Annotated in this window: 46 protein-coding genes, 1 tRNA gene, 3 pseudogenes and 1 riboswitch (1 of these 51 cut by a window edge); of the genes and pseudogenes, 19 read left to right on the forward strand and 31 right to left on the reverse strand. The window is 69.0% G+C overall.

Features of this window, described 5'->3' with window-relative positions; genetic code table 11:
• Nucleotides 1-135 precede the first annotated feature (135 nt).
• Nucleotides 136-360: pseudogene (locus tag ACSSVZ_RS00005) on the forward strand (transposase); the annotation flags it as partial.
• Between the two features lie 322 nt (nucleotides 361-682).
• On the opposite strand, the gene ACSSVZ_RS00010 reads toward ACSSVZ_RS00005, so the two are convergent.
• Nucleotides 683-832, reverse strand: coding sequence for a hypothetical protein (locus ACSSVZ_RS00010; RefSeq protein ID WP_453968027.1), 150 nt, complete (start codon nucleotides 830-832; stop codon nucleotides 683-685).
• Between the two features lie 391 nt (nucleotides 833-1,223).
• Here ACSSVZ_RS00010 and ACSSVZ_RS00015 point away from each other — a divergent pair, with 391 nt between their 5' ends.
• On the forward strand, nucleotides 1,224-2,117 hold the full coding sequence (locus tag ACSSVZ_RS00015; RefSeq protein WP_453967547.1) for a helix-turn-helix domain-containing protein: 894 nt from the start codon (nucleotides 1,224-1,226) through the stop codon (nucleotides 2,115-2,117).
• Between the two features lie 36 nt (nucleotides 2,118-2,153).
• Here ACSSVZ_RS00015 and ACSSVZ_RS00020 read toward each other — a convergent pair whose 3' ends face one another.
• The 5 genes and pseudogenes from ACSSVZ_RS00020 to ACSSVZ_RS00040 all read right to left on the reverse strand — a co-directional run bounded on the left by ACSSVZ_RS00020 (nucleotide 2,154) and on the right by ACSSVZ_RS00040 (nucleotide 7,851).
• Entirely contained in the window at nucleotides 2,154-2,366 is a 213-nt protein-coding gene (locus ACSSVZ_RS00020) for a hypothetical protein (protein ID WP_453967548.1), read from the reverse strand.
• 184 nt (nucleotides 2,367-2,550) lie between these two features.
• Nucleotides 2,551-3,768 carry a GIY-YIG nuclease family protein gene (locus ACSSVZ_RS00025; RefSeq protein WP_453967549.1) on the reverse strand — a complete coding sequence of 406 codons (1,218 nt, stop codon included), beginning with the start codon at nucleotides 3,766-3,768 and terminating at the stop codon, nucleotides 2,551-2,553.
• Nucleotides 3,761-5,807 (reverse strand): annotated as a pseudogene (locus ACSSVZ_RS00030) (DEAD/DEAH box helicase). The gene ACSSVZ_RS00025 and the pseudogene ACSSVZ_RS00030 overlap by 8 nt, the downstream one beginning before the upstream one ends.
• Nucleotides 5,804-7,600, reverse strand: coding sequence for an integrase arm-type DNA-binding domain-containing protein (locus tag ACSSVZ_RS00035; RefSeq protein ID WP_453967550.1), 1,797 nt, complete (start codon nucleotides 7,598-7,600; stop codon nucleotides 5,804-5,806). The pseudogene ACSSVZ_RS00030 and the gene ACSSVZ_RS00035 overlap by 4 nt, the downstream one beginning before the upstream one ends.
• 166 nt (nucleotides 7,601-7,766) lie before the next feature.
• A tRNA-Leu gene (locus ACSSVZ_RS00040) sits at nucleotides 7,767-7,851 on the reverse strand.
• A gap of 327 nt (nucleotides 7,852-8,178) precedes the next feature.
• On the opposite strand from ACSSVZ_RS00040, the gene ACSSVZ_RS00045 reads away from it, so the two are divergent.
• Nucleotides 8,179-9,153, forward strand: coding sequence for a complex I NDUFA9 subunit family protein (locus ACSSVZ_RS00045; RefSeq protein WP_453967551.1), 975 nt, complete (start codon nucleotides 8,179-8,181; stop codon nucleotides 9,151-9,153).
• A 577-nt stretch (nucleotides 9,154-9,730) separates the two neighbouring features.
• Here ACSSVZ_RS00045 and ACSSVZ_RS00050 read toward each other — a convergent pair.
• Nucleotides 9,731-10,528 (reverse strand): annotated as a pseudogene (locus ACSSVZ_RS00050) (undecaprenyl-diphosphate phosphatase); the annotation flags it as partial.
• A 268-nt stretch (nucleotides 10,529-10,796) separates the two neighbouring features.
• Here ACSSVZ_RS00050 and ACSSVZ_RS00055 point away from each other — a divergent pair.
• From ACSSVZ_RS00055 to ACSSVZ_RS00070, 4 genes are all read left to right on the forward strand, one after another.
• Nucleotides 10,797-11,489: a glutathione S-transferase family protein gene (locus tag ACSSVZ_RS00055; RefSeq protein ID WP_453967552.1), complete on the forward strand. Its 693-nt coding sequence runs from the start codon at nucleotides 10,797-10,799 to the stop codon at nucleotides 11,487-11,489.
• A gap of 77 nt (nucleotides 11,490-11,566) precedes the next feature.
• Nucleotides 11,567-12,724 (forward strand): tRNA epoxyqueuosine(34) reductase QueG, encoded by a 1,158-nt coding sequence (gene queG, locus ACSSVZ_RS00060; RefSeq protein WP_453967553.1) that lies wholly within the window; start codon nucleotides 11,567-11,569, stop codon nucleotides 12,722-12,724.
• Between the two features lie 115 nt (nucleotides 12,725-12,839).
• Nucleotides 12,840-13,772: an SDR family oxidoreductase gene (locus ACSSVZ_RS00065; RefSeq protein WP_453967554.1), complete on the forward strand. Its 933-nt coding sequence runs from the start codon at nucleotides 12,840-12,842 to the stop codon at nucleotides 13,770-13,772.
• 40 nt (nucleotides 13,773-13,812) lie between these two features.
• Nucleotides 13,813-14,118 carry a hypothetical protein gene (locus ACSSVZ_RS00070; protein WP_453967555.1) on the forward strand — a complete coding sequence of 102 codons (306 nt, stop codon included), beginning with the start codon at nucleotides 13,813-13,815 and terminating at the stop codon, nucleotides 14,116-14,118.
• A 23-nt stretch (nucleotides 14,119-14,141) separates the two neighbouring features.
• Here ACSSVZ_RS00070 and ACSSVZ_RS00075 read toward each other — a convergent pair whose 3' ends face one another.
• From ACSSVZ_RS00075 to rpsD, 5 genes are all read right to left on the reverse strand, one after another.
• Entirely contained in the window at nucleotides 14,142-15,230 is a 1,089-nt protein-coding gene (locus tag ACSSVZ_RS00075) for a TRAP transporter substrate-binding protein (protein WP_453967556.1), read from the reverse strand.
• The gene (gene thiD, locus ACSSVZ_RS00080; protein ID WP_453967557.1) at nucleotides 15,227-16,045 is read right to left on the reverse strand and encodes a bifunctional hydroxymethylpyrimidine kinase/phosphomethylpyrimidine kinase; all 819 of its coding nucleotides are present in this window, start codon (nucleotides 16,043-16,045) and stop codon (nucleotides 15,227-15,229) included. Before thiD ends, ACSSVZ_RS00075 begins: the two co-directional genes overlap by 4 nt.
• The gene (thiE, locus tag ACSSVZ_RS00085) at nucleotides 16,042-16,707 is read right to left on the reverse strand and encodes a thiamine phosphate synthase (RefSeq protein ID WP_453967558.1); all 666 of its coding nucleotides are present in this window, start codon (nucleotides 16,705-16,707) and stop codon (nucleotides 16,042-16,044) included. The genes thiD and thiE overlap by 4 nt, the downstream gene beginning before the upstream one ends.
• Nucleotides 16,700-17,449 carry a hydroxyethylthiazole kinase gene (locus ACSSVZ_RS00090; protein ID WP_453967559.1) on the reverse strand — a complete coding sequence of 250 codons (750 nt, stop codon included), beginning with the start codon at nucleotides 17,447-17,449 and terminating at the stop codon, nucleotides 16,700-16,702. Before ACSSVZ_RS00090 ends, thiE begins: the two co-directional genes overlap by 8 nt.
• A gap of 95 nt (nucleotides 17,450-17,544) precedes the next feature.
• Nucleotides 17,545-17,645: riboswitch (TPP riboswitch) on the reverse strand.
• 123 nt (nucleotides 17,646-17,768) lie between these two features.
• Nucleotides 17,769-18,386: a 30S ribosomal protein S4 gene (gene rpsD, locus ACSSVZ_RS00095; protein WP_453967560.1), complete on the reverse strand. Its 618-nt coding sequence runs from the start codon at nucleotides 18,384-18,386 to the stop codon at nucleotides 17,769-17,771.
• A 259-nt stretch (nucleotides 18,387-18,645) separates the two neighbouring features.
• Between rpsD and ACSSVZ_RS00100 the strand changes: the two genes are divergently transcribed.
• The 3 genes from ACSSVZ_RS00100 (at nucleotide 18,646) to ACSSVZ_RS00110 (ending at nucleotide 21,083) form a co-directional block, all read left to right on the forward strand.
• Complete coding sequence (locus tag ACSSVZ_RS00100) at nucleotides 18,646-19,545, forward strand: helix-turn-helix domain-containing protein (protein WP_453967561.1); 900 nt, start codon at nucleotides 18,646-18,648, stop codon at nucleotides 19,543-19,545.
• Nucleotides 19,546-19,641: 96 nt separating this feature from the next.
• Nucleotides 19,642-20,343 (forward strand): YbhB/YbcL family Raf kinase inhibitor-like protein, encoded by a 702-nt coding sequence (locus tag ACSSVZ_RS00105; protein WP_453967562.1) that lies wholly within the window; start codon nucleotides 19,642-19,644, stop codon nucleotides 20,341-20,343.
• Between the two features lie 50 nt (nucleotides 20,344-20,393).
• On the forward strand, nucleotides 20,394-21,083 hold the full coding sequence (locus ACSSVZ_RS00110; protein WP_453967563.1) for a class I SAM-dependent methyltransferase: 690 nt from the start codon (nucleotides 20,394-20,396) through the stop codon (nucleotides 21,081-21,083).
• 4 nt (nucleotides 21,084-21,087) lie between these two features.
• On the opposite strand, the gene ACSSVZ_RS00115 is transcribed toward ACSSVZ_RS00110, so the two are convergent.
• From ACSSVZ_RS00115 to ACSSVZ_RS00135, 5 genes are read right to left on the reverse strand one after another with little or no spacing between them, the layout of a single operon-like run.
• Nucleotides 21,088-22,131: an ABC transporter ATP-binding protein gene (locus tag ACSSVZ_RS00115; RefSeq protein WP_453967564.1), complete on the reverse strand. Its 1,044-nt coding sequence runs from the start codon at nucleotides 22,129-22,131 to the stop codon at nucleotides 21,088-21,090.
• Nucleotides 22,128-22,949 carry an ABC transporter permease gene (locus ACSSVZ_RS00120; RefSeq protein ID WP_453967565.1) on the reverse strand — a complete coding sequence of 274 codons (822 nt, stop codon included), beginning with the start codon at nucleotides 22,947-22,949 and terminating at the stop codon, nucleotides 22,128-22,130. The genes ACSSVZ_RS00115 and ACSSVZ_RS00120 overlap by 4 nt, the downstream gene beginning before the upstream one ends.
• Nucleotides 22,950-22,983: 34 nt before the next feature.
• Nucleotides 22,984-24,048, reverse strand: coding sequence for an extracellular solute-binding protein (locus ACSSVZ_RS00125; protein WP_453967566.1), 1,065 nt, complete (start codon nucleotides 24,046-24,048; stop codon nucleotides 22,984-22,986).
• Entirely contained in the window at nucleotides 24,045-24,824 is a 780-nt protein-coding gene (locus ACSSVZ_RS00130; protein WP_453967567.1) for an ABC transporter permease, read from the reverse strand. Before ACSSVZ_RS00130 ends, ACSSVZ_RS00125 begins: the two co-directional genes overlap by 4 nt.
• Nucleotides 24,825-24,875: 51 nt before the next feature.
• The gene (locus ACSSVZ_RS00135) at nucleotides 24,876-25,550 is read right to left on the reverse strand and encodes a TIGR00725 family protein (protein ID WP_453967568.1); all 675 of its coding nucleotides are present in this window, start codon (nucleotides 25,548-25,550) and stop codon (nucleotides 24,876-24,878) included.
• 26 nt (nucleotides 25,551-25,576) lie between these two features.
• On the opposite strand from ACSSVZ_RS00135, the gene ACSSVZ_RS00140 reads away from it, so the two are divergent.
• Nucleotides 25,577-26,383, forward strand: a complete 807-nt coding sequence (locus ACSSVZ_RS00140) for a DeoR/GlpR family DNA-binding transcription regulator (protein ID WP_453967569.1) — start codon at nucleotides 25,577-25,579, stop codon at nucleotides 26,381-26,383.
• A 40-nt stretch (nucleotides 26,384-26,423) separates the two neighbouring features.
• Here the strand turns inward: ACSSVZ_RS00140 and ACSSVZ_RS00145 are convergent, their stop codons facing one another.
• Entirely contained in the window at nucleotides 26,424-27,467 is a 1,044-nt protein-coding gene (locus tag ACSSVZ_RS00145; protein ID WP_453967570.1) for an aldo/keto reductase, read from the reverse strand.
• A gap of 298 nt (nucleotides 27,468-27,765) precedes the next feature.
• Here ACSSVZ_RS00145 and ACSSVZ_RS00150 point away from each other — a divergent pair, with 298 nt between their 5' ends.
• Nucleotides 27,766-28,689 (forward strand): AraC family transcriptional regulator N-terminal domain-containing protein, encoded by a 924-nt coding sequence (locus ACSSVZ_RS00150; protein ID WP_453967571.1) that lies wholly within the window; start codon nucleotides 27,766-27,768, stop codon nucleotides 28,687-28,689.
• A 120-nt stretch (nucleotides 28,690-28,809) separates the two neighbouring features.
• Here ACSSVZ_RS00150 and ACSSVZ_RS00155 read toward each other — a convergent pair whose 3' ends face one another.
• From ACSSVZ_RS00155 to ACSSVZ_RS00185, 7 genes are all read right to left on the reverse strand, one after another.
• Nucleotides 28,810-30,474, reverse strand: a complete 1,665-nt coding sequence (locus ACSSVZ_RS00155; protein WP_453968014.1) for a sensor histidine kinase — start codon at nucleotides 30,472-30,474, stop codon at nucleotides 28,810-28,812.
• A gap of 223 nt (nucleotides 30,475-30,697) precedes the next feature.
• A complete protein-coding gene (gene murI, locus ACSSVZ_RS00160) occupies nucleotides 30,698-31,519 on the reverse strand; it encodes a glutamate racemase (protein WP_453967572.1) in 822 nt (273 codons plus the stop codon).
• A complete protein-coding gene (locus ACSSVZ_RS00165) occupies nucleotides 31,516-32,358 on the reverse strand; it encodes an RNA methyltransferase (protein WP_453967573.1) in 843 nt (280 codons plus the stop codon). Before ACSSVZ_RS00165 ends, murI begins: the two co-directional genes overlap by 4 nt.
• 528 nt (nucleotides 32,359-32,886) lie before the next feature.
• Nucleotides 32,887-33,363, reverse strand: coding sequence for a DUF3429 domain-containing protein (locus ACSSVZ_RS00170; RefSeq protein ID WP_453967574.1), 477 nt, complete (start codon nucleotides 33,361-33,363; stop codon nucleotides 32,887-32,889).
• Between the two features lie 78 nt (nucleotides 33,364-33,441).
• Nucleotides 33,442-34,251 (reverse strand): TIGR02186 family protein, encoded by an 810-nt coding sequence (locus ACSSVZ_RS00175; protein WP_453967575.1) that lies wholly within the window; start codon nucleotides 34,249-34,251, stop codon nucleotides 33,442-33,444.
• A 7-nt stretch (nucleotides 34,252-34,258) separates the two neighbouring features.
• Nucleotides 34,259-35,197: a sulfite exporter TauE/SafE family protein gene (locus ACSSVZ_RS00180; RefSeq protein ID WP_453967576.1), complete on the reverse strand. Its 939-nt coding sequence runs from the start codon at nucleotides 35,195-35,197 to the stop codon at nucleotides 34,259-34,261.
• 171 nt (nucleotides 35,198-35,368) lie between these two features.
• Nucleotides 35,369-37,333 (reverse strand): hypothetical protein, encoded by a 1,965-nt coding sequence (locus tag ACSSVZ_RS00185; protein ID WP_453967577.1) that lies wholly within the window; start codon nucleotides 37,331-37,333, stop codon nucleotides 35,369-35,371.
• Between the two features lie 230 nt (nucleotides 37,334-37,563).
• Here ACSSVZ_RS00185 and ACSSVZ_RS00190 point away from each other — a divergent pair, with 230 nt between their 5' ends.
• The 3 genes from ACSSVZ_RS00190 to ACSSVZ_RS00200 all read left to right on the forward strand — a co-directional run bounded on the left by ACSSVZ_RS00190 (nucleotide 37,564) and on the right by ACSSVZ_RS00200 (nucleotide 42,928).
• The gene (locus ACSSVZ_RS00190) at nucleotides 37,564-39,351 is read left to right on the forward strand and encodes an acyl-CoA dehydrogenase C-terminal domain-containing protein (protein ID WP_453967578.1); all 1,788 of its coding nucleotides are present in this window, start codon (nucleotides 37,564-37,566) and stop codon (nucleotides 39,349-39,351) included.
• Nucleotides 39,352-39,494: 143 nt separating this feature from the next.
• Nucleotides 39,495-40,703, forward strand: a complete 1,209-nt coding sequence (locus tag ACSSVZ_RS00195) for an acetyl-CoA C-acetyltransferase (RefSeq protein ID WP_453967579.1) — start codon at nucleotides 39,495-39,497, stop codon at nucleotides 40,701-40,703.
• Nucleotides 40,704-40,705: 2 nt separating this feature from the next.
• Nucleotides 40,706-42,928 (forward strand): 3-hydroxyacyl-CoA dehydrogenase NAD-binding domain-containing protein, encoded by a 2,223-nt coding sequence (locus ACSSVZ_RS00200; protein ID WP_453967580.1) that lies wholly within the window; start codon nucleotides 40,706-40,708, stop codon nucleotides 42,926-42,928.
• Nucleotides 42,929-42,969: 41 nt separating this feature from the next.
• Here ACSSVZ_RS00200 and ACSSVZ_RS00205 read toward each other — a convergent pair whose 3' ends face one another.
• Together ACSSVZ_RS00205 and ACSSVZ_RS00210 are read right to left on the reverse strand one after the other, a co-directional pair.
• On the reverse strand, nucleotides 42,970-43,635 hold the full coding sequence (locus ACSSVZ_RS00205; RefSeq protein WP_453967581.1) for a ribonuclease HII: 666 nt from the start codon (nucleotides 43,633-43,635) through the stop codon (nucleotides 42,970-42,972).
• A gap of 273 nt (nucleotides 43,636-43,908) precedes the next feature.
• Entirely contained in the window at nucleotides 43,909-45,066 is a 1,158-nt protein-coding gene (locus ACSSVZ_RS00210) for a PA0069 family radical SAM protein (protein WP_453967582.1), read from the reverse strand.
• 323 nt (nucleotides 45,067-45,389) lie between these two features.
• Between ACSSVZ_RS00210 and ACSSVZ_RS00215 the strand changes: the two genes are divergently transcribed.
• Entirely contained in the window at nucleotides 45,390-45,965 is a 576-nt protein-coding gene (locus ACSSVZ_RS00215; RefSeq protein ID WP_453967583.1) for a glycosyltransferase, read from the forward strand.
• A 117-nt stretch (nucleotides 45,966-46,082) separates the two neighbouring features.
• Here ACSSVZ_RS00215 and moaB read toward each other — a convergent pair whose 3' ends face one another.
• The gene (gene moaB, locus ACSSVZ_RS00220; protein ID WP_453967584.1) at nucleotides 46,083-46,652 is read right to left on the reverse strand and encodes a molybdenum cofactor biosynthesis protein B; all 570 of its coding nucleotides are present in this window, start codon (nucleotides 46,650-46,652) and stop codon (nucleotides 46,083-46,085) included.
• Between the two features lie 89 nt (nucleotides 46,653-46,741).
• Between moaB and ACSSVZ_RS00225 the strand changes: the two genes are divergently transcribed.
• Nucleotides 46,742-47,389, forward strand: a complete 648-nt coding sequence (locus ACSSVZ_RS00225; protein ID WP_453967585.1) for a ceramidase domain-containing protein — start codon at nucleotides 46,742-46,744, stop codon at nucleotides 47,387-47,389.
• Nucleotides 47,390-47,482: 93 nt separating this feature from the next.
• Nucleotides 47,483-49,792: an NADP-dependent malic enzyme gene (locus ACSSVZ_RS00230; RefSeq protein ID WP_453967586.1), complete on the forward strand. Its 2,310-nt coding sequence runs from the start codon at nucleotides 47,483-47,485 to the stop codon at nucleotides 49,790-49,792.
• 230 nt (nucleotides 49,793-50,022) lie between these two features.
• Here ACSSVZ_RS00230 and ACSSVZ_RS00235 read toward each other — a convergent pair whose 3' ends face one another.
• Entirely contained in the window at nucleotides 50,023-51,039 is a 1,017-nt protein-coding gene (locus ACSSVZ_RS00235; RefSeq protein ID WP_453967587.1) for a KpsF/GutQ family sugar-phosphate isomerase, read from the reverse strand.
• Between the two features lie 444 nt (nucleotides 51,040-51,483).
• Here ACSSVZ_RS00235 and ACSSVZ_RS00240 point away from each other — a divergent pair, with 444 nt between their 5' ends.
• On the forward strand, nucleotides 51,484-52,701 hold the full coding sequence (locus ACSSVZ_RS00240; RefSeq protein WP_453967588.1) for a lytic murein transglycosylase: 1,218 nt from the start codon (nucleotides 51,484-51,486) through the stop codon (nucleotides 52,699-52,701).
• A 123-nt stretch (nucleotides 52,702-52,824) separates the two neighbouring features.
• On the opposite strand, the gene adiC is transcribed toward ACSSVZ_RS00240, so the two are convergent.
• On the reverse strand, nucleotides 52,825-54,360 hold the full coding sequence (gene adiC / locus ACSSVZ_RS00245) for an arginine/agmatine antiporter (RefSeq protein ID WP_453967589.1): 1,536 nt from the start codon (nucleotides 54,358-54,360) through the stop codon (nucleotides 52,825-52,827).
• Between the two features lie 16 nt (nucleotides 54,361-54,376).
• Nucleotides 54,377-56,029 carry the 3' portion of an Orn/Lys/Arg family decarboxylase gene (locus ACSSVZ_RS00250; RefSeq protein WP_453967590.1) on the reverse strand. The gene runs 654 nt beyond the window's last position, so the window shows 1,653 of its 2,307 coding nt (coding positions 655-2,307); its start codon lies off the right edge, out of view; it ends in the stop codon at nucleotides 54,377-54,379.

Below are 56,029 nucleotides of genomic sequence, written 5' to 3' on the forward strand. Positions count from 1 at the left end.
ACTTGTCGGCCGAGCCGATCGTTGCTGGATCGCCAGCTTGGTGGACCGCTTCGCTCTCGGCGAGGGGTGCCACCTGCGATTACGCTAAGTGGTCCTCCCTGAAATAGGCTATTGAGCCTGAGAGAGGACGTTGAAATGCCCCAGAAGAAGCACAAGCCCGAAGAGATCGTCGCGAAGCTGCGCCAGGTCGATGTTCTGCTGTCGCAAGGAAAATCGGTTGGCGAAGCTGTTCGTTCGATCGGCGTGACGCAATTTACGTATTACCGCTGGCGCAAGGAGTTCGGTGGCCTGAAGGGCGACCAGGTGAAGCGTCTCAAGGAGCTTGAGAAAGAGAACGATCGGCTACGCAAGGCGGTTTCCGCCGATGCCCTGGGCTGCACCCGTGATGATGGCGACTTTTCCGGCCAATCGACCCATGAAGACCTTCTGCTTACGCTCACCCACACGACACCGGACCCGGCAAATGGCCGGGGTGGTAGTCGTCCGATACACCCTCGGAGCCTGACGGAAGGCGGCGGCGCGCGTTGTCCGGAGAATGCCCGAGCCGATTCAACCTGGACGCCGACTTCTTCAACACCATCGGCCAGAGCCCACCGAGTTCGAATTGTGCGAACTGGTTGCGCACGAGCATGGTCGATCCCGACCCGCCTTTCGGACGTGCTGGTCTCTTCTACGAGTAACGTCAGGCTCCTTCCCCAGATGTGGTGGGCTCGTTCAGAACGAGATAGGCGGTGGCGATCGCCAGGCCCTCCCGAACGAAGGTCTCGTCGTCCATGGTCGGGTCGAGGCAGGTGGTTCGCTGCCGTCGGTCAAACGCTTGTCCCTCGGTCATCGGATGGCCGCCCCCCCTCATAGGCTGTGCCCTGCACGAACGAGGGCGACGTCGGCAAATCCTACATCCGTGGGTGTGCTTCGAGCTGTTTGGGTTTGCCGCCCAAAGCTGGCCCGTGACGACGATCTGAAGCGCGAACTCCTGGGCCCGCTGCCGACGCAGAGACGGTGTTCCGACACTTGGTTTTTTGGCTCCAATGCAGACGCAGTCGATGGCTAGTGTCTCAATGCGGAATTAGAACTATTCTGGTCCGATGCTTGCACTTGGCTGACAAAGGTTTGGCAGGTGCCGCGCCACGGACAGTGAGGATCGCGTGATCTCGGTGGACCAACTTCCCAAGAGAGAGGGGGTCGAGCTCCTGGATGTGGCGGGCATTGACACATCCTGGCCAATGCCGGTCGCGCTCTGGAACGCCCCGAAGGGCTTCGACACCCGCGGCCATCCCGACCACCAGCCCTGTCATGTGATCGCGCTCCGGCTGAAAGGGGCGCTCGTCCAGCGCATCGACGATTCCGCCCATCGGGCGGAGCGGCTTCGTCCGAACGGCTTTTCGGTGCATCCCGCGCACCGCGATCTGCGCTTCGTCGCCACCTCTTCCATCCGCTTCGCGCATCTCTACGTGACGGAACCGTTCTTCCGCCGCGTCGCCTCTGGGCTCGGCGCGCCCAAGGCCGACTTCGGCACGGTGATTCAGATCGACCGCGTGATGTACGAGGACGACGAGATCACCGGGGCGGTGAAGGCCTACATCACGCGGGCCTTCGACGGGGGCGATCGGCCGACCCGGTTCGAAATGGAAAGCCGGGCCAACCTGATCGCGCTCCGCCTGCTGCAGCGCCACTGGTTCAGGCAACAGGCACCCCGCAGCCCGGGCGGCGAGATGGCGCCCTGGCAGGTGCGGCGCATCTGCACGCATCTGGAGCAGAACCTCGATCGCACCGTCAGCCTGGAGGAGCTGTCGGAGCTGGTCGATCGCTCGGCCGAGCACACGTGCCGGGCGTTCCGTCGCACCACCGGCGTGCCGCCGCTCAGGTGGCAGGCGCAGAAGCGGATGGAGGTCGCCTGCCGGCTGCTCATTGACACCGACGCATCGCTCACCAGCATCGCGCAGCAGGTCGGCTATGCCGGCCAGAGCGCCTTCGGCGCCGTGTTCCGCAAGCTGCTCGGCGTATCTCCCGGCCGGTATCGCAGCCTGGCGACGGAGGGCGGTGCGGCGGCTCAGGGGCTGCCGGGCACGGACACCCCCGCCTCGGCCACGCCGCTGCCGCCGCGCCGGCCACACTGACCCGGCAGCTCTCGGCCGGCCACGCCGCTGAGGCGGTCAGACGCGGGGTGTGCCGCTCTTGTCGAACGCCGGCACCGGAACAATCATGCGATCGTCGGAGCGGCAGTAGGTCGGCCCTCCGAGCCGCCCGATCGGGTGAAAGCGATCCACGTGGACGCGCATCCGATCGAGGTCGATGAGGTCGTCGCGGAAATACATCGCCACGATCTCGCCGAGCACCAGCGAGCGGGTTCCTGTCAGCTCGATCACATTGAAAAGGCGGCACTCCCATGCGATTGGCGCTTCGCCGATCCGCGGTGTCGCGACCAGGAGAGACCCTGCCGATCCAGTTAAGGCTATGATATCAATGAATGAATTAATTCGGGTTTAGGTCGACACCCCCAATCATACCCCCATTGACTCGGCGTTGGGGCGTCGGCCGTGGCTCGCTATTTCATGCGGAGGGACCGATTTTGCGCAGTTTCGCGAGAGACGGATCATAAACAAAATTCTCAATGCTGCCGTCCCTGATCATCTCGATCGCCTCGTCGATCACGAAATAGGGCACAAGGAACCATTCACGCGGGATGACAGGCTGACCGAAACGATCCTTGATCTCGATGTCGAGGCGGGCCGGACCGAAAACCCGATGGATCAGGTTTTCCAGCCGGGTGCGATTGATGTTGAACAGCTTGTAGGTGGCGACGACCTCGACATCGGCCAGGAGAAAGGTCGGATCGAGCTTCGCATTGGCAATGCGTCGTTTGATGTCACCACCGGTGACACCGATTTTGTGAACAAGGTCACGGTTTGCGGCGACAACGGGGTTATCCGACGTGCTGCGCAGAACGTAGATGGTGCCACTGGCGAGGTCGTCAGGCTCGAACTCGCCGGAGAATAGCGGCCCGGCACTCGGTTCCGACACCCTCCGGCTGGTCTCGTCCTTGTAGAGGGCGCGTTGCAGGGAGCGGAGCAACAGATTGCTTTCCGTTCCGTTGGAATAGATGACGCGCAGTCGGGCGTCGCTCTCGCCATTGGGCGCTTTGAAGGGTTCGCCGACTTCGGCGACGTAAGCGGTCTGGCCCCCGAGGATGAAAAACTCTCCAGCCGTAATGCTCGTTTTCAGGAAACCTGCATCCTTGCGAATTGGCTGAGTGATGCGCTCGCCGTTGTCGAGGCCGTTTTGCACGGCGACGAAGAGGGGTTTGAACCGGTCGAAGTCCTCACACCGTTCGCGGTTGGCGATTTCCTCGGCGGCGCGCTTGTCTGCAGACGATCGGACATGGCGTAAGTCCGTGATGTCGCCGGGCGCGGTATCTCCCACGCCGAGCTGCGCCAGGAGTTCGTCATCGTCGAGTTCGTCTGAGGCGTCGCCCGTTGAGGATGGTGCGCCGGCCAGAAGCCCTTGATGGTCGAGCGGTTCGACAACCGCGCGGCAGTCGGCCTGGTCCCGCAGCCGGTCGAGCCGAACGGCATAGAGCCGCTCGAAGATGTCCCGATCCTCGCCATGCTGTGGTGCGCGCCCGTGCTCTTCGACGAAACGTTGAATCTCCTCGAAGCCGGCGATGATCCGCTCTTCGCGCGGCGTCCGGCTGGACACCTTCTTCGCCTCGGTCTCGACACCGAGTTCAGCGAGCAGGGCGTCGTCTTCTTCGGAGAAGCCCTTAGCCACGCGCCGCCTCCGCCTGCATGCGTTGAAGGAAGGCCACGCCCTCGGCCATGCGCTTTTCCCAGGCATCCGGCGACGTGATCGAAGGCAGTCGGCCGCGCTCCTGCCTGAAACCTCAAGGCTCGCTTGGCAAGCTCCCGCGCGTCCTCGATGGTGAGGTTGACGCGCTTCGCCCCAATCACGGCCGCGACCTGTTTCAGGCTCTCCTCGGTCATCGCCTTGGAAAGAATGGCATAGGCTTCGCCGAACGGATTGATGCGGTCGATGAGGTCGATGTCCAGCTCGCGCACGTCCACCAAAATCTTTCGGACCCCGTCGATCAAAGCCGTGTTCCCAGTACTGGACGCCTCTCCGCCCGGATTGAGCAGCGCCTTTGCCTTTTGCGTCAGGTTGAGTGCGGCGACGGCGTGCTGACGTACGGCCTCCTGATCCTCCTGATTCAGCTCGGGGTATCTATCCTTGATGATCTTGCCCATGCGGAGCTGGGTCAGGTCTTCCGGCACCAGATCGGCATCGAACAAGCCGCGCTCGATCGTGGTCTTGTCCTGCACGAAGCTGGCAATGACCTCGTTCAAATCCTGTCGGCAGATGCGTTGCGCCTCTTCGCTCTTCGGCTCGACAAGGCCTTTGATCTCGACCTGAAACAGGCCAGCTTCTTCATTGAAGCCGACATTCGTCTTATTCGGATCATAACCGCCTTCGCCATAATCGAAGCCCTCCACCGGGCCGCTGGCCGGATTCTTGGGCTTGAACTCGAAGCGCGGTGCAAGCACCTGCTCCATCAGCAGGCTGGCGGCGATGGCTTTGAGCGTGTCGTTGACGGCCTCGGTGACGGTTTCTTCCGACGCATCCGGTTCTGCGATCAGGTTGGTGAACCGGGCGCGCAGCTTGCCGGGCGCGTCGCGGGTGGCGCGGCCGATGATCTGAACGATCTCGGTCAGGCTCGACCGATAGCCCACCGTCAGCGCGTGTTCGCACCAGATCCAGTCGAAGCCCTCCTTCGCCATGCCGAGCGCAATGATGATGTCGACATGGTCGCGGTTGTTCTTCTGGCTGGGGTCCTTCAGCGCGGCGGAGACGCGCTCGCGTTTGGCCGGGTCGTCATCGACCAGATCGGCGATGCGAAGGAGGCGGCCTTCAGCCGTGCGAACAAGCTGGAAGCCGGTCGCCGGATCGGTGCCTTGCCAGTCCCCCAACGCCTCGATGATGTGCTCCACCTCCTTGATCTTGTCCTTGGTGCTCTCCCGCGAGTTGACGCTCGGGATGTGGACGATGGTCTTTTCGGTCGGGTCGAGTACGTTCAGGATGTCGTCGGCATAGGAGCCGGCATAGAAGAAGTAGCCGATGTCGAGCTGTTTCAGGTATTCGTAACCGTTGAGCTGCTCGTAATAGGTGTAAGTGACTTCGTCGAACTTCGACTCGTCTTCGGGCGCAAGCACGGCATCGGCGTCGCCCCTGAAATAGGAGCCCGTCATAGCGACGATGTGCACGCGGTCGCGAGCGAGGAGCGCCCCAAGATGCAGGCCGAGCTTGTTGTCCGGGTTGGCCGAGACGTGATGGAACTCGTCCACGGCGATCAGCCGGTCGTCGAAGGCCTCCACGCCGAGCCGATCCACTGCGAAGCGGAACGTCGCATGGGTACAAACCAGCACCTTGTCGTCGCTGTTCAGGAAGGCCTCGACCGCATTGACTTTGCCGCCGTTGTCCGCACCGGGCGCGTTGCAGAGGTTCCATTTCGGCGCGACGGTCCAGTCGGTCCAGAAGCCGTGCCGGGAGAGCGGTTCGTCGTGGAAACTGGCGCCGATGGACCGCTCCGGCACCACGATGATCGCCTGCCTGCACCCCTGGTTGGCGAGCTTGTCCAGCGCGATGAACATGAGCGCGCGGCTCTTGCCGGAAGCCGGCGGAGACTTGATGAGCAGGTATGGCTCGCCCCGCTTCTCGTAGGCAGCCACCTGCATGGGCCGCATGCCCAGCTCGTTCGCCTTTGTCGAAGCTCCGGTTCGCGAGTAGGAAACGGAGACGGTGGGAGTCTGTTTCATGATTGCAGGTTCATGGTCGGAATGGAGCCGTCGCAGAGTGTTCTCATATGCTGCGCGATCACATTCGCACGGGCGTTCAGAAACGCTTCGTAGTCGCCGCTGACGAGCGCTTCATAGGGGATCAGATGGCTGGCAAGGCGGTGGCGAACCTCGGATTCGCCAAGGCTCGCCGCACGTGCGCGCTCCTCGATATATTGCTTCGGGGAGCTGGCCGCGATCTTGCGGTTCGTCGTCCAGCTGATCAGCGCGCAGTTCAAGGCACAGCTGACCCGATCATCTTCGCGGTCTCCGCCCAGCGCGTGGACTGGATAGATGTGGTGGAACTCGCGTCGCGTGACGCTCTCGGGGCTGGCCTTTGCGCCGTTGGCGAAATCGTGGCCCCCGGCACGGAGCGATGTGGCGAGAATTGCGCGAGGCAATCGGTCCCTCCGTCCCGGCCAGCCGGCGAGCTTCAGCTCCTCCGGTTCGGGAAGCCTGTAGAGCTCTTCGTCGAAAAGTTCGCATTTCACCTGTGATGAGCGATCCTGAAGCAGTTCCTTGATAGTGCGATAGTCCATGAAGGAGCGGGTGGCCGACGTCTTTCCGTAACGGTCGGTGAAGCAGCAGCGCCAGAGGACCTTGCGCAGCATCGATCGCGCATATCCCTCATCATCGAATCCGTCTTCACGGATATCCGCCCATAGCGCGCACAGCAGGTAGACCGCCACGTCGGTTGGAACGCACTTGTCATTGAAGATCGCTTCGGGGTTCCACAATCCGCTTTCGTTGAGGAGCGTAGAGGCCGTGGCGCGGAAGCCGTGCGCCGTGGCGACGTCTGGTCCAAAGCCGAGGCGGCGCAGCGCACCGTTCAGCGTGTTCTCGCTGATCGGCTTCTTCGCCGCTCCGATGCAAGGGAAGGCGAATGCGCTAGCTCCTGTGACGGCCTGGAGTTCGCGCAATATGACGATTGCTTGCGGTGGCAATGGTATCCGGTGAGGGCGGCGCATCTTCATCCGCTCGGCCGGGATGGACCATACCGCCTTTTCAAAGTCGAATTCCGACCACCGCGCGGCGCGCAACTCGCCAGGACGGGGAAAAAGGATCGGCAAAAGGCGCAATGCGGATGTTGTCGCTGGCTGGCCGCCGTAACCGTCGATTGCCCGGAGCAATACGCCTAGTTCAGCCGACGAAGTGACGGCCGGTCGGTGGCGCACTTTTGGAGTGATCAAGGCGCCCCGAAGCGCAATCGTCGGGTCGTTCTCGATCCGGGCGGTGGCGATGGCGTACCGGAAGACGGAACCGGTGACGGATCGAAGCCGCCGTGCCGTCTCATGATGCCCTCTTGCCTCAACCTGCCGAAGTGCTGCCAACACGTCCGCAGAACTCACGGTCGCGATATCTCGGTCGCCGAAGTGGGGGTATGCGAAGTCCAAGAGCCAGCGCCGTTTCCCCAGCGTGACATCGGCAAGCCCTTCGCGTGTGAGCTTGCCGAGGTGCTCCTCGGCGACTGCACGAAAGGTATTTACCGGTGCAGCCTTGGCGGCCTGTCGCGCGTGCCTCTTGAGTGCGGAGGGGTCCAGGCCCTCGGCGAGGGCTTTTCGTGCCTCATCGCGGCGCTCGCGCGCCCGCGCTAGCGAAACGTCGGGATAGGCGCCGATAGAAAGAAGCTTTTCACGCCCCTCGACGCGGTATTTGAGCCGCCAGAGCCGTGAGCCTGTCGGATTTACCAGGAGATATAGGCCGCCACCGTCCGCGAGCTTGTAAGGCCGATCATGCGGCTTGGCGTTTCGGAGGGCCGTATCGGTCAGGGGCATTGGGAGAGGGCATCCGCCGGGGGTATCGCGTCGATACCCCCGAACATACCCCCACATCGGCCGGCTGCCAACGGATACCCCCGGAGCGTCCTGGACCTTGTTGGCCGGGAGGTTCTAGCGTTTCCGGGGATTGTCGGAGCTTTTGAAGCTTCACTAGAAGCCGCGATGGTGCCCAGGAGAGGACTCGAACCTCCACGCCTTGCGGCACACGGACCTGAACCGTGCGCGTCTACCAATTCCGCCACCTGGGCTGGTGCGGCCCTCCACCTACGGCGCCGGCCGGACGATGTCAATCTGTCACAAGCGCGTTGTTGCGGCGCGGGCGGGTTTCCCACGGATCTCGTCGCCGTGGCGGTGCGTGGCGGGCAGCAGCGGCGGCATCGACGACGGCCGGCCGGGGCCGGCCGGCGCCGGGCCGGCGCCCGGCAGGCGCCGCGCGGCGCCTGGATCGGCCGCGATCCGAGCGCCACACTGCCGCGTGCAGCATGGTTCCAACCGGCCCGGAAAAGCTCTAGAGAAGGGGCCGAAAGCGAAGCGATGCGGGCAGCGGCCGCGACCGGCGCGAGGAGATATGAGCGATGAACGAGATCCGTAGCGACAAGCTGGTGACGGTCTTCGGCGGGGCCGGATTTCTCGGCCGCTATGTGGTCCGCCAGCTGGCGCAGCGCGGCTGGCGCATCCGCGTCGCCGTCCGCCGCCCGGACCTCGCCGGCCACCTGCAGCCGCTCGGCTCGGTCGGCCAGATCAAGCCGGTGCAGGCCAACGTCCGCTACCGGGCCTCGATCGACGCGGCGGTGCACGGTGCCGACGCGGTGGTGAACCTGGTCGGCATCCTGGCCGCGTCCGGCCGCCAGTCGTTCGCCGCGGTGCAGGCGTACGGGGCCGGGCAGATCGCCGAATCGGCCCGCGCGCACGGCCTCGACCGGATCGTGCAGATCTCGGCCATCGGCGCCGACGCCGGCTCCGAATCGGCCTACGCCCGCTCCAAGGCCGAAGGCGAGGCGGCGGTGCTGGAGGCGCTGCCGGCCTCGGTGATCATGCGGCCGTCGATCCTGTTCGGGCCCGAGGACGATTTCTTCAACCGCTTTGCCGAGATCGCCCGGCTGTCGCCGGTGGTGCCGGTCGTCGGCCCCGACACCCGCTTCCAGCCGGTGTTCGTCGGCGACGTCGCCGAAGCGATCGCCTGCGCCGTCGAGGGCCAGGCCCGCGCCGGCGCGGTCTACGAACTCGGCGGGCCGCAGGTGAAGACGTTCCGCGCCCTGCTCCAGCTGATGCTCGACGAGATCGACCGGCCGACGACGCGGATCGTCGCCATCCCGTTCGGGCTGGCGGCGCTGCAGGCGCGGCTGATGAGCGTGCTGCCGAAGCCGCCGCTCACCACCGACCAGGTCCGGCTGCTGAAGTCCGACAACGTGGTGTCGGCGGCGGCCGAGGCGAACGGCCGGACCTTCGCCGGTCTCGGCATCGCGCCGGACACGCTGGCCTCCATCCTGCCGACCTATCTGTGGCGCTTCCGCCCGACCGGCGAATTCAGCCGCCAGCAGCACTCGTAGGTCCCCGAGCCCTTGCCGGTCAGGTCGGTCGGATCTGAACGGCAAGGCGTGCTCGCGGAACCGATCCCCCCGGAGATTGCGTCTTCGCCGGACGCGCAGACCGCCATGCGGGCGGGCTCGGTCGCGGCCGCCCCGGCGGCGGACCGTGTCCACCGCGGCGCCGGCGTGCCCGGCATCGGCTGGCCGCGTCGGCGCTCCAGGGCGCCCGTCAGGGCTTGCGCGGCGGCAGCGGCGGATTGGTCTTCGGCAGCGGCGGCAGGGCGGCGGCCGCCGGGGGCGTGGCGCCGCCGGTTGCGCCGGGGGCGGCCGGCTTGAGCTCGACCTGGGGCGGCTCGCGGAAGCGGCGCTCGAACTCGCTGCCGTCGAACTGCGGCGCCCCGGACGCGCCGGCGGGCCCGCCGGCGCCTGCCTGGCTCGGCGACGGCACGACGGCGCGCATGGCGCCCTCGCTGGCGTTCTGCGGCGCCGGCACGATGATCGGCCCGGCGCTCGGCGGGGCGGCGAGCGAGGTGGATTCCGGCAGCGGGCCCGCGTCGCGCGGCGGCAGCGCCTCGCGGGTGGCGGTGGCCGGCGCGGTGAGGAACAGCGCCACCAGCCCGACCGTGCCCACGGCGATCCGCCAGTAGGCGAACGGCGCGAAGCCGTGGCGCGAGACGAAGTTCAGCAGCGAGCGGACGACGATCACCGCGGCGATGAACGCCGCGACGAAGCCGATGGCGATCACCAGCGCATCGTCCATCGAGAGGGCGTCGCGGTTCTTGTAGAGATCGTAGGTGAAGGCGCCGGCCATGGTCGGCAGGGCGAGGAAGAAGGAGAACTCGGCCGCCGAGCGCTTGTCGGTGCCGAATAGCAGCGCACCGCCGATGGTGGCGCCGGAGCGCGAGACGCCGGGAACCAAAGCAAGCGTCTGGAAGCAGCCGATCGTCAGCGCCAGCCAGAGCGGATAGGAATAGGCGTCGGTGTAGCGCGGCCGGAGCGGCATCCGGTCGAGCAGCAGCAGCAGGATGCCGCCGACGATCAGCATGGTGCAGATGAGGGCGGGCGATTCGAACAGCACCGCCTTGATGAAGCCGTGCAGGAGGACGCCCGCGAAGGCCGCCGGAAGGAAGGCGATGACGATGCCGACAAGGAACCTTCGCGCCTTCGGATCCGTTGGAAAGGCGACCACCATGTGCCACAACCGGCCGAAATAGACCCACAGGATCGCCAGGATCGCCCCGAGCTGGATGAGCACCTCGAAGGTCTTGCCGGTGCTTTCGAAACCGAGGAAGTGGCCGAGCAGCAGGATGTGGCCGGTCGAGGAGACAGGAATGAACTCCGTGAGGCCCTCGACGAATCCGAGGATCACGGCGCTGATGATCGTATCTGCCTCCATGGGGGCTCCGCTTTTCAAGTCTGTCTGGAGATGGTCAAAACCGGTGAAACCGGGCTATTGGTCAGCCCGTGTCATCTTGTCGGACCGCGTGCCCCATCCTCGCCACGTCCAAGGTGTTCGATCCGCGCGATCGACGGCGGCAGGAGACTCGCACGGTCGTCTAAACTGCCTGTTAACCTCTTAGGTTCGAACGCTTTTCCTCCACCGCTTTTCCGCACTTGGGACAGTCGGTAAATCCAGGTTCCCCTCCCCAGGCGCGACGCGCGAGATGTTCACGGTCTATCATCATCCCTTTTCCCCGTCCTGCCGTTTCGTCCGCCTCGCGCTCAGCGAGTACGAAACGCGATTCGACCTCGTGATCGAGCAGGTCTGGCATCCGCGCGAGGCCTTTCTGCGGCTCAATCCGTCGGGCGAGGTGCCGGTCGTCATCGAGAACGACGGGCCGCCGCTGTGCGGGGCGAGCGTCGTCATGGAGTATCTGGAGGACACCCGCGGCTATGCCGCCGGCAAGCGCCGGCTGATGCCGGACAACCCGGATGCGCGCGCCGAGGTGCGCCGGCTCACCGAGTGGTTCCTGTCGAAGTTCCACGACGAGGTGTCGGGCCCGTTCGTCGGCGAGCGCATCTACAAGATGGAGATGCCGGCGGGCGCCGGCGGCGGGGCGCCGGATTCCGCCTCGCTGCGCACCGCCCGGGCGAACATGCGCAATCACCTGCGCTATCTCGGCTATCTGGTGTCGACGCGCGACTGGCTGGCCGGCGACACCATCACCTTCGCGGATCTTGCCGCGGCGGCGGCGCTGTCGGCGATCGACTATCTCGGCGAGGTGCCCTGGCAGGAGGACGCCGCGGCACGGGCCTGGTATGCTCGGATGAAGTCCCGCCCGTCCTTCCGGCCCATCCTCGGCGAGAGCGCGCGCGGGGTGCGGCCGTCGCTGCACTACGCGGATCTCGACTTCTGACGCCGCGCGGTTGCGCGCCCGGCCCGCCTGGCGGGCGACGGTCGGGAAACACCAACCCTGCCGGCGCGTTGGTTCGGATGGACATGGCCCAGGATGCTCCCACGGACGACGGAGCCGCGCCGCAGGCGCGGCTGTCGGCGTTCGTCAGGGCGCGGGCCGCGGAGCTCGGGTTCGATGCCGCCGGCGTCCTCAGGGCCGACGCGGTGCCGGGCGAGCTGGGCGCGCGCCTGTCGACGTTTCTCGCCAAGGGCCGCCACGCCAGCATGGACTGGCTCGCCGAGAAGGCCGAGTGGCGGCGCCATCCGAACGCGCTGTGGCCCGACGCCCGCTCGATCGTGATGGTGGCGCTGAACTACGGGCCGGACGTCGATCCGCTCGAGGCTCTCGCCCGCCGCGACCGGGGGGCGATCTCGGTGTACGCCCGCCACCGCGACTACCACGACGTCATCAAGGGCCGGCTGAAGACGCTGGCCAGCCAGATCGTGGCGCGGGCCGGCGGCGACGTGAAGGTGTTCGTCGACACCGCCCCGGTGATGGAAAAGCCGCTGGCAGCACTGGCCGGGCTCGGCTGGCAGGGCAAGCACACCAACCTGGTGTCGCGCGAGCACGGCTCCTGGCTGTTCCTGGGCGCCCTGTTCACCACGCTGGAGCTGGCGCCGGATGCGCCGGAGACGGACCATTGCGGCTCCTGCCGGCGCTGCCTGGACGTCTGCCCGACGGATGCCTTTCCGGCGCCGTACCAGCTCGACGCCGGGCGCTGCATCTCCTACCTCACCATCGAGCACCACGGTCCGATCCCGCACCGGTTCCGCAAGGCGATCGGCAACCGGATCTACGGCTGCGACGACTGCCTGGCCGTCTGCCCGTGGAACAAGTTCGCGCTAGCGACCCGGGAAGCCAAGCTCGCGGCGCGCGACGATCTGATCGATCCGCCGCTGCGCGCGCTCGTCGGCCTCGACGACGCCGCGTTTCGCGCGCGCTTTTCCGGATCGCCGATCAAGCGCATCGGCCGGTCCCGGTTCGTCCGCAACGTGCTGGTGGCGATCGGAAACTCCGGCCGGCCGGAGCTGGCGGACGCGGTCGAACCGCTGCTCGCCGACGCCGATCCGGTGGTCCGGGAGGCCGCGGGTTGGGCGCTGGGCGAACTTCTGCCATACGATAGGGCCGCTGATACCGGCGCAATCGATGCGCCCCGTGTCCGGGCGACCTCGGATCGGAGCGACCCCGAGCCATGACCGCAGCCAATGCCAGACCGCATGGGCGGGAGACGGGGGCAGACGCGGCTTCCGTCCTTCCGCGTGGCGCCCTGGACCACCGATCCGATCCACTGAAGAGAATGGGAGGCCTTGCGTGCTGACCCCCACCACCGAGCCCCACCCCGATCCCCACTTCAACGGCGATGCCCCCGCGATCCGGCTGGTCTGCCTTGGGTTCGGCTACAGCGCCAATGCCCTCGTCGAGCGCCTCGACACGCGGCGCATCGACGTCACCGGCACGACGCGCGACCCGGAGAAGGCCGACACCCTGCACCGGCGCGGCATCCGGACGATCCTGTTCGACGGGACGAAGGCGTCGCCGGCGCTCTCCGACGCCATCCGCAACGCGACGCACATCGTCGTGTCGGCCGCGCCGAACGACCAGGGCGATGCGTTCCTGTGGCATCACGAGCGCGACCTGATGAACGCGGAAAGCCTCAAGTGGGTCGGCTACCTGTCGACCATCGGCGTCTACGGCAACCACGAAGGCGGCCTCGTCGACGAGCGCACCGCCTGCCTGCCGACCACCGACCGGGCGGTGTGGCGGCTCGCCGCCGAGACCGCCTGGATGGCGTTCGGCAGCCGCACCCACGTGCCGGTGTCGCTGCTGCGGCTGGCCGGCATCTACGGTCCGCGCCGCAACCAGCTGAAGCAGCTGGCCGAAGGCACCGCCAAGCGGATCATCAAGCCGGGCCAGATCTTCAACCGCATCCATGTCGACGACATCGCGCTGGTCATCGAGCGGGTGATGGAGCGGCCGGCATCGCGCATCTACAACGTCGTCGACGACAAGCCGTGCCCGCCCCAGGAGGTGGTCGAGTTCGCCGCCCGGCTGATGGGCGTCGAGCCGCCTCCGGAGGTGCCCTTCGAGGAGGCCACCCTGTCGCCGATGGCACGCACCTTCTACGGAGACGTGAAGACGGTTTCCAACGCGCGGCTCCACGACGAGCTTGGCGTCCGGCTCCAATACCCTACCTATCGGGAAGGATTGAGGGCGCTGTGGGACACCGGCCGCTGGAAAGGCTGAGGTCGTCCCCGGCCGCACGAGCGAGACGAGGGACGGCGCGATGACACGCAACGACGGACGCAATCGCCGGACGGCGGTCCTTGCCGCGGCCGCCTTGCTGGCGCTCATGGCGGCCGGTCCGACCGCGCAGGCGCAAAGCACCCAGCAGCGGCTGCAGAACCAGCAGGAAAACTCCCGGCAGAACCTGCAGGGGTCGGCCAACCAGCTGAATCAGAGCCTGCGCAACACCCAGAACCAGCTCAACGACCGCGCCAACATGCAGGGCCTGGAACAGCGCCAGACCATCCAGAACATGCAGCAGAACCAGATGCAGCCGACCTACCAGCGGGATCTGAACAACCGCTGACCGGTCGGGATGCCGTCTGCGGGTCAGCCCATCCGGGCGCGCAGAAACGATTCGATCGAATACGTGCCCCAGCCGCCCATGGTGGCGCGGGCGTCGCGGTAGGACCGGACGATCCTGTCCGACATCGGATCCTCGGCGGCGATGGAGTCGTAGATCGCCTCGGCGATCGGCTCGGCTGCCGACAGGATGTCGGCGGGCACGATGCGCACGTCGGTGCCGCCGGCCTTCAGCGCCTTCAGGCTTTCCGCGTTGCGCCATCCGGCTTCCGCCAGGGCCCGGGCATGCTCCTGGGCGCAGGCGGCCGCCACGACGGCCTGGAGGTCGGCCGGCAGCCCATCGAAGACCTGCTTGCGGACGATCACCTCGCCGGTGCCGTTCGGCTTGTTGAAGCCCGGGCCGTAATAATATTCCGCCACCTTCTGCATGCCCAGCGAGGTGTCGCTGTAGGGGCCGAGCAGCTCGGCGCCGTCGACGAGCCCGGACTGCAGCGCGCCGAACACCTCCGAGGTGGGCATGGACACCGGCGTCGCGCCGAGCTGGCGCAGGATCTCCGCGCCGAGGCCGACGATGCGGACCTTGAGGCCGACCAGGTCCTCGCGGGACTCCATCGGCCGGTTGAACCAGCCGGCCATGTTGAACTCGGTGTTGCCGGCCATGAACGGCTTCAAGCCGAAGTCGGCGTAGAGTTCGTCCCACAGCGCCTGGCCGCCGGCGGCGTCGATCCAGGTCATGTGTTCGCGCGGGGTCAGCCCGAACGGCGCGGTGGTGAACAGCGGCGCGGACGGCATCTTGCCGGACCAGTAGATCGCCGCCGTGTGGGCCATGTCGGCGGTGCCGTTCTGCACCGCATCGAAGGTCTCCAGCGCCGGCACGAGTTCGCCGGCGGCGAAGATCTCCACGGCGAGGCGGCCGCCGGAAAGCCGGCCGATCGCTTCGGCCACCCGCTCGGCGGAGACGCCCGGGCCGGGCAGGTTCTTCGGCCACGAGGTGACCATGCGCAGCCGCGTGGCGTCCTGGGCAACCGCGGGGCGGGCGAGCGCTCCGGTGAGGCCGGCGGCGGCGGCTCCGCCGATCAGCGCGCGGCGGCTGAATTTCGGTGTCGGGTCGGTCATGTCGATCCTCCCTGCCAGAATGCGTGAAAGTGGTGGACGGGGCCGTGGCCCTTGCCGATCGTCAGCGTGTCGGCGTGCTGGAGTGCGGCCGTCAGGTAGGCCTTGGCGGCCTCGACCGCGTTGGTCAGCGGCAGGTCCCGGGCAAGGCCGGCGGCGATCGCCGACGAGAGCGTGCAGCCGGTGCCGTGGGTGTTCCTGGTGTCGATGCGCGGGGCGACGAACCAGCGCGGCGGCGCGTCGCGGCTGACCAGCACGTCGGCGGAGTCCGAGCCGGTCCCGTGGCCTCCCTTGAGCAGCACCGCGCCGGGGCCGAACGCCAGCAGCCGCTCGGCCTGGGCCTGCATCTCCTCCTGGGTCGCCGCCGCCTCGCACTCCAGCAGCCGCGCCGCCTCGGGCAGGTTCGGGGTGATCACCAGCGCACGGCGCAGCAGCACGTCGCGCACGTCGGCGACCGCCGCATCGTCGAGCAGCGGGTCGCCGGATGCGGCGATCATCACCGGATCGAGCACGACGTTGCGGGCGCCGTGGGCATCGAGGGCCTCGGCGACGGTGCGGATGACCACGGGCTTCGACAGCATGCCGATCTTGGTGGCGTGGACGGTGAGATCGTCGAAGACGGCGTCGATCTCGGCTCGGATGAAGTCGGCCGGCACGTCGTGGAGGGCGCGCACGCCCTGGGTGTTCTGGGCAACGAGGGCGGTGATCGCCGACGCCCCGAAGACGCCGAGCGCGGCGAAGGTCTTGAGGTCGGCCTGGATGCCGGCGCCGCCGGACGGGTCGGTGCCGGCGATCGTCAGCGCAATCGGAGTGCTCATGAAGAAGCGGTCTTCCCGGAGGTGAGGGTGTGGTCGACGATGTGGCGAAGCGCCGCCGCGGCGGCGGCCGGATCCGGTGCGGCGGAAACCGCGGAGATGACTGCGACGCCGTGCGCGCCGGCATCGACCACCGCGGCCGCCGTGTCGGCGGTGATGCCGGCAATGGCGACACGGCCGAGGTCGGGCGCACGGGTGTCGAGGAAGGTGCAGATCTCCGCCAGGCCGGCGAGCCCGATCGGGGCGTTGCGGTTCTGCTTGCTGGTGGTGGCGAACACGCCGCCGATGCCGACATAGTCGACGAGATCGGCGGGAACGGCCTCCGCCTCGGCCATCGAGCGGACCGTCAGGCCGACGATCGGGTCGGGGCCGAGCAGGCGGCGGGCGTCGTCGGGCGCCATGTCGGTCTGGCCGACGTGGACGCCGTCGGCACCCGCGGCGAGCGCCACGTCGATGCGGTCGTTGATCAGCAGCGGCACGCCGGTGCCTTCGATCGCCGACAGGATCGCGCGGGCGGTGGCGACCAGTTCGCCGCTCTCGGCGGTCTTGTCGCGGTACTGCAGCAGCGTCGCGCCGCCGTCGACTGCGGCACGCGCGAGCTCGGCGAGCGGCCGCCCGCCGGCATGTTCGGGGTCGAGAATCACATAGACGCGGACGTCAACCACGGCTGATCCTTGCGTATCGTTCGATGATGTCGGGATCGATCTCGCCGATCTCGTCGATCAGGCGGACGGCGAAGGTGCCGGGACCGGGATTGCCTTCCGCGGCGCGCTCGGCGGCGACGCTCCAGGCAACCGTGGCGGCGGTGGCCGCCAGCAGCGAATCGTTCTCCACCGCGCGGCAGGTCGCGATCAGGGCGGAGAGGGCGCAGCCGGTGGCGATCATCCGCGCCAGCAGCGGGTGGCCGTTGTCGACGAGGATGGTGCGGTCGCCGTCGGACAGGCTGTCGCGGGCGCCGGTGACGGCGACGACCATGCCGCCGCTGCCGAGATGCGGGAAGAGGGCGGCCATCTCGGCCGTGTTGCCGCGCACGATGGCGGGCCGGGCCTCGATGAGGCCGAGCGCGAAGGCGCGGCGCGTGGCCACCCGGTTCACCTTGACCGGATCCAGCACCCACGGCTTGCCGTGTTCCTGGGCGGCTGCGACGGCGACTTCGATGCCGAGGCGGCGGTCGGGGTCCAGCGTGCCGAGATTGACCAGCAGCGCATCGGCGCTTTCCACCAGCGCGGCGACCTCGTCGGCGTGGATGGTCATCGACGGCACGGCGCCCAGCGCGGTCAGCACGTTGGCGGTGAAGTTCTGGGCGACGGTGTTGGTGATGCAGTGGACCAGCGGCGCCCAGTCGCGGACGCGGGCGATCACCGCGCCGACGGCGGCGGCATCGATCCTGCCGGAGGTGCCGGTCATGACGCGTCCGCTCCCCCGTCGTCGATGGTCGACCGACGGATGGTTTGGCCCGGAAGCGTGGTCTGGTGGGTAAGGGGGCCGCCCATGGCGGCTTTGACGTCCGTCATCTCAATCCCTCCGCCGGCATGACCCGGATCAGGTTCGCAGGGTTGGCAGGATCGCCTCTCAGCCCGTCCGGGCACCCCTTTGAGACAGTTCGCCAGATGTAGCCAGCACGGTCCCGTTGCGCAAGGGGTGCGGCTTCGCTCCGTGCCGGACAAACGAAAAGGCCGCCCCGGAGGGCGGCCTGAACGGCGTCGCGATGAGGCGGAGCCTCACATCAGCGCGAATAGAACTCGATGACCAGGTTCGGTTCCATCTTGACCGGGTAGGGCACGTCGCCGAAGCCCGGCGCCCGGTTGTAGACCGCGGTCATCTTGGAGTGGTCGGTGTCGAGATAGTCGGGCACGTCGCGCTCGGCGAGGCTGACCGCCTCGAGCACGAGGATCATGTCCTTGGAGCGCTGGCGCACCTCGATGACGTCGCCGACCTTGCAGCGGTAGCTCGGGATGTTGACCTTGCGGCCGTTCACCATCACGTGGCCGTGGTTGACGAACTGACGCGCGGCGAACACGGTCGGCACGAACTTGGCGCGGTAGACGATGGTGTCGAGGCGGCTCTCCAGCAGGCCGATCAGCCGCTCGGAGGTGTCGCCCTTCATGCGGACGGCTTCGTCGTAGATCTTCCGGAACTGCTTCTCGGAGATGTTGCCGTAGTAGCCCTTCAGCTTCTGCTTGGCGCGCAGCTGAATGCCGTAGTCGGAAAGCTTGCTGCGGCGGCGCTGGCCGTGCTGGCCGGGGCCGTACTCGCGCTTGTTGACCGGGCTCTTCGGGCGACCCCAGATGTTTTCGCCCATGCGGCGGTCGAGTTTGTGCTTCTGCGAATGGCGCTTCGACATATAAACCGTGTCCTTCGTGTTTCGATGTTCTTGAGAACGGATGTTCTTTGGGAACGATGGACACGCCCCCTCCTCTGCCCACAAGATCCGGGCTGACAGGGACGGTGCGAAGCTTCGCCACATCCCACGGGTGCGTGAAATCCGCCAGCGTTGCCGCCAGCGAAGGGCCGTGAGATAGGCGAAACCGGCGGCCAAGTCAAATAGGCCGGTGCAAACCGGGCGCAACCGCGGCCCTCGAAGGCGGACAACGGACCGAGCCATGACCATGATCCGATCCGGCGATCCGCGCCGCACGCTCCTCGCGGCCCTCCGTCCGTTCGCCGAGCGAGACACGCGCCACCTCCTCGAAGCGGACCAGCATACCCCGATGACCGCCTTCGTGGCGCGCACCCGCGAAGCGGTGGGCGAGCTCACGATGCCGGCGGCGGCGCTGGTGGTGGTGATCGAGGGGACCAAGGAGGTGCTCTGGGGCGCCGAGCGGCGGACCTACCATCCGGGCGAGGCCATCGCGCTGGCGGCGGGGTCGCACGTGGACGTGGTGAACGTGCCGGACGAGACGACGGGCGTCTACCGGGCGCTGTGCGTGACCTTCCCGCGCGACCTGGTGATCGAGGCGGCCCGGCTGTGGCCGAGCCTGTCGGACGCCCGGGCGGAGCCGGGCACCGCCGTCGCCCTCGACGCCGCCCTCGGCTCGGCGATCGTCCATGCGGGCGAGGCGCTGGCGGGACAGGCGGGCGCGTCGCGGCGGGTCGTGGAACACCGCATCCTGGAGATCCTGCTTGTGCTCGCCGAGCGGGGCGTGCTGCCGATCGCGCCGAAATACGTGGAGCGGTCGGTCGCTGAGGCGGTGCGGCTGATGATCCGCCACCGGCTCGACTTCGCCTGGACGCCCGCCATCGTCGCCGAGCGGCTGTCGATGTCGGAGGCGACGCTGCGCCGGCGGCTGAAGGGGGAGGGCGAGACGTTGCGCGGCCTCCTGCTGCAGGAGCGGATGCGCGCGGCGCGCGTCATCCTCGCCGAGCGGGACGCCGACGTCGCCGATGCGATCGCCGCGACCGGCTACACCTCGCGCTCGCACTTTGCCCGGCATTTCCAGGAGGCGTTCGGCGTCCTGCCCTCCGCCGTCCGCGGCAGCCGCCGCGACGGCCCAGACGCCTGATCGGTTCCGGCGCATTCCTGATCGACCCGGGCCCATCTTCCGGCGTGGGCACGCCTATCGTCGCGGCCATAAACCCCGACGATCAGGAGACGGACCATGAGTGGATTTCAGCTGACCCGGATGGGCCTTGCGGCGGCGGCGTTCGCGCTGGTCGCCGGGGCGGCGGTGGCCGGAGAGACCCTCGACGTGACGATCGGCGACGTCGACGCGGCGGGCCGCTTCGCCGACAGCGCCGCCTTTTGCCCGCCGGAGGGGGCGGACGAGACGAACGTCAGCCCCGAGATCCGCTGGAGCGAGGGGCCGGAGGGTACGGGGTCGTACGCGGTCCTGATGACCGACGCGGACGTTCCGGCCGATTTCTCCCTCATCAACAAGCCGGGCGTGACGATTGCCGCCGACGCGCCCCGGGTCACCATCCACCACTGGGTGCTGGTCGACATCCCGGCGTATCAGTCGATGCTGGCGCGCGGCGTGGAGAGCGAACGCCGCGTCGTCGGTGGCAAGCCGATCGGCCAGACCGATCATGGCGTGCGCGGCGCCAACGTCTTCACCGCCTTCTTCACCGGCAATGCCGACATGGCCGGGACCTACGGCGGCTACGACGGCCCCTGTCCGCCGACGAACGACCTGCGCGTGCATCGCTACCGGATCGACGTCTTCGCCCTCGACGTGCCCACGCTGGGTCTGAGCGGCGCCTTCACCGGGGCCGACGCCGAAGCCGCCATGAAGGGCCATGTGCTCGCCCATGGTTCGGCGACGGCGACCTACAGCCTCAATCCGGCGGTGGCCGGCCAATGACGGGCATGCCACAAACGGCACCGATGACCGCAGACCCAGAGGACAGCGCCATGACGGCGTCGCCATCGCCTTCCGCCCCGATCTTCACGCGCCACGCCCGCGCCTATGACGCCATGCGGCGCGGCTTCATCCCGTGCTTCGACCGCTTCTACGGGACGGCGCTGGATCTCATCGGCAATCTCCGCCGGGAGCAGCCGCTCCGTGTGCTCGATCTCGGCGCCGGCACGGGGCTGTTCGCCGCGCTTCTGCTGGAGCGGATGCCGGACATTCGGGTCACCTGCCTCGACGCATCCGAGGGGATGCTGGACGAGGCGCGGGCCCGTTTCGCCGGCGACGATCGCGTCACCTTCGTACTCGCGGACATGGCATCGAGCCATGTTGGCGGGCCGTGGGACGTGGTGATGTCGGCGCTGGCCATCCATCATCTGGAACACGACGCGAAGAAGGCCCTGTTCGCCCGGGTGCGCCAGGCGTTGGTGCCGGGCGGGCTGTTCGTCAACGCCGAGCAGGTGTTGGGACCCACGCCGGCGCTGGAGGAGCGCTACGGCCTCAAATGGCTCGCCGACGTCCGCGCCGCCGGCGTTCCCGAGGACGAGATCGCCAAGGCGCGCGAGCGCATGCGGTTCGACCGCTGCGCGAGCGTCGAGGACCAACTCGCCTGGATGCGCGAGGCGGGTTTCCGCGACGTCGACTGCAGCTTCAAGAGCTGGCGCTTCGCCGTCCTGAACGGCCGGGCATGACGGATCAGTCCTGCTCGTTGGACGGGGTGCGCAACACCCCGTCGTTGTCGACGCCGACGGCGACGTCCTCGCCCGGGAGGTAGGGGCGGGCGCCGGGCGCATAGGCAACGAGGGCCTCGCCCTGCGGGCCTTCCAGATCGAGCCGCTGGCGGGCGCCTTCGAACAACGCCGCGGTGACCCGGAACGCCAGGCCGCCGCCGTGGCCGACGACGGCCGCCTCCGGCCGGAAGGCGAGCGTGGTCGCGCCGTTCGGCCGGCCTGGCACCGGAACGGTTCCGGCGGCCGTGGTGAACACGCCGTGTTCCACGGTGCCGTCGAGCCGGTTCACCGGGCCGAAGAAGCCGGCCACATAGTCGCTCTGCGGGGCATAGTAGACGTCGCGCGGCGTGCCGACCTGGGCGATGCGGCCGCGGTCCATCACCACCAGCCGGTCGCCCAGCGTCAGCGCTTCCGCCTGGTCGTGGGTGACGTAGAGGGCGGTGGCCCCCTGGGCGCGGATCATCGCCGCGATTTCGGCGCGCAGGCCCTCGCGCAGGCCGGCGTCCAGCGCCGTCAGCGGCTCGTCGAGCAGGATCATGCCGGAGCGCGGCGCGAGCGCCCGGGCCAGCGCCACCCGCTGGCGCTGGCCGCCGGAGAGCTGGTCGACGCGGCGGCCGGCGAACTCCTCCAGCCGGGCGGTGGCGAGCAGCTCCTTCACGCGCTCGGCGCGGTCGCTGCGCGACCAGCCCTGGACGCGCAGCCCGTAGCCGATGTTGCCGGCCACCGACATGTGCGGGAACAGCGCGTAGGACTGGAACACCATGCCGACGCCGCGCTTCTCGATGGGCAGCGCCGTCACGTCGACGCCGTCGAGAAGCACCTTGCCGCCCGGATCCGGGGTGTCGAGGCCGGCGACGAGGCGCAGCAGCGTGGTCTTGCCGCAGCCGGACGGCCCGAGCAGCACGACGATCTCGCCGGAGGAAATCGCAAGGTCCACCGGGGCGAGCGCCCGGGTGCCGTCGGCGTAGGTCTTGGCGCAGCCTTCCAGCCGCAGCTGCTTGCCGCTCATGCCGTCCTCCGCACGCGCGGCCGCACCAGCTCGGCGATCGCCATCACCGTGCAGGCAAGCGCGATCAGCACCAGGGACATGGCGGCGGCGGCGGGCAGGTCGGCGCCGGAGTCGGAGATCTTGGAGTAGAGGACCATCGGGAGGATTGCGATCTGGGTTCCGGAGAGGGCGAGCGCGGTGCCGTAGGCGCCGAGCGCCACCGCCGCGCAGAGCGCGAAGGCGACGAGGCAGGCGGGCGCCACCTGGGGCAGCAGGATGTCGCGGAAGGCGCGCAGCGGCGAGGCGCCCAGCGCCCGGGCGGCGTGCAGCTGCTCGGTCTCGAAGTTGGCGACGACGGGGAAGATGACCAGCACGGCGCGCGGGATGAGATAGTAGCAGTAGGCGATGGCGAGCCCGGCGGGGGTGTAGATGAGCCCGCCGACGACGGCCGGATCGGCGCCCAGCTCGGCGAGCAGCATGGTCACGAAGCCGGAGCGCCCGAACACCAGGATGAAGCCGTAGGCGACGACCAGGCCGGAAAACGACAGCGGCACCGCGATCACCGTCAGCAGCACCGTGCGCCGGGTCGGCGACAGCCGCGCCAGATGCAGCGCCACGGCGAGCCCGACCACGGTGGAGACGAACGGCGCCAGCGTGCCCAGCACGGCGCTGCCGACGAGGCCGCTCCAGAACACCGGATCATCGAAGATCGTCGCGAACGCGCCGCCACCGTCGGAGAAGGCCTCCGTCACGATGCCGGCGAGCGGCCACACGAGGAAAAGGACGAGAAAGGCGCCGGCGGGAACCGCCAGCGCCCATTTCAGGACCGACGCGCGCATGAAGCCTCCCGCGCGCCGTCCGGTTCGGCCGGGATCATTGGCCGAGCACGGCCTTTGCCCACGCCGCGTCAATCTCCGACTTCATGGCCTTCGCCTTGGCGACGTCCAGCGGCTGCAGCTGCGGGGCGGCCGGCATCGCGGCGGCGACGCTCTCCGGCAGCGTCACGCCCGGCACCGACGGACGCACGTAGCCGTCGGCGAAGCGGGCCTGGCCCTCGTCGGTCATGATGAAGTTGAGCCACAGCTTGGCGGCGGCCGGGTTCGGGCCGTTCTTGACCATGCTGATGGCGTAGGGGGCCGCGGCGGAGGCTTCCTCCGGCATCACCACCTCGACCGCATCGCCCATGCCGTCCTTGAACTTGGCCTTCAGGCCGTCGTTCTCGTAGCCGATGTAGATCGGGATCTCACCCTTCAGGAACTGGGCGTAAGGCGTGGTGCCGACGGTGCGCAGCACGTTGCCGGACTGGTGCAGCTTGGCGAGGTAGTCGACGCCCGGCTGGATGTCGTCCATGGAGCCGCCGTTGCCGAGCGCGGCGGCGAACACCACCACCTGGCCCTGGCCGGTCGAGCGCGGGTCGAGGTAGACGATCGAGCCCTTGTACTTCTCGTCGAGCAGGTCGGCCCAGCTCTGCGGCACGTCCTTCACCAGGTTGGTGTTGACCAGGAAGGCGACGTTGAGGGTGTGGATGGTGAACCACTTACCCTGCGGATCCTTGAACGGCTCCGGCAGCTTCTCGAAGTTGACCGGCTCGAACGGGGCGACGACGTCCTTGTCGACGGCGTCCAGCGCGGAGCCCGCGAAATAGTAGGCGGTGTCGGCCTGGGGGCGGTTGCGCGACTTGTCGAGGGCGACGACGGTCGCGGCCGAGCCGAGGTCGTTGTAGACCATCTCGACTTCCGGATAGCGCTCCTTGAAGGCCTTGAACTGGGCGCCCCAGTTGGCCCAGGTCGGGCCGGTGTCGAAGGACACGACCATGCCCTCTTCGGCGGCCTGGTCGTAGAGGGTCTGCTCGCCGTCGTAGAGCTCCGGCCCGTCGAACGCCTGGGCCGACGTCGCGAGCGCGACGGCCGCCACGGCGGTGGCAATGAACATCTTCATGAGAGGGACTCCCTTTTGGTGACCGCGGACAGCGTCGCCGCGGCGGTTCCGGTGAGAAGCGAAAGCGCGAGGAGAATGACCGTTGCCGCGCAGGCGAAGCCCGTCGCGCCGTAGAAGGCCTGCAGGAGGACGATCGGATAGGTTCGATCGAGAAAACCGGCGATCAGGTTGGAGAGCTGGAACTCGCCGATGGAAATGGCGGCGACGGTGACCAGACCGGTGAGCAGGCTGGTCGCCGACACCGGCACCACGATGTCGATCAGCCGCCGCCAGAAGCCGGCGCCGAGCGAGCCGGCGGCCGCCTCGAGCTCGCCGAGCTTCAGCGAGGCCATGTCGTTCATCAGCGTGGCGACGAGGTAGGGCAGCGTCAGCAGGACGTGGCCGGCGACCAGCAGGAAGAACGAGCCGAGCCAGGGCGTCGTCGCGGTGGAGAAGGCGATGATGAAGCCGAAGCCGAGGGTGATCTCGGGCGCCGCCACCGGCACCAGCATGACGAGACGCACCAGCCGCGAGGCGGATTTCGTGCCCGCCGTCACCGCCGCATAGGCGAGCGGCAGGCCAAGCAGGGCGGCGACGATGCAGGTCGCGCCGGTGACCCGCAGGCTGGTCCAGAAGGCGCGGGCGAAGCTCGGGTCGTCGAACACGGCGCGGTACCATTCGCCGGTCATGCCCGTCGGCAGCAGCGTGTTGGTCCAGCTCTCTCCGAACGAGCCCACCGCAAGCAGGGCGATCGGCAACGCCAGATAGACCAGATAGGCCCATGTCACGAGCGCCATCGCTTCCCCCTTGGTGGTCGACTTCTTACATATCGCGGTCGATTGTAAGTTTTATGACGTTAGCGAGAGTCGTGTGGTCTGGTCGTCGTCGGCCTGCACTCCGTCGGCATCGAGGGAGAGGAGGCGGTGCACCAGCCGGTCGATGGCCGCATCCGCGTCGCTGCACGTGACGGCCCCGGCGACGTCCGGCGCGCCCTCGAGGGCGAGCACCAGCCGCTGCCACTGCAGGCCGTAGGCCATCTCCGACAGGGTGCCGTAGCCGCCGCCGACCGCGATGAGGGCGGTGCAGGCGCGCGCCAGGATGGCGTTGCGCGCGGCGCCGATGCCGGTGGCGATCGGAATCGCCACGTACGGGTTGGCGCCCGTCCATTCCTCGTCGGGAAGCAGCCCGATCGGCTGGCCGCCCGCCTCGAGATTGCCGCGGCAGGCGGCTTCCATCACCCCGCCCTTGCCGCCGCAGGCCATCTGGACGCCCAGCATGCCGAGGGCGTGGCCGACCTCGTAGGCGACGTCGTTCTGGCGGGCATTGGGTTCGCGGGGGCCGATGACGCCGACCGGAATGCGGCGGACGCGGCGACCGGACATGACCATTCGGAGCCCTTCGCGGGCGCCGATGGTGGTCACCTCGGCAGGGGCCTCGCCCCTCACCCAGGCGGCGGCCCAGGGGTCGAAGCGCTCGTTTCCTCGCCAAAGAATGCCGTCGCCGCTACGCTTGAGAAGTGGCATGCGCGATCTCTTGTGTGGTACTTCAGATGCCGATGAACGAATTCTTACATGATCCGGACGCGATGGGCGAGCGGCGCGAACAGATTCTTTCCGCACTGCGCGAGGCGGGATTCGTCACGATCGACGGGCTCGCCCAGAGGTTCGGCTGTTCGGCGCAGACCGTGCGGCGCGACCTGATCGCCATGGACCAGCTGGGACTGCTCAAGCGCTTCCATGGCGGCGCCGGGCTGGCCGACGCGGTGGCGCGGCCGAGCTACACGGCGAAGCAGGGCATCAACACCTCCGGCAAGGGGCTCATCGGCCGGGCGGCGGCGGAGATCGTCCGGTCCGGCGACACGGTGTTCTTCGACGTGGGGACCACCGTCGAGGCGGCGGCGACGGCGCTCGCGAGGGTGCTGGACCAGGACGGCCTGTCGGACGTGCGCGCGGTGTGCGCCGGGCTCCGGGCGGCGATGATCCTTGCCGGGGCGCCCGGGGTGAAGGTGGAGGTGCTGCCGGGCGAAGTGAACACGCCGGACGGCGCGATCACCGGGGCGGCCGCCGTCGCGGCGCTGTCCGACGTCCGGCTCGACCATGCCTTCCTGGGCGTCTCGGCGTTCGACGCGGAGGGTGCCGCCTGGGATTTCGATCCCGCGAAGGTGGCGGTGAAGCGGGCGGGCGTCGCAGCGGCGCGGGACGCCTGGGCGCTGGCCGACGCCAGCAAGTTCTCGCGCACCGCCGGCCGCCGGGTCTGCAGCGCCCGCCAGTTGCGCGGCATCGTCACCGACGCCGCCCCGGCCGACGGGCTTGCGGACGCCTTCGAGGCCGCCGCATGCGCGATCGTCGTGGCGTGAGCGGCGCGCCGGACGGGATCCGCCGCGCCGCCGCCTTGCGTCAGCGCTTGCTGTTGGCGAGCTGTTCGGCGCGGTAGCTCGACTGGCGCTCGAGCATCCAGCCCGGATACTCGGCGGGAAGGGCCGTGACGGCGTCGAGCGCCGCCAGGTCTTCGGCCGACAGCTCGACCTCGACCGCGCCGAGATTGTCGACGAGCTGCTCCACCCGCTTGGCGCCGACGATGACGCTGGTCACCACCGGCTGATGCAGAAGCCAGGCCAGCGCGACCTGGGCGACGCTGGCGCCCTTCGCGTCGGCGATGGTGCGCATGGCGTCGATGGCATCGAAGGAGCGGTCGCGGTCGACGGGCGGGAAGTCGAACGACGCCCGGCGGCCGTCAGCCGTCGTCTGCTTGTCGCGGTCGTACTTGCCGCTCAGCAGGCCGCCCGCAAGCGGGCTCCACACCATCAGCCCCATCTTCTCCGACGTCAGCATCGGCACGAGTTCGCGTTCCAGGTCGCGGCCGGCGACGGTGTAGTAGGCCTGCAGCGAGCGGAACGACGCCAGGTTCTTGCGTTCGGAAATGCCCAGCGCCTTGGCGATCTGCCAGGCCGCCCAGTTCGACACGCCGACATAGCGGACGTGGCCGTGGCGGACCAGGATGTCGAGTGCTTCCAGCGTCTCCTCGATCGGCGTGAGCGGGTCGAAGCCGTGGATCTGGTAGAGGTCGATGTGATCGAGCTGCAGCCGCTTCAGGCTCGCCTTCGCCTGGTCGAGGATGTGGTTGCGCGATGCGCCGCGCTGGTTCGGCCCGTCGCCCATGACGCCGAGCACCTTGGTGGCCACCACGACCTCGTCGCGCGGCACGCCGACATTCTTCAGCGCCTGGCCGGTGATCTCCTCCGACAGGCCCCCGGCGTAGACGTTCGCCGTGTCGAGAAAGTTGATGCCCGCATCGAGGGCGGTGCGCAGGAGCTCGTCGGCCTCCTGCTGCTGGACGGCGCCGATGTTGCGCCAGATGCCTTCGCCGCCGCCGAACGTCATCGTGCCGAGGCACAGTTCGGAGACGAAGAGGCCGGTCTGTCCGAGCGGATTGTAACGCATGTCTGATCTCATCCGTTGGGGGTGAAGCGGCAGGCGGGCCGCATCGTCGGGTGGCCGGCCGCGCGCTCCTCACCGGGCAACGCCGGGGGAAGGCGCGGGGATCCGTTCAGCAGGCCCCGGGGTGTGGAGCCTCGAGACCCGCGGGCGCGGCCAGCTGGACCGAAGATGGGACGCGAGCGGGCGGCGCGTTAGCCAATTCTTGCCGGATTCTTGCCTGATCCTGTCAATGGCTTCCGCCGGGCTGGTCGCGCGAAGCGCCGCTCGTGCACAATAGGGCAGGGCTGTCGCGGAGATTGCGATGATGGATACGACCGACCTTGCAAAGCTGATTGGCCGATCCTGCCCGGACGGTCGCCTCCAGACCGCGTGGCCGCGGATGACGCTGATCAATTCGCAGGCCCGCACCCTGCCGTCGCCGAGCCTCTACCAGCCGCTGGTCTGCTTCGTGGCCCAGGGGGCAAAACGGGTCGTCGTCGGCGAGCGGGAGGTGCGCTACGACGCCGGCACGTTCGTGGTCGTTTCGCTCGACCTTCCGGTGTGCGCGGAGATCTGCGAGGCGAGCTCCGATGCGCCGTACCTGGCCGTGAGCATGCATCTCGACCGGACGATGCTGGCGGACATCCTGCTCGGGCTGCCGGAAGATGCCCGGCCCGTCGGTGGTGCGGAGGCGCTCGCCGTCAGCCGGATGACGGCGGAGATCGTGGATCCGCTGCTGCGGCTGCTTCGTCTTCTCGATCATCCGGAGGACGTCGGGATGCTGGCGCCGCTTCTGGAGCGGGAGCTGCTCTACCGGCTGCTGCAGGGCGAACAGGGCCATCTCCTGCGCCAGTTCGTGCAGGCCGACAGCCGCCTGTCGCAGGTGGCGCGCGCCATTGCGCACATCCGCGCGCAGTACGACCGGCCGGTCGCCATCGGGACGCTGGCGGACCTGGCGGGGATGAGCCAGGCGTCGTTCCACCGTCACTTCAAGGCCGTCACCGCGATGAGCCCGCTGCAGTACCAGAAGCACGTCCGCCTGCACGAGGCGCGACGGCTGCTGCTGACGGAAAAGGTCGAGGCCGCGCGCGCGGGCTTCTCGGTCGGCTACGAAAGCCCCTCCCAGTTCAGCCGGGAGTATGCGCGGCTGTTCGGGATCCCGCCGGCCCGCGATGCGGCGCGGCTGCGCGCGCTGTCTCCAGGCGATCCGCACCGCGCCGGCGAACTGCTGGAAGCGCAGGGTTAGAGCCGTCGCCGGCCGGACAGACCCTTTTGGGCGACGGGAAGCGGCCCCGGCCGCGATGCATCGAGCGATTCCGCTTCCGCCGGATCGCCTCGATCCGAAAGCGCGGCGATCGCGCGCGCGTCAGTCCGGCTGGTCGGCCTTGCGGGCTTCCCACTTGAGCGTCGCGCACGGCGCCGTCATCGTCCACTCGAGCCCGTCGGGCAGATAGTCGAGGGTGACGGTGGCGGCGAAGGCGGCCATCAGCTGGCGTTCGATGACCGTCGTGCCGAAGCCCTTCCGGCTCGGTGCTGTCACCGGCGGGCCGCCGCTCTCGCGCCAGCGGATCGTCAGCCACGGGTCGCCGGTGGTCGGCGAGGGCGCTTCGCTCCAGTCGATCACCACCTTGCCGTGGGGCACCGACCAGGCGCCGTACTTGACCGCATTGGTGGCGAGCTCGTGCAGCGCCATGCCGACGTTCTGCACGGCTTCGGGCCGCAGCGGGAAATTGTTGCCGCGGGCCTCCAGCCGGTCCTCGGTGTCGATGAAGTTCTCCAGGTGGCTGTTGACCAGCTGGGGCATCGTCACCCGTGTCCAGTTCTCCGCGGTCAGCAGGTCGATCGACCGGGCAAGGCCCTGCAGCCGGCCGCTCACGGCGACCTGGAACTCCTGCAGCGTGTCGCTCTGGCGCGCCGTCTGGCGCAGCATCGCCTGGATGACGCTGAGCAGGTTCTTGGTGCGGTGGGCGAGCTCGCGCATCACGAAGTGGATGCGGTCCTCCGCCTCGGCCCGGTCGAAGGAGGCCTCCGAGAGCGCGATGGACACCATGTCCGCCTCGGTGATGCGGGTGGAGATCGGCGAGACGATCTCGCCGCGGCCGAGCTGCTCGGCCATGTGGGCGATCGAGACCACCGAGTTGCGCATCTGGCGGCCGAGGAAGAATGCGGCGCCGATGGCGATCATCACCAGCAGCAGGCCACCGAGGATCAGCAGCCGCCAGGTGGAGACGAGCGAGGCCTGGGCGGTGTTGACCGGCCCGGCGATCACCACGCTCCACGACCAGCCCGGCACGCGGGCGTAGCCGGCGATCATCCCGGCGTCGGTGGAGGTCTGGGGGATCATCCCGCTGTAGCCGGAGATCTGCGAGACGATCCTCTGGTCGTATTCGTCGCCGGGCGCGGTGCCGTCGCTCGACAGGATGATCCGGCCGGTGCCGTCGATCAGCGCGGCGGACCAGCCTTCCGGCAGGCCTTCCGGCTTCACCAGCCGGCTCAGCGTCTCGACGTTCTGCGTCAGGATCAGCGCCGCGCCGCGGTTGGCGAGCTCGTCGGGCAGCGGCATGGTGATGTTGAACACCCATTGCCCGCCCGTCTTGCCGAAGAAGACGTCGGACACCTCGATGGTGTTGGAGTCCAGCGCCGAGGCCAGCGATTCCGTGTCCGACATCGGGCCGAGCGGAGCGCCGAAGGGAACCCGGGTGTTGAGGCGCTGCTGGCCGTCCCGGTCGGCGAGAATCAGGAACATCGAACTCGACCGGAGCACCGACTGGGTCCGGTTGTGGAAGGTCTCCAGGTCGCCGTCTGCCAGCTCCTGCGCCGTGGCCAGCAGGCGCAGCGTGACGGACATGTCGTGGAGCTGCCGATCGACGGCCGCCGACAGCGCCTGGGCGTCCCGCATGGTCCGCCGTTCCAGCGCGAGGCGCTCGCTGCCTTCCAGCTGGTCCAGCAGGATCACCACGAAGGCGAGCATCGGCAGGGCGACGGCGACCACCATCGCGATGAGGTAGAAGCCGATCGTCGCCGTCGGCATTCTGCGGAATGCGCGCTTCACGTCTGTTCCGCTCTGCTCAATGTGCCGAAAGGGCCGGGTGAAGACGATCCGGGACAGGCGGGGCCCCGCCCTGCAGCCGGCTCTGGCCGAAACCGACTGCAACGGCCGGGCCAGCGCCTTCCCGGAGGGGAGCGTCGCCGGGTTGCCAGAACGATCCTGTCATGGGTCCCAAGGTCGGATACTGCCGATTTCATGCAATAAACTATGACATAGCCGCACGATGGGGCGCGTTCATGGCCGTGCCGTCGCGCCGCCGGAGGTGGGCGAGCAGGCGGTCCACCTCGTGGCGCCGGTCCTCTCCCGCGGTGAAGATCGCGACCAGGCCGCCGCCGCCCTCGCCGGCCGCCGGCGGCGCCACGTCGCGGACGCGCCGGGCGATGGCCGGGGCGGGGTCGATCCAGGTCACCGGCCACGGCGCGATCTCGGTGAACGGCTGGATCAGCAGCGGGTAGTGGGTGCACCCGAGCACCACGGTGTCCGTGCGCCGGCCGCCGTCGGCCTCGACGAAGCAGGCGGCGATCTCGTCCAGGAGGGCCGGCCGGTCGATGTCCGTGCCCCGGCCATACGCCTCGGCGATCGCCGCGAGGCGGCGCGACCCGACGAGGGTGACCTGCGCCGCGCCGGCAAAGCGCGCGATCAGGTCGCGGGTGTAGTCGCGCCGCACCGTGCCCGGCGTGGCCAGCACGCTGACCAGCCCCGACGTCGTGCGCTCGGCCGCCGGCTTGATCGCCGGCACCGTGCCGACGACGGGGATCGACAGCCGCGCCCGGAGCGCCGGCAGGGCGGCGGTGGAGGCGGTGTTGCAGGCGATCACCGCGCAGCGGGCGCCGGTCCGGCCGGCGGCGTCCGCGACGAGGTCGGTGATCCGCGCGGACAGGGCCGCTTCGTCGTCCCAGTCGCCGTAGGGAAAGCCCGCGTCGTCGACCAGATAGACGATGTCCTCGCCGGGCATCAGGTCGGTGACGGCGGCAAGGACGGTGGTGCCGCCCAGCCCGGAATCGAAGACGAGGATGGGGGCGTTCATTCGCGCGTCGCCTGCTCGCCCGGGGCGGGACCGGTGGCGCCGGCGTCGGGATCCTCGTGGCCCTCGACGGTTTCGGGGATCGGCCGGCCGCGCCGGCCCTCCAGGTGGCCGATCACGCCGCGCAGGAGCCGCACCTGGGTGACGCCGAGCCGGGCGTCCTGCAGCAGCGTGCGGATGTTGCGCACCATGACGGGGCGCATTTCCGGCGGCCGGAAGTAGCCGGTCGGCTCGAGCGCCGATTCCAGGTGCTCGAACAGCCCGATCAGGTCGGCCTTGGAGGCCTGGGGGGCGGTTTCCATGGTGGCGAAGGGCAGCGAGCCCTTGGTCTCCTGGCGCCGCCATTCGTAGGAGAACAGCAGCACCGCCTGGGCGATGTTGAGCGAGGCGAAGCGCGGATCCACCGGGTAGGTCAGGATGGCGTCGGCGAGCGCCACCTCCTCGTTGGTGAGCCCCCAGCGCTCGCGCCCGAACAGGACGCCGGCCGTCATCGCGCCGGCCGACGCCAGCAGCCGCCCGGCCGCCTCCTCGGGCCCGAGCACCTCCTTGGGAAAGCCGCGCGCCCGCGCCGTGGTGGCAAGGACGAAGTTGAGATCCGCGATGGCGGCCTCCGTCGTCTCGAACACCCGCACCCGCTCGATCACGTGCACCGCGCCCGATGCCGCCGCCACCGCCTTCTCGCTCGGCCAGCCGTCGCGCGGGGCGACCAGCCGCAGGTCGTCGAGGCCGAAGTTCGCCATGGCGCGGGCGGCCGTGCCGATGTTCTCGCCGAGCTGGGGCTCGACGAGGACGATCGCGGGCGGGGCGGACGAGGCGGGCAGGGTCATGGCGGAACCGGTCATGGCAGCGGATCAGGGGGCAGTGCGGGTGGAGGCGAAGCGTCCCGCCGACATGGCGGCAGACGATGGCAGGGGAGAGGCGCCCGGTGCGATTCGACGGGGCCTTGTGTGTTGCTATGCACCTAAGTCGGCGTCCGCGAAAGCCGGTGGAGACCTGTGACATCCTGCCCGGATGGGGGTGTCTGGAGGCATGAAACACCAGCTTTTCTGCCGATTGATCAATACCGATGCAGGCTATGCATGTCTGTTATGCAGCCTTGCGACTTGTTTGTGCAGCGCGAGGGAGCCAGTTTGAGGCTCAGCTGATGGATGAAACGGGCCGTGTTCTCCTCCCTGTGGCCCGTCGATGATGGCAGCTGTTTCCCCTCTGGAAGGTGACGTGCGATCTTTATCGCACGGAACTGCCGGGCTCCCTTGTGGAGCCCGGCGTTTCTTTTTTCAGGGGGCGGGAAGCGGCCGGGCCGCGGCCGCGTCACCAGCATTTCCCGTTCAGATCGAAGCATTCCGAACGAATAGAAAATGCTCCGGGCGTCAGAGCGCCGCCCAGGCGATCAGCAGAACCACGCAGACGATGGCGGTCATCTCGATCCGCAGGCGCGCATACCAGTTCGGCGCGTGATCCCTCAAAGCCATCCAGATATCGAACAGCCCCTGCAGCAGGAACGCGATGGTGAGCACCATCAGCGCGGTCTTCGACGCGAACAGGATCGCGATCCAGCCGACCAGCACGGGCACGATCGAGAACAGCAGCTCGCGGTCGCGCGCGGTCGTGTCGCGTGCCGACAGGGCAAGGCCCCAATGGACGCCGCCGAGGAACGACAGGATGACCGCGGAGTAGCCCTTCAGGGCCCCGGACACGAAGTCCCCCGACAGGCCGCCGACGTTGCCGACCCACAACAGCACCGCCCCGGCGACGAACGGGATCGCGCCCGCCAGCGACAGCGTCCGGGCGAGATGCGGAACCCCGCGCGCCGACGGCAGGCGGCCTGTGTTCGATGATGTCGTCATGATGTCCTCCCCCAATTCGGGGCCGGCTCCCGTGCCGGCGGGCGATCCACCACCCGATCGGCAGGAAGCGCCCCGTCTTCAATCTCTCCGGAACACCACCCCGCCGAGCCAGCCGGCGAAGATGGCGATCAGCACGACGACGATGCCGTAGAGCAGCGAGTCGTCCTGGGCGAACACGTACATCCGCTGTTCGAAACCGCTCTTGGCCACGACCAGGTCGAGCGACGTGGAGGCGAGATAGGCCTGGTCGGCGAAGAGATAGACCTGGACGGTGTAGAGGCCGTCCGGCACCGCCGCCGGGAACGTGGCGGTGGTCCGGAAGAAGGTCGGGGTGAGGAAGGTCACCGCCCCCTCGCGCTCGACGTACAGGCCCTGCTGCCGCTTCAGGTCGACGAGCGCTTCGCGGAACGGTTCGCGGGCGCCGATGCTGCCGCGCGGCTGGCCGCCATGGCCGACGTAGAGAAGGCCGAGCTTGAGGGCCCGGGCCAGCACCGGCGGGGCGATCTCGTGAAGGTTCTCGGTCGACTGCACCGCGTAGAACGACGGGACGTCGGTGAAGCGCTGGGCGTTGCCGGAGATCCAGATGCCGGCCACGCGCTCCTTCTTGCGCAGCACGACCTCGTCGGCGGGACCGGCGATGGTGACGGCCACCTGATAGCCGCCGCGGCGCGCGATCGTCTGGCCGTCCCGCTCGATGACGCCGAACACGCTGATTTCCGCGCCCGCGAAATTCGAACTGATCTCCACGCGCGGTGCGGAGAGCGCGGCCACCACCGCCTCGGCCGCCGCGGGCTTGCCCGCGAGGCCGGCGAGCAGCAGCGTCAGCGCCAGTCCGGCGATGTGCCGAAGCGGCTGGGCTGTTCTCCTGTTTCGTCCTGGCGCTTCCATTCCGGCCTCACCCGCCTGAAAGGATCGTCATGGAGTAGAGATGGTCCGGCGTGACCGCGAGGTTGACGAGGAACCGTATGCCGACGGCCAGGACCAGGAGCCCGAGCAACGCGCGCAGGTGCTCGCCGCGCAGCTTCAGCCCGAACGACGCCCCGAACTGCGCCCCGATGACCCCGCCGACCATCAGGAACAGCGCCAGCACGATATCCACCGACTTGGTGTTGGTCGCGTGCAGCACGGTGGCCACGGCCATGGTGCCGAGGATCTGCAGCAGCGACGTTCCGATGACGATGTTGGTGGGCACGCGCAGAATGTAGATCAGCGCCGGCACCATGATGAAGCCGCCGCCGATCCCGAGCAGCGTGCCCAGGAAGCCGATGCTGCCGCCGATGACGATCACCGGGATGATGCTGATATAGAGCCGCGACGCCCGGAACCGGACCTTCAAAGGCAGCTTGTGGACCCAGTTGTGGTGGCCCGAGCGACGCCCCGTCGGCAGCGTCCTGCCGGACTTCCGCGCCTTGCGGGCCTTCAGGATGGCGCCGATCGCCTCGGTCAGCATCAAGGTGCCGATCGAGCCCAGGAAGATCGTGTAGGAGAGGCTGATCACCAGGTCGAGCTGGCCCATCCGCTCGAGGATCGCGAACAGCCATGCGCCGAAGGCGGCCCCCACCGAACCGGCGGCGAACAGACACAACGCGAGCTTCACGTCGATCAGGCGTTTTCGCCAGTAGGAGAGGGCGCCGGACGCCGACGACGCCACGATCTGCGGCGTGACGGTGGCGACCGCGACGGGATGGGGAATTCCGGAAAAGATCAGCAGCGGCGTGAGCAGAAATCCGCCTCCCACGCCGAACAGTCCCGAGATGAAGCCGACAGCCGCGCCCATCCCCAGCACCGTGAACACGTTCACGGGCAATTCCGCGATGGGGAGGTAAATCTCCATAGATTTCGCAGCGTTAACCGTTGTTACGGTAAATTAGGAGGGGCTAATGGACGGGCGACGTGTGCAGTTAAGCCCCCGGCTGGCGAGCGTTGTCAATGCCCGCCCGCCAGTTTTGCGCGAACCGCCGCGATTCGAAAGGGCGAAGCCGCCGTTGCGGCGGATTTCGCCCGCCTAGTCGGTGCGGGCCCGCGATTGGCGGCGGTAGCGTTCGAGGATCGCCTCGCGCTCCGACATCGCATGCCCCTGTGACGGCGACTGGTCCGGAGCGGCCGGTCCGCGCGGCACCGCCGGGGCCGCCCGGGGGGCGGCTTCGGCCGCCGGATGGCGCGGTGCGGTGGGGACGCTGCCGACGGTCGGCGCGGCCTGGCGCGGCTGCCCCAGGCGGGCTTCCAGCCGGTCGAGGGCCTCTGCCAGCGCCTTCATGGCCCGCAGGTTCACCTCGTGGGTCTCGACCCGCCGGGCCAGTTCCTGGACGTGGTGTTCGATGGCGGCGAGCCGCTTGTTGGAGTCCGGAACGCCGGCAACACGATTGGCAACTGTCGAGAGCATGGAACAGAGGGAGGCGTACTGGTCGGCGGTGGTCGCCTCGAGCCGTGCGATGCGCGCCTCCAGGGCCTCCATCGGGGCGGTGACGGGGGCCAGGTCGATCGGCGCGGCCGGGACGGCGATCTCGGCAAGCCGCGCATCGATGCGGTCGAACCGCTCGGCAAGCGCGGTGAACCGGCCCGGGAGGTTCTGCGCCTCCAGGCGCCCGAGGCGGTCGACCAGATCGTCGAGGCGCTGCCCGGTCACCGTGGCGGCTTCTTCGGCGCGGTTCGCCGTCTCCAGCGCGAGGCGGCGGTCCACCTCCGCGTCGTCTGCGCCGGCAGGCTTCCCGGTGCGGGGCTCGGCGGGACCTGCGGCTTCGGCCGCCACGTCAACCTCGGCATCGGTCTCGGTCGAGGCAATGGCCGCGTCGCCGGCAAGATGGGCATCGAGCGCCGCCAGCAGGCGCTCGTTCGAGACGTCCTGCGCCGTGCCATCGGCGGCGGCCCAGGTTTCGATCTCGTCCTCGCCGACGGACGGGGTCTCCGGATCGGGCGCCATCTCGGCCAGGTCGATGTCCGCGCCAAAGTCCACGGCGTCCGGAAGGGGGGCGTCGTCGTCGGTCAGCCAGTCGCCCGTCTCGAACTGGGCGAGCATCGCCTTCGCGAACGCATCGGAGGTGTCGAGCGGCGTGCGCGCGGCCGCCACCGGTGCCGGTTCCACCGGTGCCGGTTCCACCGGTGCCGGCTCCGCAGGGGCGGCGTCGGCGGGCGCGGGGTCGGCCATCGATCGGGCGCGCAAGGCGGCGAGGCGCTGGCGCAGCGAGGTATCGTTTGGCGCCGGCGCATCGGATGCCGGCGCGGCGTGGCCGGCTACGCGACGGTCGGCCGCCTTCACCTGAGGCCAGTCGTCACGGGTCAGCGGCCGCATGCGGGTGGGGACCGGCCAGGGCGCGTCGTCGGTGGTGCCGGTTGCCCCGGAACCGGCTTCGGGATCCAGGGAAACGTCGGCGGCTTCGCCTTCGTCATGGAAGGTGCGCCAGTCCGCGTTCCATTCCGATGTGCGCCGGTCGCCGTCGGACCGCGCCGCGTCCGGACCAGGGGCGGAGGACACTGGCGCCCGGGGCGGCGCCGTCTCCGTCTCGGTGCCGGGGTCGGCAGGACGCGCCGCGCGCGCCGGGTCGGGGCGGGCCTGCCGGAACTCGGCGATGCGGCGGGCCACTTCGCGGAAATCGGCGCCTTCGGCGAATGAGAGATCGTCCGTCGAGGCGCGTGACCCGGCGGATCCTGCCGGGCCGGAGGCCGGGCGAACGGGTTTGGAAGGCGTGCTGGGAGGAGTCATCCAGGTCCGGGAATCGAGGGCCGACACGAGACGGTCTACCGTGGCTGCGATGTCGTCGGCATCACGGTCGAGCGAGCCTCCCGCAAGCCACTTGCGGGCGGTCTCGCTCCGGACGCGGTTGTCGCCTTTCGGGGCCGGCTCGGTCAAGCGCTCGTGGTCGCCTGTCGACAGCGGCGCGTGGACCGCCGGGGTGCCGGGCGTCGCGCCTGCCTTGGAGCGCCGGTCAGGCGCCAGGCGGGGGAATTTCGGCACGCGGCTCAGTGCAGACATCGGGTGCGGCTCCGGCGAAACGGGACCGCCCGAAACGGCGCGAATGCGTCGCCGGGCGGTCATCGGGCTTTCGCCGAATTTCGACGCATCGTGGTTAACACCCGGTGAAGGCAGTCGATCTAATCGAGAAGAAGCGGGGGGCGCGTGCGGTCGGGGCTTGACGTCGCCTGCTGCGGGTCCAACCTCCGCAACGAGGCCGCCGGTCACAGGCGGCATAGGGAGAACCGCCCATGCCGAGCTACAAGGCCCCCGTCGCCGACGCGCTGTTCCTGGCGAACGACGTGTTTCGCCTCGCCGATCATGCCGACCTCGCCGGCTTCGAGGACGTCGGAGGCGACACGCTGGGCGCGATCCTGGACGAGGCGGCGAAGCTCGCCGAGGAGGTGATGGCGCCGTTGAACCGGACCGGCGACGTCGAGGGGTGCACCCGCCGGCAGGACGGCTCGGTGGAAACGCCTGACGGATTCAAGGAGGCGTACGCCAGGTTCGCGGAGGGCGGCTGGATCGGCCTTGCCGGGGATCCGACCTATGGCGGCCAGGGCCTGCCGTTCGTGGTGGCGGCGCTCGCCAACGAGTTCTTCTCGTCCGCCAACATGGCGCTGGCCATGTATCCGGGCCTGACCCAGGGCGCCATTACGGCGATCACCCTGCACGGCTCCGACGCCCAGAAGGAGCTCTATCTGCCGAAGCTGATGTCCGGCGAATGGTCGGGAACCATGAACCTGACCGAGCCCCAGTGCGGCACCGACCTCGGCCTGGTGCGCACCAAGGCCGTGCCGGCAGGCGACGGCAGCTACCGGATCTCCGGCACCAAGATCTTCATTTCCGCCGGCGAACACGATCTCACGGACAACATCGTCCACCTGGTGCTTGCCCGCATCGAGGGCGCACCGGAGGGCACGAAGGGCATCTCGTTGTTCGTCGTGCCCAAGGTGCTGCCCGACGGCGACGGGCTCGGCGCGGCAAACGGCGTCTCCTGCGGGTCCATCGAAAGCAAGATGGGCATCCACGGCAACGCCACCTGCACGATGATCTACGAGGACGCCGTCGGCTGGCTGGTGTCGGAGGAGAACAAGGGCCTGCGGGCCATGTTCACGATGATGAACGAGGCCCGCGTCGGCGTCGGCGTGCAGGGGCTGGCGCTCGGCGAGGTCGCCGCGCAGAACGCCGGGGCCTATGCCCGCGACCGCCGCCAGGGGCGGGCGCTGAGCGGCGCGGCAGAGCCGCAGGCGCCGGCCGATCCGATCATCGTCCACCCGGACATCCGGCGCACGCTGATGCGCGCCAAGGCCTTCACCGAGGGCGCGCGGGCCTTCGTCATGTGGGTGGCGCTGGCGAGCGACATCGCCCATCGCTCCGCCGATGCGGCCGCCCGGCAGGCGGCCGACGACCGGCTGGCGCTGCTCACCCCGATCCTGAAGGCGGTGCTCACCGATCAGGGCTTCGAGACGGCGGTGGCGAGCCAACAGGTCTACGGCGGCCACGGCTACATCGCCGAGACCGGCGTCGAGCAGTTCGTGCGCGATGCCCGCATCGCGATGATCTACGAGGGCGCCAACGGCATCCAGGCGCTCGATCTCGTCGGCCGCAAGCTGCCGCGCGACGGCGGCCGGGCGGTGACCGCCTTCCTCGGCGAGGCGCGCCAGCTGGTCGCCGACTGCGAAGGCGAGGCGGAGCTGGCCGATCTCGCGGCGGGGCTGGCGAAGGGGCTCGACGATCTGCAGGGGGCCACCATGTGGTTCGTCGGCAACGCGCTGGCGAAGCCCGACAACGCCGGGGCCGGCGCCACCGACTACCTGCACCTGTTCGGGCTCGTCGTGTTCGGCACGCTGTGGCTGAGGATGGCGCGGGCCGCTCAGGCCCGCCGCGCCGCGGGCACGGCCACACCGGCGATCGACGGCAAGCTCGCGACGGCGCGCTTCTTCATGCAGCACATGCTGCCGGAGACGGCGCTGCGCCGGGCCCGGGTGGAAGCCGGCGCCGGGATCGTGATGGCGTTGCCGGCCGACGCGTTCTGACGCATCGTTGGCAAAACCCGCCGGTCGCGTGAGCGCACGAGAGCGGGTGGGCCGGGGAGGCCGGGTGGTCTTGCCGATCGGGTGACCCCATCTGATCGGGAAGGCATGGCGCCGGGTTGAGAGACGCGCTTTGGGAGCGGGACATGAGTGATGCGTTCATCTACGACCACGTCCGCACGCCGCGCGGCAAGGGCAAGGTCGACGGCTCCCTGCACGAGGTGCCCGCGGTCCGGCTGGCCGCCGGCACGCTGACGGCGCTGCGCGAACGCAACGGGCTCGACACGGCGCTGGTCGAGGACGTCATCCTCGGCTGCGTGGACCCGATCGGCGAGGCGGGCGGCGACATCGCGCGGGCCGCCGTGTTCGTCGCCGGCTACGGCGAGAGCGTGCCCGGCGTGCAGATCAACCGCTTCTGCGCCTCCGGCCTCGACGCGGTGAACTTCGGCGCCGCCCAGGTGATGAGCGGCCAGCACCGGATGGTGGTCGCCGGCGGCGTGGAATCCATGAGCCGGATCGGCATCGGCGCCTCCGGCGGCGCCTGGCCGGTCGACCCGCAGGTGGCGCTGCCGTCCTATTTCATGCCCCAGGGCGTCTCCGCCGACCTGATCGCCACCAAGTACGGCTTCTCCCGCGACGACGTCGACGCCTACGCGGTGGAGAGCCAGAAGCGCGCCGCGCGGGCCTGGGAGGAGGGCCGGTTCGCCCGCTCCGTGGTGCCGGTGGTCGACGTCAACGGCCTGCCGATCCTGGAGCGCGACGAGCACATGCGCCCGGGCACCGACATGCAGGCGCTGGCCGCCCTGCAGCCGTCCTTCGAGATGATGGGCGAGCTCGGCGGCTTCGACGCCGTCGGCATCCAGGCCCACCCGGAGGTCGAGGCGATCCGCCACGTCCACCACGCCGGCAACTCGTCCGGCATCGTCGACGGCGCCGCCGCCGTCCTCATCGGCGACGCGGAGAGCGGGGCGGCCGCCGGCCTGAAGCCGCGCGCGCGCATCCGGGCGTTCGCCTCCATCGGCTCCGATCCGGCGCTGATGCTGACCGGCCCGGAGAAGGTCACCGCCAAGCTGCTCGGGCGCGCCGGCATGGCGATCTCCGACATCGACCTCGTCGAGATCAACGAGGCGTTCTCCTCCGTCGTGCTGCGCTTCCAACAGGTGTTCGACCTCGATCCCGACATCGTCAACGTCAACGGCGGCGCCATCGCCATGGGCCATCCGCTGGGGGCGACCGGAGCGATGCTGCTCGGCACCGTGCTCGACGAGCTGGAGCGGCGCGATCTCACCACCGCGCTGGTCACCCTGTGCATCGGTGCCGGCATGGGCACCGCCGCCGTGATCGAGAGGGTCTGACCATGAGCGACGCAACGCTTCCCGAAGCCGCCGGCTTTTCCCTCACCGTCGAGGACGGCATCGCGGTGCTGGTCTGGGACATGCCCGGCCGGTCGATGAATGTCTTCACGCTGGAGGCGCTGGATACCCTCGGCGCCCTCGTCGACGATCTCGCCGCGCGCGACGACGTCACCGGGGTGATCGTCACCTCGGGCAAGGCGTCGTTCTCCGGCGGCGCCGACCTGACGGTGCTGCAGACGCTGCTCGGCGGCTATCACGCGCTGGTCGCCGGCGGCGACGCGCTGCAGGCGAACACGCGGCTGCTGGAGGAATCCAGCCGGATGTCGCGCATCTACCGGCGGCTGGAGACCTGCGGCAAGCCATGGGTCTGCGCCCTCAACGGCACCGCGGCCGGCGGCGCCACCGAGCTGGCGCTCGCCTGCCACCGGCGCATCGCGGCCGACGACGACACGCTCCGCATCTCGCTGCCGGAGGTGAAGGTCGGCCTGTTCCCGGGCGCGGGCGGCACCCAGCGCGTCATGCGGCTGGCCGAGCCCCAGGGCGGCCTCCAGTTCCTGCTGCAGGGCCGCGAGCTGTCGCCGAAGCAGGCCAAGGCGCTCGGCCTGATCGACGAGATCGTGCCTGCGGCTGACCTCATGGCCCGCGCGAAGGCGGCGCTGGCCGAGGGCGTCGACCCGAAGAAGCCGTGGGACAGGTCCGGCTTCAAGCCGCCGCTCGGGCGCATCTACTCGCCCCAGGGCATGCAGCTGTTTTCCGCCGCCAACGCCCTCTATCGCCGCGAGACCTACGACAACTACCCGGCCGCCCGCGCCATCCTGCAGTCGGTCTACGAGGGGCTGCTGCTGCCCATCGACCAGGCGCTGAAGGTCGAATCCCGCTGGTTCGCCCACGTGCTGACGACGCGCGAGGCGGCGGTGATGATCCGCTCGCTGTTCGTCTCCATGCAGGCGCTGAAGAAGGGCGCCCGCCGCCCCGACGTCGAGAAGACGCGGCTCTCCACCGTCGGCGTCGTCGGCGCCGGCTTCATGGGCGCGGGCATCGCCTCCGTCGCCGCCCAGGCCGGCCTTTCCGTCGTGCTGATCGACCAGGATCTGGCCGCCGCCGAACGCGCCAAGGCGACAATCGGGGAGGGGCTGGCCGACCGCGTGAAGAAGGGGCGCATGGCCGAGAGCGAGGCCGAGGCCGTGCTGGCGCGGATCGCCCCGTCGGCCGACATGGCGGCGCTGGCGCCGGCCGACCTGGTCGTCGAGGCGGTGTTCGAGGACCGCGGCGTCAAGCGCCAGGTGATCGAGGCGGCGGGCGCGGTGCTCTCCGACACCGCGGTGCTGGCCTCCAACACCTCCACCCTGCCGATCACCTCGCTCGCCAAGGACGCGGCGCGCCCCGACCGCTTCATCGGGCTGCACTTCTTCTCGCCGGTGGAGCGGATGATGCTGGTCGAGGTGATCGTCGGCGAGGAAACCGGGCCGGAGGCGCTGGCGGTTGCCCTCGACTTCGTCAAGGCGATCCGCAAGACGCCCATCGTCGTCAACGATTCCCGCGGCTTCTACGTCAACCGCTGCGTCATCCGCTATCTGACCGAAGCCCACCTCATGCTGATGGAGGGGGTGCCGGCGCCGATGATCGAGACGGTCGCCCGCATGGCCGGCATGCCGGTCGGGCCGCTGGCGCTCACCGACGAGGTGGCGATCGACCTCGTCCACCGCATCCTCAAGGCCGCCAAGGCCGACCTCGGCGGCGGCGCCGTCGATCCCGCCCACGACCGGCTGGTCTCGGCGATGGTGGAGACCCACGGCCGGCTCGGCCGCAAGAACGGCAAGGGCTTCTACGACTATCCGGCCGGCGGCAAGAAGCGGCTCTGGCCGGATCTCGACCAGATCACCGGACCGTCCAAGGCCGCCGACGACATCTCCGTCGACACGCTGAAGGCGCGGCTGCTGGCGATCCAGGCACTGGAGGCGATCCGCTGCCTGGAGGAGGGGGTGGTCACCGACGTGCGCGAGGCCGACGTCGGCTCGATCCTCGGCTACGGCTTCGCGCCGTTCACCGGCGGCACGCTGTCCTACGTGGACGGCATCGGCGCGGCCGCCTTTCTCAAGGAGTGCCGCGCGCTGGAGGCGGCGTTCGGGGAGCGCTTCGCGGCGCCCGACCTGCTGGTCGAGATGGCCGAGAAGGACGAGACCTTCTACGGACGCTTCGCGCCACCCGCCGACCGCGCGGCCTGAGCGGCTGCGCGGCTTCGGGTCGGGCCCGGCCCGACCTTCGGTCAGCCGGCGAGGGCGTCGGCCGGCTCGAGCCCGAGCAGGATGCGGATCGGCCGGAACGAGCGCCGGTGATGGATGGTCGGGCCGAAGGAGGCGAGCGCCTCCTGATGGTGCCGGGTGCCGTAGCCCTTGTGGCGCTCGAAGCCGTAGTCCGGGAACGACAGCGCCATGTGCTGCATCAGCCGGTCGCGGGTGACCTTGGCGACGATCGAGGCGGCGGCGATGGCGGCGGACTTGGCGTCGCCGTCGACGATCGCCTCGCCGGCGCAGGCAAGCCCCTTCGGCACGTCCTTGCCGTCGATGAGGGCAAGCCGGGGGCACTCGCAGAGGCCGGCCACGGCGCGCGTCATCGCCCACAGCGTCGCGCCGCGGATGTTCATGGCGTCGATGCGGTTGCTGGACGCGACGACGACCGACACGTCCGCCCGGGCGACGATCAGGGCGTAGAGGTCGTGGCGCGCCTCCGCCGACAGTACCTTGGAATCGGCGACGCCCGCCACGCTCACGCCCCTGGGGAAGGTGACGGCGGCGACCACCACCGGTCCGGCCCACGGGCCGCGGCCGGCCTCGTCGACGCCGCACACCGGCCCGCCCGCCCGCTTGCGCGCGGCGCGGTCGAATGCGGGGTTCGGGTAGATCGACGGAGGGCTGGCGGCTGCGGCTGGCATCGGCTTCGACGGGGCTGATTCGCGGATGGCTCCCATCCTGCCCGTGTTGGCCGGCGGGGAAAACCCGCCGCCCGGAGCATGTCCCGTCCGGATCGGTCCCGCCGGACCGAAAAGGCACGGCTGACCGCACCGAACCTCAAGCAATGCCTCATCCCCAGCCATGCCCGATCTGGAGCCATGCCCGATCGATCCGGTGGTTCCCGCTGATCGGAAAAGGCCCTGGCCGCGCCCGACCGGCGGCGGCCCGCAGCCGCCCGCCGCCCGCGGGTGCCGTCAGAACAGGCTGAGCTGGCGTCCGTCGCCGAGCGGGCGGACGAACAGGTCGGTGCGCAGGCGCGTCTTCGACGTGTTGAGCTTGTGGCGTTTCGCCGCAAGCTCGAACCGGCGGCCCAGCGTCCAGGCGTACGGGCCTTCGCCCTTCATCCGCTTGCCGAAGGTGGCGTCGTAGTCCTTGCCGCCGCGCATCGCCCGCAGGATCGACAGCACCCGCCGGTAGCGGTCGGGATAGTGCCGCAGCAGCCAGTCCTTGAAGACGTCGGAGACCTCCAGCGGCAGCCGCAGCAGCACGTAGCCGGCCTCGCGCGCGCCGGCCGCCGAGACCCGCTCCAGGATGGTCTCGATCTCCGCGTCGTTGAGGGCGGGGATGACCGGGGCGACCAGCACGCTGGTCGGGATGCCGGCGGCGGCAAGCTGTTCGATGGTGTCCAGCCGCTTCTGCGGCGTCGCGGCCCGGGGCTCCATCGCCCGGGCGAGCTTGCGGTCGAGGGTGGTCACCGAGATCGCCACCTTGACCAGCCCGCGCTCGGCCATCCGCTGCAGGATGTCGATGTCGCGCAGCACCAGCGTCGACTTGGTGACGATGCCGACCGGATGGTTGGTGCGTTCCAGCACCTCCAGGATCTCCCGGGTGATCTTGTAGTCGCGTTCGATCGGCTGGTACGGGTCCGTGTTGGTGCCGAGCGCAATGGTCTTCGGCTGGTAGCGCGGGTTGGAGAGCTCGCGTTCCAGCACGGCGGCGGCGCCCGGCTTGGCGGTCAGCCGCGTCTCGAAGTCCAGTCCCGGCGACAGGCCCAGATAGGCGTGGGACGGCCGGGCGAAGCAGTAGACGCAGCCGTGCTCGCAGCCCCGGTAGGGGTTGATGGAGCGGTCGAAGCCGATGTCGGGCGACTCGTTGCGGGTGATCACCGTGCGCGGCGTCTCCAGCCGCACCTCGGTCTTCAGGGCCGGCAGGTCGCCGAGGCCTTCCCAGCCGTCGTCGATCGTCTCGGTCGCGTTCTTCTCGAACCGGCCGGCCGGATTGACCGCCGCGCCGCGCCCGCGGCGGCGATGGTCGTTGAGGCGCGCTCCGAACGGGGCGGGCTCGCCGTCCGGATCGACGAACGGCGGCGGCGCCAGGGTCGAGGTCAGAGGCTGTCGCAAAGGGGCATTCATGGCGCCACCTCTCCGGTTGGGTCGCTGCCGCGCAAGGCCGGGCCACCCAGGCCACGGAGACGCGGTGCGACGTGTGTTTGATCTCGTTTTGTTCCAGGTTCCGGTCGGCGTGTCCGGGGTGCGGACGGCCGGGAACGTGGGGACCTGAATAGGAACAATACAGGAACAAATGCGCCGTGCAAGGCAAATGTTCCTATCCGTTGGCGAGGCCGGGGGCCTCTGGGCCCGTCGCGGCGGCAATGTGCGTGACGTGAATGCAGGCTTGCGCAATTTTTGGACGCGATGCGCTCGCCTTGTGCGCCGCAACATGATATGCACTGGGAATGCTGAGCGTCATTATTCCGACACACAACAACGAATTCGCGCTCGCTCGCTGCCTCGCGGCGCTTGTCCCCGGTGCGGTCGACGGGGTGGTCGCCGAAGTGATCGTCGCGGACCGGCGGTCCGAAGACGGGACCTCGAAGGTCGCCGATGCCGCCGGTTGCCGGCTGATCAGCCTGGACGAGCCGCGCGACGAACGGGTCGCCGCCGCGCTGTCGGCGGTGGAGCGCGGACGCTGGATTCTGGTTCTGGAGCCGACGGTCGCGCTCGAGCCCGGCTGGCAGCGGGAAGTCTCCGCCTTCGTCGAATCCGCCGAACGGGCGGGATGCGCCGGCGAGCGCACCGCGGTGTTCCGGTTCGCCTTCGACGAATTCGTCCGCCCGCGCCGCATCTCCCAGGCGGTCGTCTCGCTGCGCTCCCACATTTTCGGCCTTCCGGTGCCCGAGCAGGGCCTGCTGGCGACGCGCAGCGCGCTCGCCAAGGCGCTCGACGACGGCCGGCACGCGCCATCCCTGGATGCCGCGATCTCCTGGCGCCGCCTCAGCGTGCTGAGGTCACGGGCGCTCGTTCACCCCTGAGCCCCCAGAGCCTGCCCACCCGCGGCGGCCGCTCTCCGCAAGCGGCCGCGTGCGGTCGCCTTTGCAGCGCGCGACGGCAGCGCTCTCCGCCTTCCAGCCCCGATCTCCCGGACCCGCTCAGACCGTGCGGCCCGCTCCCTGGGCGGCCCCGCGGCGCATCGTTTCGGACAGCCGGGGCATGATCTCGACGAAATTGCAGGGCGTGTGGCGATAGTCGAGCTGCGCCTTGAGGATCCCGTCCCAGGCGTCCCGGCAGGCCCCCGGCGATCCGGGCAGGACGAACACGAAGGTCGCGTTGACCAGGCCGGCGGTCGCGCGCGACTGGACGGTCGAGGTCCCGATGGTGTCGGCGGAGATGCGGTGGAACAGCGGCGAGAAGCCGTCCATGTGCTTGTCGAACAGCGGGCTGATGGCTTCCGGCGTCACGTCGCGACCGGTGAAGCCGGTGCCGCCGGTGGTGATCACCACGTCGATCGCCGGATCGGCCGTCCATTTGCGCACGTGTCCCCGGATGGCGGCGATGTCGTCGCTGCAGATCGCCCGGTCGGCGAGCCAGTGGCCCGCGTCGGCAATCCGCCCGGCCAGCGTGTCGCCGGACCGGTCGGTCTCGGGCGTCCGCGTGTCGGAAACCGTCAGAATGGCGATGGACACGGGGATGAAGGTTCGTGTCTCGTCGAGATGGGGCATGGTCGGATCTCCAAACGAAGAACTATCATGGCGACCATGGCGATAGGCGCGGCTGTTCACAAGCGTGCCGGAGCAGGGGAAAGTGCGTCGTGACCGAGGCGTTGGATCTGTACTGCGAACGCACCGGGCCAAGCTTCTGGTCGGAACCTCTGAATGCGGTCAGCAACGTCGTCTTCATCGTGGCGGCGGTGCTGATCGTGCACCGGTGGAGCCGCCAGCGGGGCGACTGGCCGGTGCTGGCGCTGGCGCTGCTGACCGCGCTGATCGGCATCGGCTCCTTCCTGTTCCACACGCTTGCGACCGGCTGGGCGGCGATCGCCGACACGGCGCCGATCGCCGCGTTCATCTTCGCCTATTTCTTCCTCGCCATGCGCCGCTTCCTGGGGCTGCCCGTCGCCTGGGCGCTCGCCGCGACGGTGGCCTATCTGGTCGCGAGCGTGGGCACGGTCCCGTTCCTGCAGCTGGTGTTCGGCGGATCGGCGTCCTACATCCCGGCGCTCTTCGGGCTTGTCGGCGTCGGCGCCGTGCTGGCGGCGCGCGGCGATCCGCGCGCGGCGGGCCTGCTGTTGGCCGCCATGCTGTTCGCGGTCTCGCTGGCCTCGCGCATGGCCGATCTGCCGGTGTGCGCCGCGTTTCCGATCGGCACGCATTTCCTCTGGCACATTCTGAATGCCACCGTGCTCTATGTGGCGATGGCGACGGCCTTCGATCGGCCCCGTCGCCGCCGTAGCGTTTGAACCGGGCGCGTCAATTGGGCTAATGCGAGGTCGGCGCGCGCGGGATCCCGCAGACCCGTCGCCGGACGTGGCCGCAGGCCGGATGGAGAACACATGTCGCAGATGAAGCCGACGAGCGAGACACTGGACGAGGCGGCGCTCAAGTATCACCGGCTGCCGCGTCCGGGTAAGTTCGAGATTCAGCCCATCAAGCCGCTCGGCACCCAGCGCGACCTGTCGCTCGCCTATTCGCCCGGCGTTGCCGCGCCCTGCCTGGAAATCGCCAAGGACCCGACCGCGGCCCTCGATTACACGCTGCGCGGCAACCTGGTCGCCGTCATTTCCAACGGCACCGCCGTGCTCGGTCTCGGCGCCATCGGGGCGCTCGCCGGCAAGCCGGTGATGGAGGGCAAGGCGGTCCTCTTCAAGAAGTTCGCCAACATCGACGTCTTCGACATCGAGGTCGAAGAGCGCGACATCGACAAGTTCTGCGACGTGGTGGCGGCCATCGAGCCGACCTTCGGCGGCATCAACCTGGAAGACATCCGCGGCCCGGACTGCTTCGAGATCGAGGACAAGCTGAAGGCCCGGATGAAGATCCCGGTCTTCCACGACGACCAGCACGGCACCGCCATCATCGTCGCCGCCGCCACGATCAACGGGCTGGCACTCGCCGGCAAGAAGATCGAGGACGTGAAGATCGTCTGCTCCGGGGCGGGGGCGGCCGCGCTCGCCTGCCTGAACCTCCTCGTTTCGCTCGGGGCCGACCGCCGCAACGTCTGGGTCTGCGACATCGACGGCGTCGTCTACGAGGGCCGCGCGGCGAGCATGGACCGCTGGAAGGCCGTCTACGCCCAGCCGACCGACAAGCGCACCCTCGCCGAGGTGATCGACGGCGCCGACATGTTCCTCGGCCTGTCCGCCGGCGGGATCCTGAAGCCGGAGATGGTGGCGCGGATGGGCGACCAGCCGCTGGTGCTGGCGCTCGCCAACCCGACCCCGGAGATCATGCCGGAACTCGCCCGCCAGGCGCGTCCCGACGCGATGATCTGCACCGGCCGGTCCGACTTTCCGAACCAGGTCAACAACGTCCTCTGCTTCCCCTACCTGTTCCGCGGCGCCCTCGACGTCGGCGCGACGGCGATCAACGAGGAGATGAAGCGCGCCGCCGTGCGCGCCATCGCCGACCTCGCCAAGGAGGAGCCGTCGGAAGTGGTCGCCAAGGCCTATGGCGGCGAGACGCGGATCTTCGGCCGCGACTACCTGATCCCGTCGCCGTTCGATCCCCGGCTGATCCTCAGGATCGCGCCGGCGGTGGCGCGGGCGGCGATGGAGACCGGCGTCGCGGTGCGGCCGATCGAGGACTTCGATGCCTACAACGACCGGCTGACGCGCTTTGTCTTCAAGACCGGCGTCCTCATGAAGCCGCTGTTCGCCGAGGCGAAGACGCGCAAGCAGCGCATCATCTACGCCGAGGGCGAGGACGAGCGCGTGCTGCGCGCCGCCCAGATCATCAAGGAGGAGGGGCTGGCCGAGCCGATCCTCATCGGCCGGCCGAAGGTGATCGAATCCCGCGCCGAGCGCCACGGCCTGAAGCTGCGGCCGGGCGAGACCATCGAGGTCATCAACCCCGAGGACGACCCGCGCTTCCGCGACTATTCCGACCTCTACTTCAGCCTCGTCGGCCGCGACGGCATCACCCCGGATGCCGCCCGCACGGCGGTGCGCTCGAATTCCACCGTGATCGGCGCGCTGGCCGTGAAGCGGGGCGAGGCCGACGCGCTGATCTGCGGCCTGGAGGGCCGGTTCGACGACTACCTCACCCACGTGGAGGGCATCATCGGCTGCGCGCCGGGCGTCAATTCGTTCGCCGCGCTGTCGATCCTGATCGGCCAGACCGGCACCTATTTCCTGGTCGACACCGCCGTGACCGACGACCCGAGTGCGGCCGAGATCGCCGAGATGACCCGGCTGGCGGCGCGCCAGGTGCGCCGCTTCGGCACCACGCCGAAGGCGGCGCTGCTGTCGCACTCGAACTTCGGGTCGCGCGACAGCGCCTCCGCCCGCAAGATGCGCGAGGCGGCCGAGATCCTGTGGCGCACCGTGCCGGATCTGGAGGTCGACGGCGAGATGAACGGCGAGGACGCCCTGTCGGAGCTGGTGCGCGGCCGCTCGATGCCCGACAGCAAGCTCACCGGCGAGGCGAACCTGCTGGTGTTCCCGAACCTCGATTCGGCCAACATCGCCATGACGCTCCTGAAGGAGATGACCCAGGCGCTGCACATCGGCCCGCTGCTGCTGGGCGCGGCCCAGCCGGCCTACATCGTGTCGCGGTCGACGACGGCGCGCGGCGTCGTCAACATGACGGCGGTGGCGGCGGTGGAGGCGGCGAGCCGGTCGGTGGCCGTGGCCGCGGCGACGTGAGGGCCGTGCGCACGAACGCAGTGCGCACGAGCGGGGTGCGCACGAGCGGGGTGCGCACGTAGCCGCGTCGCAAAGCGCAGAAATGCGCAGAAGCGCGCCGTTTTTGCCGCGTTTTGCGCACTTAGGGCCATGCCCGCTCAGAGCGCCACGATCTGACCGGGAAGGAATGGCTCAAGGTCTTGATTCTGGGGCCATTTCTCGTCGACCGGGCGTCGCCGCCCGGTCGGGGTCTAGGCGACGCCGGAGCGCAGCAGGTCGTGCAGGTGGATGATGCCGACCGGGCGCGCGCCTTCGACCACGAACAGCGCGGTGATCTGCGAGGCGTTGAGGCGTTCCAGCACGGTGGCCGCGAGTTCGCCCGGCTCGGCCGTCTTCGGGCCGCGGCTCATGACGTCGTCGACGGTCTTCTGAAGCAGGTCCGGACCGAGATTGCGGCGCAGGTCGCCGTCGGTGATGATGCCGATGAGGTGGCCGAGATCGTCGGTGATGCCCAGCGTGCCGAAGCCCTTGCCGGTCATCAGCACGATCGCCTCGCTCATCGTCGTGCCCGAGGCCGCCAGCGGCACGTTGGCGCCCTGGTGCATGACGTCGCGCACGTGCTGCAGGCGCGCGCCGAGCTTGCCGCCCGGATGGAAGACCTTGAAGTCCTGGGCGGTGAAGCCGCGCGCCTCCAGCAGGGCGACGGCCAGCGCATCGCCCAGCGCCAGCATGAGCAGCGTCGAGGTGGTCGGCGCCAGCCCGTGCGGACAGGCCTCCGCCACCTTGGGAAGCTCCAGGTTCACCGTGGCGGCGCGGCCGAGCGCCGAGCGCCGGCTCGACGTCATGGCGATGATCGGCACCCGGAAGCGGCGCGCATAGGCGACGATGGTCGCGAATTCCTTGGTTTCGCCGGACCACGAGAGGGCGATGATCACGTCCTCCTCGGTGATCATCCCGAGGTCGCCGTGGCTCGCTTCCGCCGCATGGACGAAATGGGCTGGCGTTCCGGTGGAGGCCAGCGTCGCGGAGATCTTCGAGCCGATGTGGCCGCTCTTGCCGACGCCGGTGACGATGACCCGGCCCTTGCCGGCGCGGATCGTCTCGATGGCCTTGACGAAGTCTGCGCCGAGGCCGTTGCCGAGCGCCGCCTTGAGGCCGGCGAGACCGGCGATTTCCGTTTCCAGCGTGCGCGTCGCCGAGGCCAGGCAGTCGGTGCCGTCCTCGGTCAGCGGGGCGGGCGTGGACGGTGCGGGAGCCGAAGTCGTCATGGGCCTGTCGGTGCTTTCGTGAAGAGGTGGCGGCCGATGCGCCACTCATAGTCCCGCCGGGCACCCGAATAAAGGGCACGGCGCCGATGCTCCCCGGCAAAGCCGGCGACACGATGTCGGCGGCGGACGGGCGCGCCGGACGGGACGCCACGCTTTCTTAACCCTGTTGTGGTTACCAGATCATCGGCCCCATCCGGCGCGGCGCATGCTGGTCCGCGACGGCTTCGGCCCCATCTATTGCCTGGGAGCGTTTTGCGTCCGCCGCGAAGCGAAATGCTCAAGGCATTGACTCTGGAGCCTTTTTCCACCGCCCGGGCGCTGCCGGCTGGTGGGGCGAGGGCTTCGGGCACGTGCCCCGCTGCATGCCCGCGAGACGGAGCCCCGTGCGCCCGTCCCGCGAGATGCGTCCGACAGCCAGCAAGCCGGTTCGACGAGGAAAACGCCATGGCGATCAGATCCGCTCGATTTTCTGGACACTCGGTGCTGGCCGCGGCCGGCACGCTGCTGCTGGCCAGCCTGACGCTCGCCGCGCCCGCGGCGGCGTCGTTCCAGTCGTGCGTGCAGGCCATGTGGCCGGCGGCGCGCTCGGCCGGTGTGTCGCAGGCGACGTTCACTCAGGCGACGGCGCGGCTGACGCCGGATCCGGACACCGTCCGCCTGATGAGCAAGCAGTCGGAGTTCGTGAAGCCGATCTGGGACTATCTCGATTCCGCCGTCTCCACCTCCCGCATCACCACCGGCCGGCAGATGGCGCAGAAATATGCCAGCCAGCTCGCCGCCATCGAGCGGCGCTACGGCGTCGAGGGGCAGGTGGTGCTGGCCGTCTGGGGCGTGGAGACGAGCTACGGCAGCTACATGGGCAAGCACAACGCCATCCGTGCGCTGGCGACGCTCGCCTGCGACGCGCCGGACCGGCGCGATTACTGGCGCCAGGAGTTCGTGACGGCGCTGCAGATCGTCCAGGCCGGCCACGTGTCGGTGGCGAACATGGAAAGCTCGTGGGCCGGTGCCATGGGGCACACCCAGTTCATGCCGTCGAGCTGGCGGCAGCACTCCGCCGACTATGAAGGCGACGGCAAGAACGACATCTGGACCAACGTGCCCGACGCGCTCGCCTCCACCGCCAACTATCTCCACAATTTCGGCTGGGAACCCGGCAAGACCTGGGGTTACGAGGTCGACCTGCCGCGCGGCTTCGACTATTCGCTCGCCGACGAGGAGACCTGGCGGACGCTCGCCCAGTGGCGGCGGATGGGCATCACCCGCACTCGCGGCCGCGAGTTTCCGCGCGGCGGCGACAAGGCGTTCCTGCTGCTGCCGGCCGGCGCCAACGGCCCGGCCTTCCTGATGCTGAAGAATTTCGAGGTCATCAAGCGCTACAACAACGCCACCTCCTACGCGCTCGCCGTCGGCCACCTCGCCGACCGCATCATCGGCGCCGGACCGATCGAGAAGTCGTGGCCGCGCAACGATCCGCCGCTGTCGCGCGACCAGGTCCGGCAGATGCAGACGCTCTTGTCGTCCAAGGGCTTCTCCACCGGCGGCGTCGACGGCAAGGTCGGCCCGATGACCCGCTCGGCCATCCGCGACTACCAGAAGCGCAACCGCCAGGTCGCCGACGGCTACGCCTCGGTCAGCCTGCTGCAGGAGTTGCAGCGGTAGGGGGCGGTCAGGCGAGGCGGGCGACCTCGCGAGGCTGCCAGCAGAGCGAGCCGGTGCGGGTAACGGGAACGGCGCGTCACAAATCTGGACGGAAAGCCGGGCCCGCTTTCTCGGGCTTTGCGCTTACTTCCCGGGCGCCTCCACTGCTGCCGCAGCCGGCGGCGGCGCGGAATGGCTGACCGAGATCGGGTTGGGCGAGCGCGACTTCAGGTCTTCGAACCGGTGTTGCCCGACCGAGGTCCAGAACATCAGCACCAGCGCCGCAATGGTGATGGCAAGCGTCATATAGCGCACGAACTTCGGCACGCCGCCGCCGGTCTCCACCTCGTGCGCCTCCACGTGGCGCTTGTGGTTGAGGGCGAGCGCATAGAACACGATCGTGCTGACAACGAAAATCAAAGACCAGCGGGTCTGCTCTCCGTTCGATCCGGCGATTGCCCACAGGCAGTAGAGCGCCGCGATCAGGCCGATCATCGTGTAGAGCGCGTACTCGTGCTGTTTCAGCGTCTTGAAGCCAAGAACCTTGATGGAGATCGCGGAGTAGATGTACGGCAAGAGCGTCATGATCACCGCGATCGAGGCGACCTTTCCGAACTGCTCGGTCGCCGTCGGCGACATCGTGGCGAGCACCTGTACGCTCATCAGAATGGCGACGATGGCGAGGCCTGCCGACGGGACGCCCTTGGCGTTGATCCGGGCGAACACGTTTGGGAACAGGCCGTCGTCGGCGGCGGCCTTGGCGCTCTGGCCCACCAGCAGGGTCCAGCCGGCAAGCGAGCCGAGGCAGCCGATCGCCGCGCAGATGGCCACGATGTCGGCGGCCTTGGAGCCGAGCGCGATGCGGGCGGCCTCGGCGAACGGCGCTGTCGACGAAATGAGATCCTTGTTCGGGATCATGCCCATGATGGCCGTCGACGAAAGGATGTAGCAAACCCCGGCGAGGATCACGCCGCCGAGCGTGGCAATCGGCACGTTGCGGCGCGGGTTCTCCACCACGCCGGCAGAGACGGAGGCCGTCTCCACACCGATGAACGCCCATAGCGTGAAGTTCAAGGTCGCCCCGATGGCGCCGAACGAGCTTTCGCCGGAGACGTTCCAGCCAGCGGCATAGGTATCGGCGGAGAACCAGAACCAGCCGAAGATCGCCATGCCGATGATTGGCACCAGCGCGAAGAGGGTGGTGAAGGACTGCAGCCGGCCGACGAAGCGCGGGCCGAGGATATTGGCGTAGGTGAAGAACCAGATGACCGCGATCTGGCCGAGGGCGGCCACCAGCGGGATCGTCAGGCTCGGGAAAAAGTAGGTGAGATAGCCGAGGCCGGCGACAGCGAGGCCGACGTTTCCAACCACATTGGCGAGCCAGTAGATGAGGTTGGTCTGGAAGCCCATATAATCGCCGAACGCCTTGCGGGCGTAGGCGTAGGGGCCGCCGGCGGCGGGATCGATGGTCGCGAGCTTGGCGAACACCAGCGCCAGCGCCAGCGCACCGACCATGGTGATGATCCAGCCCACGAGCGCGATGCCGCCGATCGAGGCGAGGTTTGCCGGCAACATGAAGACGCCGGAACCCATCATGTTGCCAGCCACCATCAAGGTGGCGGGGACGAGCCCGATCTTGGCGATGGTGGGAGCGGCGGAGGAGGCAGCGGTATCGGCCATCTGTATCGCTCCCCGATCAGGCTGCGGCGGCGGGCGCGATGCAGAGGATCTTGTAGCGGCCCTCCTCCACCTCGACCCCGTGCGTGTCGTGGCTAAAGCCCTGGAATTGCCCATCGAACGCTTCCAGAGCCTTCAGATAGGCGATCAGCGGCCCGTCGGCGGCGCCGGCATTCTCGCCCGGCATCAGCAACGGGATGCCGGGCGGATAGGGGACCACGCCGGTGGCGACGACCCGGTTCGAGATCTCGTCCAGGGTGAGAGGCTCCACATGGCCCAGAACCAGCTGCTCGTAGGCCTCGACCGGAGAAAGCTCCGGCACCGGCAGGATGGAGAATCCCTGATTGAGGGTTTCGGTGGTTTTCAGTTTGCCCATGGCGTCGAACATCTCGTCGGCGAGATCCTTCAGGCCCATGGCGCCGTAGCGCTCGGGATGGTCGGCGACCAGCGGCGGGATCGCTTGGGCGAGCGGGCGGTTGGCGTCGTAGTCGCGCTTGAAGTCCATCAGCGCGTTCACGAGCGTGCCCCATTTGCCCTTGGTGATGCCGAGGGAGAACAGGAACAGGATCGTGAAGTCGGTGGTCTTCTCCACCACGATGCCCTTGGTATCGAGATAAGCGGTGACGATGGTGGCCGGGATGCCGGTCGCCGCCGCCGCGCCGGTCGCCGACATCCCCGGCGTGACGATCGACACCTTGATCGGGTCGAGCATGCAGTAGTCGTCTTCCAGCTTGCCGAAGCCGTGCCAGTCCGCGCCCGGATGGAGCACCCAGGCGGACGGGTCGGTGGCGAGCCGGTCCGGGTCGGCCTTTTCGAACGACACCCGGCCGCCATCGGAAAACACCACCGTATCCGGCTGCCAGGCGTCGAAGAACCAGTCGCCGCTTTCGGCGAGCTCGGTGCGGATGCGGGCGATGGTCTGGCGGAAGCCGATCGCCTCGTGGATCGATTCGGAGGTCAGCGTCGGTCCACCGGTGCCGTCCATCATCGCTGCGCTCACGTCGTTGGAGGCGATGATGGCGTATTGGGGTGAGGTCGAGGCGTGCATCATGAACGCCTCGTTGAACCGGTTGTGGGGGATCGGCCGGCGTCCGTCGCGCACGTGGATGAAGGACGCCTGCGAGAGGGCAGCCAGCAGCTTGTGGGTCGACTGGGTGGCGAACACCGTCGGCCTGGAGGCGTCGTGGTCGCCCGGCTCGCCGTGCATGGCGAAGCGGTCGCGGTAGATCGGGTTGAAGCGGGCGTAGCCGTACCAGGCCTCGTCGAAGTGCAGCCGGTCGACGGTGTCGCCCAGCAGATCCTCGACCCGGGTGACGTTGTAGCAGAGCCCGTCATAGGTGGAGTTGGTAATGATGGCGTGCACCGGGGTGCGGTCGACGGCCTTTTGAGACAGGGGATTGTCGGCGATCGAGGCTGCGACGGCGACCGCGGTGAGTGCTTCCGGGTGGATCGGACCGATCAGGCCGAGCCCGTTGCGTGAAGGCACCAGATAGGTCGGGATCGCGCCGGAGAGCGTCATCGCGTGCTCCACCGACTTGTGGCAGTTGCGATCGCAGAGCGCGATCTGGCCGCGCGTGACGCTGGCCATCAGGATGACGCGGTTTGAGGTGGAGGAACCGTTGGTGACGGTATACGAGCGGTGGGCGCCGAACACCCGGGCGGCATAACGCTC

This window comes from Amorphus sp. MBR-141, assembly GCF_053628695.1.

Coding starts and splice junctions, on each gene's coding strand:
- ACSSVZ_RS00010 (WP_453968027.1), bottom strand. CDS start 832: ATGACCGAGGGACAAGCGTTTGACCGACGGCAGCGAACCACCTGCCTC.
- ACSSVZ_RS00015 (WP_453967547.1), top strand. CDS start 1,224: ATGCCGGTCGCGCTCTGGAACGCCCCGAAGGGCTTCGACACCCGCGGC.
- ACSSVZ_RS00035 (WP_453967550.1), bottom strand. CDS start 7,600: ATGCCCCTGACCGATACGGCCCTCCGAAACGCCAAGCCGCATGATCGG.
- ACSSVZ_RS00045 (WP_453967551.1), top strand. CDS start 8,179: ATGAACGAGATCCGTAGCGACAAGCTGGTGACGGTCTTCGGCGGGGCC.
- ACSSVZ_RS00055 (WP_453967552.1), top strand. CDS start 10,797: ATGTTCACGGTCTATCATCATCCCTTTTCCCCGTCCTGCCGTTTCGTC.
- queG (WP_453967553.1), top strand. CDS start 11,567: ATGGACATGGCCCAGGATGCTCCCACGGACGACGGAGCCGCGCCGCAG.
- ACSSVZ_RS00070 (WP_453967555.1), top strand. CDS start 13,813: ATGACACGCAACGACGGACGCAATCGCCGGACGGCGGTCCTTGCCGCG.
- ACSSVZ_RS00075 (WP_453967556.1), bottom strand. CDS start 15,230: ATGACCGACCCGACACCGAAATTCAGCCGCCGCGCGCTGATCGGCGGA.
- thiD (WP_453967557.1), bottom strand. CDS start 16,045: ATGAGCACTCCGATTGCGCTGACGATCGCCGGCACCGACCCGTCCGGC.
- ACSSVZ_RS00090 (WP_453967559.1), bottom strand. CDS start 17,449: ATGACCGGCACCTCCGGCAGGATCGATGCCGCCGCCGTCGGCGCGGTG.
- rpsD (WP_453967560.1), bottom strand. CDS start 18,386: ATGTCGAAGCGCCATTCGCAGAAGCACAAACTCGACCGCCGCATGGGC.
- ACSSVZ_RS00100 (WP_453967561.1), top strand. CDS start 18,646: ATGACCATGATCCGATCCGGCGATCCGCGCCGCACGCTCCTCGCGGCC.
- ACSSVZ_RS00105 (WP_453967562.1), top strand. CDS start 19,642: ATGAGTGGATTTCAGCTGACCCGGATGGGCCTTGCGGCGGCGGCGTTC.
- ACSSVZ_RS00110 (WP_453967563.1), top strand. CDS start 20,394: ATGACGGCGTCGCCATCGCCTTCCGCCCCGATCTTCACGCGCCACGCC.
- ACSSVZ_RS00115 (WP_453967564.1), bottom strand. CDS start 22,131: ATGAGCGGCAAGCAGCTGCGGCTGGAAGGCTGCGCCAAGACCTACGCC.
- ACSSVZ_RS00120 (WP_453967565.1), bottom strand. CDS start 22,949: ATGCGCGCGTCGGTCCTGAAATGGGCGCTGGCGGTTCCCGCCGGCGCC.
- ACSSVZ_RS00125 (WP_453967566.1), bottom strand. CDS start 24,048: ATGAAGATGTTCATTGCCACCGCCGTGGCGGCCGTCGCGCTCGCGACG.
- ACSSVZ_RS00130 (WP_453967567.1), bottom strand. CDS start 24,824: ATGGCGCTCGTGACATGGGCCTATCTGGTCTATCTGGCGTTGCCGATC.
- ACSSVZ_RS00135 (WP_453967568.1), bottom strand. CDS start 25,550: ATGCCACTTCTCAAGCGTAGCGGCGACGGCATTCTTTGGCGAGGAAAC.
- ACSSVZ_RS00140 (WP_453967569.1), top strand. CDS start 25,577: ATGCCGATGAACGAATTCTTACATGATCCGGACGCGATGGGCGAGCGG.
- ACSSVZ_RS00145 (WP_453967570.1), bottom strand. CDS start 27,467: ATGCGTTACAATCCGCTCGGACAGACCGGCCTCTTCGTCTCCGAACTG.
- ACSSVZ_RS00150 (WP_453967571.1), top strand. CDS start 27,766: ATGATGGATACGACCGACCTTGCAAAGCTGATTGGCCGATCCTGCCCG.
- ACSSVZ_RS00155 (WP_453968014.1), bottom strand. CDS start 30,474: ATGCCGACGGCGACGATCGGCTTCTACCTCATCGCGATGGTGGTCGCC.
- murI (WP_453967572.1), bottom strand. CDS start 31,519: ATGAACGCCCCCATCCTCGTCTTCGATTCCGGGCTGGGCGGCACCACC.
- ACSSVZ_RS00165 (WP_453967573.1), bottom strand. CDS start 32,358: ATGACCGGTTCCGCCATGACCCTGCCCGCCTCGTCCGCCCCGCCCGCG.
- ACSSVZ_RS00170 (WP_453967574.1), bottom strand. CDS start 33,363: ATGACGACATCATCGAACACAGGCCGCCTGCCGTCGGCGCGCGGGGTT.
- ACSSVZ_RS00175 (WP_453967575.1), bottom strand. CDS start 34,251: ATGGAAGCGCCAGGACGAAACAGGAGAACAGCCCAGCCGCTTCGGCAC.
- ACSSVZ_RS00180 (WP_453967576.1), bottom strand. CDS start 35,197: ATGGAGATTTACCTCCCCATCGCGGAATTGCCCGTGAACGTGTTCACG.
- ACSSVZ_RS00185 (WP_453967577.1), bottom strand. CDS start 37,333: ATGTCTGCACTGAGCCGCGTGCCGAAATTCCCCCGCCTGGCGCCTGAC.
- ACSSVZ_RS00190 (WP_453967578.1), top strand. CDS start 37,564: ATGCCGAGCTACAAGGCCCCCGTCGCCGACGCGCTGTTCCTGGCGAAC.
- ACSSVZ_RS00195 (WP_453967579.1), top strand. CDS start 39,495: ATGAGTGATGCGTTCATCTACGACCACGTCCGCACGCCGCGCGGCAAG.
- ACSSVZ_RS00200 (WP_453967580.1), top strand. CDS start 40,706: ATGAGCGACGCAACGCTTCCCGAAGCCGCCGGCTTTTCCCTCACCGTC.
- ACSSVZ_RS00205 (WP_453967581.1), bottom strand. CDS start 43,635: ATGCCAGCCGCAGCCGCCAGCCCTCCGTCGATCTACCCGAACCCCGCA.
- ACSSVZ_RS00210 (WP_453967582.1), bottom strand. CDS start 45,066: ATGAATGCCCCTTTGCGACAGCCTCTGACCTCGACCCTGGCGCCGCCG.
- ACSSVZ_RS00215 (WP_453967583.1), top strand. CDS start 45,390: ATGCTGAGCGTCATTATTCCGACACACAACAACGAATTCGCGCTCGCT.
- moaB (WP_453967584.1), bottom strand. CDS start 46,652: ATGCCCCATCTCGACGAGACACGAACCTTCATCCCCGTGTCCATCGCC.
- ACSSVZ_RS00230 (WP_453967586.1), top strand. CDS start 47,483: ATGTCGCAGATGAAGCCGACGAGCGAGACACTGGACGAGGCGGCGCTC.
- ACSSVZ_RS00235 (WP_453967587.1), bottom strand. CDS start 51,039: ATGACGACTTCGGCTCCCGCACCGTCCACGCCCGCCCCGCTGACCGAG.
- ACSSVZ_RS00240 (WP_453967588.1), top strand. CDS start 51,484: ATGGCGATCAGATCCGCTCGATTTTCTGGACACTCGGTGCTGGCCGCG.
- adiC (WP_453967589.1), bottom strand. CDS start 54,360: ATGGCCGATACCGCTGCCTCCTCCGCCGCTCCCACCATCGCCAAGATC.